Below are 49,664 nucleotides of genomic sequence, written 5' to 3'. Positions count from 1 at the left end.
AAGGCCTACATCAAATGGGAATGCCAGGATGCATGATCACCCCATCCGGGAATTTCCAGACAACAGGTTGCTCAATCAGGATATCGATTGGGCCTGTCTTGCTGCAGGTGTGGCTTCAAAACCCTTGTTGTCCCTGTCGCGTTCGCTGACAGGACACAGCCGGTGTTTGCATACCGCGCGCCGCCTTGGCCCATGAAAGTCTGGAAATCCGGATCTAGCCGGAACCTTCGAGCGGCTTCATGCCTTTGTGGGGGGGCGAACCGATCGCTCATATCCACAATCCGAAGACTAGATTGTTTTTTACGTATTAATCCTTGCCCGAAGGTTAACGCCGGTTACCAGTGTTAATCATATTCCGGGGTCAAGCCGGGGCCTGGCTGGCCAAGCTCCGTCCAGATTCAGGTCTTGTGCGTTGTTGCAGCACAAGCTTCGGACAAGTTGCTGCTTGTAGCTTCTACTCCGGAAATGACAATGATGTCATCTGGGGCTGAGCAATGATTGTTCTAGGAATAGGCGCGATCGCAATCGCAATTATCACTCTCGCAAGCTTTTCACTTCTTCTTCATTCCAGCGAGACAAGGCGACGCGGCAAGCGGGTTTTCTGAACAAGGAAAAGCCCTGCCGGGAATAGTTTTTACTGTTGCCGGCATGATTGCGTCCAACATGCTCAAAAGCTAACAATTTAACAGCTGACTGCAAGATCTTGCAGTTCGCCGGGGGCTCGGCATCGGATCCCGGGCCATGAGTCCGCTTGGCCGCGGCTGGCTTGCCGCCGTCCAAAGCGGCGTTCACGACACCCGAATCAGATGTTTGCGATGTGATTGTCCCACGCGAGACCATGGCTGGCAGCGCCAAAACGGCCGGTCTCGCTGGAGCTGACAAAGCCATCCCGCCGCGCTTGGACCCCGCATGTACCCGGTTTCATGTCGATTGCCAGCGCCTTGCCGGTCAGGGTATCGAGCGTGATCACAACGCCGCTCCTGGGCGATGCGACAGCGAGCGTTACGCCATCATTGCCGATTGCAACCGACCCCGCATACTTGCCGAGGACTGCAGCAACCCGATCTTCGAGTTCGACCGACATGAGCCCAGTATCTTCATGAAGTTTCGCCAGGACCGGCACGTCGTCGAAGGCATCTCCCTCGTACTGACCGCCGATCCAGACCTGACGGCTCGCATCCACCGCCATGTGGCGCAAGGACAGCCGGTGAAACCTGGCGGGCAATACATGGGAGGACAGGAGCGCTCCGGTCGCAGTGTCGATGAAGGCCATGGACGGCGCCATGGTGGGCAGGTTGAGCTTCTGCCGCCCCTGGTCGGGATGGGTGCGTATGCCGCCATTGGCAACGCACAATGTCTTGCCGTCCGGCATCAGGACGATTTCATGCGGGCCGACGCCGTGGGTGGCGAATTCCGAAATCCGGTTGAAGCCATCGGTGACATCATAGACGCCGATGATGCCATCGCCCGTTTCAAACGCGTTCTCCGCGGCGTAGAGCAGCCGGCCATCGGCGGAGAACACGCCATGGCCATAGAAGTGCCGGTCGGCGGGTGAATGAAAAAGCACCGGTTCAGCCACCATGCGGCGATGCAGCGCGACGGCGAAATTGCCGGGGCGCCGGGCAAAGGCGACAAGCCATTCAGCCTGGGGACCGGCGGCAAAGCCATGCCCGCGGCCAGGCAGCGGATGGGTTGAAACGATTGCTCCTGCTTCATCCAGGATGGCCACACCATAGGCGCCATTCGGATCCAGGTAAGCGGCGGCAAACAGGACTTCGGAGGCGAGGAGTTTTTCCGCACCGGCCGGCGTAAGACTTGTCAGCCAGGCGAGGCCCGCTGCCGCCAGAAACTTCCGTCTTTCAAGAACGACCGGTTTCAATCGCCATCTCCGAACGAAAACCCGACTGCAAGGCCGCCTGCCTGGGCGAACTCCTCATCCAGGCGGCCGATGATGATCTTGATGGCGTAATCGAGATAGAGCAGTTTTTCACGGGTTTCGGGATCGGCCAGCAGATCGCCGACCGGTTTGTCGAGGTCCCGCGCGGTGCGAATTGCCTGCCGGAACTCGAAGCGGATGGTATCTGCGAGCCGTGGGGCGCGGTCCTTCGACACGATCTCGATGCCGCTTTCATTGAACAGCGCCTCGAGGCCTTCCAGATTGGCGCGGATCGACGGCAATGTCATGCCGGAGCGCCAGAAGAGAGCCGACTTTGGCCGGTCATGAGCAGGGTTTTCCCTATCGAGAAAAGCATTCACACGTGTGTCCCGGATTGCTTCGAGTCCATGGATCATCTGCCCGAGCAACAGATTCAACGCCTCCTGATCGGTCCTGAACAGCGGATTGCCGGGCGCGGGCTTAAGAAACGCCCCGGCAAGACCGGTTTCATCCCGCCATCCGGCAATGATCTCGTCTGAAAGATCGACAAGATTGGTCGCCGCCGCCCGTGCAAAGGCACAGCGGTGAGATGTCTCCGGAGCAGCCAGCGCGTTACTGCCGCTGCCGAAGAGGATGAATTCGAGCGCACCCAGGCCCTGCATGGCGACACTCTGGCCGGCGAGCGTGGCAACCTCGGTGACATTTTCCTGCCGTGAGGCGATGGCGGCCTCGACCTGCTTCCTGCCGGTGCCCTTGCGGTCAGGGAAGAACAGGATGCGCTCAAGCCGGTTTTCGGACATCACCGGACCGAGCCGCAACCACTCGATGCGCGACCAGCTTTCCACCGCGGTGCGAAATGCGGATCGTGTTGCATCAAGGCTCTCATCGGACGGACTTTCGCACAGTGCCGCTACAGAGGTCTTGAGGTCCGTTGCGGCGGCATTGACTTCCGCGTAGCCGGGACGGACATACTCCGCGAGCATCCGTTGCAGCACCGGACCGATCGGCGGACGCGCCGCATCCTGATCCGCGCGTGCGACAGCCGCACTGACAAACAGCGCCACAAGACAGATCAGAAGACGGTTCATCACAGGCTTTCCAGAAATCTCAGGAGGTTGTCCCGGTCTGATTTGGCCAGGCCGGCGAAGCCGTCACGCGCATTTTCAGCCTCGCCGCCGTGCCAGAGAATGGCTTCGGTCAGATTGCGCGCGCGGCCGTCGTGCAGGAAAAACGTATGGCCGTTGACGATGCTGGTCAGGCCGATACCCCAGAGCGGCGGCGTGCGCCATTCCCTTCCATCGGCCGAACCGACCTGCTGGCCATCGGCGAGACCTTCGCCCATGTCGTGCAGCAGGAAATCGGAATAGGGCCAGATCAACTGGAACCGGTGTGCCTTGGTCGCCGCCTGGCGCGATGTTACATATTTCGGGACATGGCAGGCGGTGCATCCAAGATCGTAGAATATCTGTTTGCCGGCGAGGACATTGGCATCATCAACCAGGCGTCGCGCCGGAACCGCAAGATTCTCCGAATAGAACGTGACCAGATCCAGCACCGGATCGGGCGCCTCGGTGTCCCCGAGACTGGCCTGAACACCGGTGGGTAGCGCCAGGCATTCGGTCTGTTTGGCGGTGCAATCACCGTGGCTGTCCGGAACATCGGGCGTGGAAATGCCGATGTCGCCGGCAAAGGCGCCGGCAGCCTGCTGGCGCACGGTGGCGTTCTGGGCCTTCCAGCCGAAACGCCCGATGGCAAGCTTGCCGGTGGCGGGGTCGCGGGCCATGGCAACGCGACCGGAGACGCCATCGCCATCCCGATCTTCGGGGTCGGCATGGGCAAGGATATCGGCCGGGTGAATGGCCTCGATCAGGCCCATGCCGGTCATCGGCGGGGTCATTCGCGGCGAAAGGGTGGTCGAAGGATCAAGCGGGCCGAAGCCGAGATCGGCAACGCTGTAGCTCGGTTTGCGCAAGGAGACGACCGAACCGTCGCCCAGTTCGACCGGCTGTTCCCGGTACTCGATCACCATCCGGCCCTCGGCCTTCAGACCCGGGACCGCGAGATCCTGCAGCTGGCCGCCATAGACGGGATCGGGCAAGGACGCTACCAGGAATTTCTCCAGCGCATGACGCTCTTCATCGGTGCTGGCGGGCCGGGCAAGCCGCAGGAACATCGACGTTGCGTCCGCTGCTCCTTCTGGGGGGTGACCGCGGCCATCCTTGATGTGACAGCTCTGACAGGCACGGGCATTGAAAAGCGGGCCGAGCCCATCGGACGCCTGCGTGGATGAGGGCGAAGACACCCAGAGCTTGCGGAACAGGGCGTTTCCGAGCTTGAAGGTCTCTTCCTGTTCGAATGTCAGGTTGGCGCTGAACTGGGACAGCGCATCCCGATTGACCAGTTTGGTGGACGTGCCGGCGCCGCCCTGCATGCGCTCGAACTGTTCAGCCGCCGCAAACGAGGTCGCCGGCCGGACTGTCCGTTCGACACGTTGGCGATCCTTTCCGGTCAGGTCGTCGCGGGTGTGCGGCAACGCCGCAAGATCTCCCGCTTGGATCGGCATCGCCGATGCGAGTACCAGACCCGCCACCACGCATCCAAACAAGACACGATGCGGGATGCGCTTTCCATTTGCCATGCCGCTACGTAATGAAAAGTGTTCGGTCATACAGTGCCGCGCGAATTATGCATTTGCCGACACCTAAATTCTTGTTTCGCGATCATGTTCAAATCCCGCACTGGCCTGAAAACGACCACTGCATTCATGAAAAACTACGCGTCAGCAGAGGATGCGTTCAACTGACCATATTTCTGTTCGCCCAGCCGGGACAGGAGTTCGAGCTGGGTTTCAAGGAAATCAATGTGCCCCTCTTCATCGGCGATCAAGGCCTCGAACAGGTTCTTGGAGACGTAGTCGCCCTCCTTCTCGCAGATATCGCGCGACTTGGTGTAGGCTTTCCAGGCATCCTGTTCGCCAGCCAGATCGCATTCGAGCACTTCCTTGATATTCTGCCCGATCCTCAGCGGCGCCACGGTCTGAAGATTGGGAAATCCGCTGAGGAAAATGATGCGCTCGATGATCTTGTCGGCGTGCTGCATTTCCTCAATGCTCTCCGCCCGCTCCTTAGCAGCCAGCTTCGTGTAGCCCCAGTCCTCAAGCAGCCGGTAGTGCAACCAGTACTGGTTGACCGCTCCGAGCTCAAGAAACAGCGCCTCGTTCAGACATTCGACGACCTTCTTGCTTTTTTTCATGACCTGCCTAAATTTCCATCAACCTTGAGTTCCAGATACCGCTCCAATAGATCACCGTTAGCCTCATACTGCAACTTCCGGGCGGGCTTTCGCCCGGGCTCTCTTCTTGGCCATTTCGATGCGGATCCGTTGATCTGCAATGCGGTTCAGCAGATCCACCACCTTCGGCGCCGGGCTTTGCATCAACCCATGATAGTGTTCGGTTGTCTCCACGATAATATCGATCACACCGGGAAAGCAACCACAACACTTGCCGCGCGCGCTCATGGCCTGAAACACTTTTCCCGGCGTGATGAGTTGCCATTCGTCCTCGTTGAGGAACTCAACGACGACCTGCTCGATGTCTTTCCTGGAAACGATATTGCAACTGCAAACGATCATTATCTGCTGCTCTCACTGAAAGACGGCATCGGGGCTGTCGAGGCTGTCAGACCCTTCCAGTTCGATGGCGCCAAGCTCAAGCGCCGCTATGGCGCGTTCGATCGATCGGGTTTGCGTGATCAGGCCGTCGATCGCGGCCTGCACCGTGGCGTTGCCCTCGTCATTGCCGACGGCAATCATCTGGTCATAGGCTTCAACGGTTTCGGCACGCTCGACCATGGCTTCCATGGCCGCGATGGTGGCATCGAGATCGCCGGAAAGCTCTTGCGCAATCGCCGGGTCCTTCGCGGCCAGCAGATCAGCCAGGGACGGTCCGGTCATTTGCGATCCATCCGGCCTCGTGTAGACCCCGGTGTAGGCGGTGCGAATGCCGACGGCATCATAGCGGTGCGAATTGTGGGTGTTGTCGGAAAAGCAATCATGCTCTTCCTCCGGATCGCCGAGCAGCAGACCGAGCTTCATGCGCTCGCCGGCCAGCTCGCCATAGGAGAGCGAGCCCATGCCGGTGAGGATCGTCGACAAGCCGCCGGCAACGCCGCTTTTCTCGAGAGCCACACGCGCCGCACCGCCGGCTTTCCAGTTGGCGGACATCTCTTCCAGATCCGCCACCAACAGATCGCTTGCTGCGCCGAGATAGTCGCGGCGGCGGTCACAATTGCCATTGGTGCAGTTGTCGAGACTGTAATCGGTGGCGGGACGGTTGCCGGCGCCGGGGCCGTTGCCGTTCAGATCCTGCCCCCAGAGCAAGAACTCGATCGCGTGATAGCCGGAGGCGACATTGGCTTCGATGCCGCCCGCCTCCTGCAATGTTGCGGAAATCAGCTCCGGGGTGATCCTTGAAGCGTCGATGGTCTTGCCGTTGATCTCGATCGACGGATTGGCGATCACGTTCGCGGTGAAAAGCGAGTTCTCGTCGCTCTCAGATCCATAGCTCGGATCGACATAGTCGATCAGCCCCTCGTCGAGCGGCCAGGCATTGACCCGCCCTTCCCAGTCGTCAACGATCGCGTTGCCGAAGCGATAGACCTCGGACTGCTGGTACGGCACCCGGGCCGCAAGCCAGCTGGCTCTGGCGGCCTGCAACGTATCGTCCGTCGGATTTGCGAGAAGCGCTTCGATGGCAGCATCGAGCGCCCTGGCGGCCGCCAATGCATCGCCGTATTTTACTTCCGCAACATCGGCATAATGCGCGATCACAGCCTCGGGCGTGACATCGGCAACCGCAATGCCTGTCATGGCGGTGGAGGCGGCGAGGCCAAGTCCGAGTAGACGGATGAAGCTTTTCATGATCTCAGGTACTCCCGATCTGGCATGGTCATTCAGTGAACCGATCCGCTCGCTCCGGATCCGGCAGACACCGACCTCATTTCGATGTCGGCAATCGCGCTCAACGGGATGGACGCAAGCCTGTGGCTGTGGCCAAGCAGGATACCCGCGTAGGCACTTGCGCGCTCGATCACCTCGATACACGTGTCGGAACAGGTGAGCAGCTTGGCGGACTGGACCAGAAGATCCTCATCGCCATGCTGCGCCCCCGACACCATGCCCAGAACAAGACATTCGTCGCGGCACAAATGGCCGGCACCCGGCTTGTAGAACCGCAAGCGGCAGGTTGCGCAGGCCCCGAGCTGGCGGATCAGCGACGCCATGGCATCAAGCGCGATCTGCCCGTCGATCGCACCGAGCGCCCTGGCGTGGGCTGCCCAGGCGGCGTCCCAGTAGCGCTGATCCGCATGGGCCAGACCCGCAATCCAGTTGCGATAGCCATTGACCACCAGGTTTTCCGGCGGCTGGCGCAGATAGGCCGCCGCAGGGCAGTCACCGCAATCATCATGTTCCATTCGCGCCATTTCGCCGACCTGTCTTCTAAACATGAGGTTTTGGGTAATGTATTCTGAAAGTGGAGTCAAACTGTATAGTTTAGAATGAATCCAAACTGTTGGCAGCCGCTGCCCATGCTGCGGCTGAGCCGCCTGGTGGAAGCCGGTCAACGGGCACCAACCCGGCATCCCGAGAAGTTTCCACCGTGCATTGCCGATTGGCAATCCGCGCCTAGGTTCCGTCAAAGCCGCCGACGACTGCGACGCAGGGCGGGGTGTCGTGCTTCAAGCCCTTGCCGCTTGATATCGGTCAAGGCGCTTGCGCAGGACACTGTTAGTGTGAGCATGAGAGGAAGGTACAACCTCATGCGTAAGAACAGCCAAGTCAAACTGTCGACAAAGCCAGCCAGCCCTGCAGCCATGCCGGCATCATTCTCACCGCCGCTGCATGGCGCGGATGCACCGGTGGAGCATCCCTATGCGGTGGTTGATCAGGCCGCGCGTGGTGCTGTCGCGCGGATGACGGGTGGAGTATCTCCATTCGCTCTGGTCGAAACCTGGACGGATTGGGCGCTGCACCTTGCCCGCGCGCCCGGGCGGCAACTGGAACTGGCGGAACACGCCAGGGACAATGCACTGAAACTGGTGGAATTCGCCGCAAAGTCGGTTTCGGGCCGACCGCCAAGCCCCCCTTTTGCGGCCAAGGTCTACGATCACCGGTTCGCCGACCACAGCTGGCAGTCCCCGCCGTTCAGCCTCTGGCAACAGGGCTTCCTGGCAACGCAGGACTGGTGGGACCATGCGACCGAGAACATGCGCGGCTTGCGCAAGCAGGATTCCGACCGGACGCGGTTCCTGGTGCGCCAGATGCTCGACACCGTCTCGCCCTCGAACTTTCCCTGGCTGAATCCGGAAATCCTGGCCGAAACGGCACGGACCGGCGGGCGCAACCTGGCCGAAGGCGCGGTGCATGCCACCGACGACTGGCTGCACACGCTGAGCCAGGCGCACACGCCGCCGCCCGAGGGCTACCGGCTTGGCGAGGACCTCGCCTGCACGCCGGGCGAAGTGGTCTACCGCAACGACATTTTCGAACTGCTGCAGTACACGCCGCAGACCGGCAAGGTGCAGGCCGAACCAGTGCTGATCGTGCCGGCATGGATCATGAAATACTACATTCTCGATCTCTCGCCGCACAATTCGCTGATCAACTACCTGGTCGGCGAGGGCTTCACCGTCTTTGCCATTTCCTGGTGCAATCCGACCGCCGAGCAGCGCGACCTGTCGCTGGAGGACTACCGCAAGCGCGGAGTGATGGCGGCACTCGACGCGATCACGGCAATCGTGCCGGGCCGGAAGATCCACGCCAACGGCTATTGCCTGGGCGGCACGATGCTGGCGATCGCGGCGGCGACGATGGCGCGGGATGGCGACGAGCGGCTGGCCAGCGTCACCCTGATGGCGGCGCAGGTGGATTTTTCGGAAGCGGGCGAGTTGCTGCTGTTTCTGGATGAAAGCCAGGTGGCGTTCCTCGAAGACACGATGTGGGCCCAGGGCTATCTCGACCGGCCGCAGATGGCCCGTGCCTTTGCTTCGATCCGCGCCGAGGACCTGATCTATACCCGTGCCGTACATCGCTACTTCCTCGGCCGGGACGATCTGCCGACCGATATCGGGGTCTGGAATGCCGACACGACGCGGATGCCGGCGCGGATGCATTCGGAATATCTAAGGGGCCTGTTCCTGGAAAACCGGCTTTCGGCAGGCCGGTTTGCGGTCGAGGGCCGGGTGATCGCGCTCAAGGACATTTCGGCGCCGCTGTTCGTGGTCGGCACGGAAACTGACCACATCGCGCCATGGAAATCGGTCTACAAAACGCGGCTGTTCACCGATGGCGACCTCACCTTCGTGCTGACCAAGTCGGGACACAATGGCGGCATCCTGTCCGAACCGGGCCACCCGAACCGGCACTACCGGGTCGGCCACCGGGAAGAGGGCGCGCTTTACGTCGATCCGGACAGCTGGTTTGCGCAAACCGAGCCAACCGGCGGGTCCTGGTGGCCCGAATGGATCGGCTGGCTGAACATGAACAGCAGCGGTCCTGCGGCGCCGCCATCGATGGGCGCGGCCGAGAAGGGCTACCCGCCGCTGGAACCCGCGCCGGGACGCTACATTCACCAGAGGTGAGCGGCTTGCCACCGGCAACCTGCAAGTTCTCCCAAAGGCCACCTGACAATCAGACATTGAAATTTTTCTTGCGCATTATAAAAGAACATTATTGGGGGGCGACCGTGTTGCGACGCGACCTAAAACATGGTGGTCAGGGCCAGGATGGAACTCATAAAGAAGTGGCTTGTCGCAATTGGCAGCATAGTTGCATTTGCCGCATCTGTCGTGACCGTTGTTCAGTGGTGGACGCAGCCTGCGCCACCAAATCTTGAACCAATATTGATCAATCAGCCAGCCAATTCGGTTCCAGCACTGGAGATCCGTGAAGCTGTGTTGACCACACACGTCAGAGAAAACCCGTTCTTAATCTTCTTTTCCTGGGGAACCGATAATTTCTATGAAGTGAACATGGTGGTTGAGAACAGGGCAAATTTGCCTATGCAAGGCTGCCAGTTACAAACTGATTATTCCGGACCCAAAATAAAAGGAGAAGGAGGTTTGTTTGAGGGAAATTGGACAGACTGGTACGGGAAAGGTGCCAATCCCTTCTTCAATATTTCGGCAGACTCAAATTCTGCGATTGGTTCGTTTTCCTTCCCGAAGGCGGAATTATACGAACTGACAAACATGAGTGTTCGTATAGTTTGCGAAGAGCCTACGCGCCAAATCTCTCCTTGGAAATCGGTTGATTTGTCTGCGGCCGATTGGCCGAACTGACAAACGATCACCAAAACGGACAACCAAGAGCGATAAAACCCGGGACCATCGACCCTGTCGCTGAAGGATACGTGTGAGAAGCCGCAAATGATCCTGCGCGGGAGTTGCTCGGCAAAAGCGGCACTGACATTACCCGTTTGCGTCGATGCTATCGAACAAATGCGATTTGGCACCCTTTCAATCAAACCGTCCGTTGTTCGCCTCGACCACCATAGTGGACAAACAAAACCAATCTCCAGGACATGGTCATGAAATGCTCGCGCTGGAACATCCGCCTTGCTCATTATCGACAGCGCTCCGCACACTTCGCAACGCCTTCCTTTAGAGCAGCAACCCATTCCAACGTGCCAGACGTGGCTGTCGAACCGGATATGGCAGCCGATCAGTATGGCAGCGGGTGCATGGTCCCATCCGGCAGCATCACCGGCAGGCGCAGGTTCTTGACGCAGGAGGTGTCCAGTTCCGCTTCCGGGTCCTCTATGAAGGCCGCGGTGATGTCCTTGGCGCACTGGCTGTAGCGGATCGTGCCATGTCCGGATTCGGGCACCAGAACCACTTGAGCGTTGCTGTAGTTCTGAACCGCCAGCTCTCCCCAGACCCCGGCGGTCTGGGTATCGAGTTCGCCGTTCATCGACAGAACCGGCCGGTCGCTTGATCCGACGGTTGTCCAGTTTTCGCGCGGGTGCTTCTTGAACAGGGGACAGGTCGTGTCGAAGGGCGCGACCATTTCGACAAGACCCTCCTGCATCAATGGTCCCCAGGACCCCTCTTCTTTCATCAGTGCGGCAAACTTCTCGCTCGAGTTCCAGCCGTCCGCATAGTCCTCCTGGCAGGCGTAGAGATAAAGCTGGAGATCGCCTTCCACGTCCTTCACCGTGCCTTCGTTGTCCTCCCGGATCAATGCAAAGACGCGGGCGACCTCTGCCGGGGTGAGTTGCCGGACCAGACCCGACAGATCAGCGGCGGTGTCAGGGTCGATGTGGGTTTCGATCAGCTTTATCAGCAACTGTGCCGAGGGCTCCCTGAACCGCAGGTCGAGGTAGTCGCGACCGACCGCGAGCCGCGCGGAGGGATCGGGCATGGCGCGGATCGCGGCAGCCAGGCGGTCGTCGAATACCCGGGCCAGGTCGGCGCTGCGGGCATCGTCGTCGAGGTCGCCTTCCAGCAGCGCCGCCGCGCGGGCGACCGTCTCTTCGGAGATCTTCATGTGAGCGGCGGCGGAGAGCATTGCCTCCACTTGCGCCATCTCCGCCTCGCTCAGCTTCGCTGCCTGGGCTGCGGCGCGTGCGGCCTGGGCGCTCGAGGAGGCAGGCTTGGGCGGAAGCGCGCCCGACCGCAGCTGGTCCATCAGCGTGGTATCGCCCTTCTCCAGCTGGGTGACCATCAGAGGGATATACGGCGTCGTGGCGTTGTATTTGCCTGTGATATTGACGCGGTCGTCGATCACCTCAAGCAGGGCATCCACACCAACCTCTCCGTTCGGGCCCTGGATCGGGTTCGCTCCAAGCGTTTCGAACAATTTGAACGTGCGGGCGACGATGTCGGGATAGGCCGCAGCACAGACCGGGTCGCGTTCGCAGGGCGCGAGACTGAGCTGGATCGGCGCCGAATGCGACTGCCAGAACATCGAGTAGAGCGGCAGCCAGGGCGGCGCGTTGCCGTCGATCACCGCCGACCGGATGCCGGGCGGGTTCTGACGCAGAATCTCCATCGTCAGCTTAGTGCCATAGGAGACGCCGTAGATATTGTAGCTGTCATAGCCGAGCGCCGACATGACGGAGGGGACATCCATCGCGTTCTGCTCGGTGTTGATGAGCGAATAGTCAATCCCCTTCGCCTCAAGCTCGTCAAGGCAGCTCTTCACGAAGTTCTTCTCAAGGTTTGGAACGTCGAGCCCCTTGATGCGGGAGTCGATCACCGGCCCCAATTGTGCGCCCAGGGACGCATAGCAGTCCATCTCGGGAGCGCTTGAATCCACGCCGCGCTCGTCGATGGCGATGACGTCGCGCCGTCCGCGAAGGTGCTCGAAATAGCTGATCGTCTTGGCGACGTTGCGAACCGTGCCGCTGCCCGGGCCACCGTGCAGGTAGATCACCGGGTCCGGTGCGGGCGTCAGCGAATGCGCCTTATAAAGGTTGAAGGCGATGTTGATTTTCGGACCGTCCGGCGCGCGGTGATCGAACGGCACTTCGACGGTGCCGCAGATGACGGTCTTGCCGTCGATCTCGGTGGGCGCGACCGGGCGCGCGCAGGGGGCGACCGCGACCGGGTAGGCAGGGTCCGCGCCACCGGCTTTCAGTGTGGAGAAAGCCTCGGGGTCGGGTTCGGCGATCAAGGCGGCGATCAGGGTGAAGATTTGCTCAGGCGTCATGGTTGGCTCCTTGCGATCTGGTCACTGCGCCTTTGGCGGAATGTAGAATGCGGGTTTCAGGCCGGCGGTGCATGCCGCGTTCACGGGCGCGGTTGGATTTTCGATGAAGCCTTCGGCCACGTCCTTGGCGCATTGCGAGAACTGGATCACCGCGTGGCCTGCCTCGGGGAACAGGACCGCCTGTCCGTTCGACAGGGTGCGCACGACCTTCTCGGCGGCGTCGGGATCGGTTTGCGTGTCCTTGGTGCCCGACATCGCCAGCACCGGAATGTCGCTGACCACCGGATCGTGGAAGCCCGCGCGCGGGTGTTTGTCGAACAGCTCGCAGAAGCCATACAGAGGCAGGGTCGACTTGCTTACGCCCGCGTCGATGGCCGGGAAACGGTACTTGGCCGCCGTCGCGGCGTAGCCCTCGCGCGTGTTGAAGGGAAAGTCCTCCTGACATGCTATGATGCCAAGCGTGAACATCATCCGCGACCGGGCGGTCAGGTTGGCCGCATCGGTCCGCGCCCGCTGGTAGAAAGCCTCGACATCTTCGTCGGACATCGCGGCGACGAGGCCAAGGAGGCGGGGTTTCTCGATGTCGGGCAGATGGGCTTTGATCAATGTCTTGATGGCTGCGCGGTCTGGCGTCTGACCGATGAACATCGCGTAGTCCCGCAGCAAGGCCAGCAAGGTATTCGCGTCCATGGTCCTGGCGACCCCGGAAAGGGCATCGTCGAGAAGCGCCTCTGTATTCAGCGCGCCAGACGAGGCAAGGTCGTCCGAGAGCGTCGACAATAGCTTGGCGACTGCCGCTTCGGCGCTGCGCATCTGGTCGATCTCCATCAGGGCAATCTCGGCGATCGTCCTGTCGAGAGCGCCGAGGCCCGCACCGTATCGGGCGAGAACCGCGCCGGTGGTGGGAATGAAATTGAACCCGCCGGCCATCAGCTTTTCCAGCGTCGCCGTTTCCCCAGCAGCCATTTCCGTGAAGACCTGCGGCAGGTAAGCGGTAAAGGGCATGGCGCGGCCGTTGCTTGCGTCGAGGATTTGCATGAGCACTTCCTGGTCTATGGCTTCACCCGCGAGCGTCAGCTTTGGCTCCTCCGCCAACCGGCGACCGGCCGCATGCACCGTCTCTTCGAGATCCGGATAGGCCGCAGCGCAGGCCTGGTCTGCCATGCAGTAATCCACCACCCAGCCCAGCGCCTGATCCGGGGATACGCCGTTTGCGTCGTAGGCCGGGCTGTCGACACGGCTGATGCTGTCAATCACGAGGCTCCGCAGGCCTTCGGGCGCGGTGCGAAGCAGTTCCTGCCCCAACTTTGTGCCGTAGGAGATCCCGAAGGCGTTGTAGTCGGGATAGCCGAGCGCATCCATGATCGCGCGCACATCCCGGGCGCTCTGTGTCGTGTTGTAGAGAGACAGGTCGATACCGGAGGCAACCGTTTCCGACAGGCATTTGGCCAGCGGATCGTCCGGGCCAAACAGCTTTTCCTCGTCGGCCTCGGCGAATTGCGGGAAATCGGCCGCCACCTCATTGTAGCAGGCAATGGTGCGGTCCGAGATGCCTGCACCGCGCTGGTCGAACAAAACTACGTCCCGACGGTCACGCAGGAATTCAAAGAGGGTCGCATTCATCGGGATCGTCTGCACGGTAAATCCGCCGGGACCTCCGTGCAGATAGATGACCGGATCCGGCGCCGGGGCGGTCGAGTGTGACTTCAGCACAGCGAAAGCCAGAGGGATCGTCGGGCCGCCTGCCGCATCGTGATCCTCCGGCACCTCGACACGTCCGCAGATTACTGTCTTGCCCTCGACCTCCAGCGGGCCGAGCGGACGCGGGCAGGCCTCGACCGTGACCGGATAGCGATCATCGTGTCCACCCTCCTTCAGCTTGTCGAAAGACGGTTCCGTTGCCGCCGTGAGCAGAGCAATGAGAATTGGAAGGATCTGGTCTGGCGACATTGTTCGGCTCCATCAACACTGCGCTGTTCTTTTGGCCAGCTGACCGGTGCCGTCGCGAAGAGACGCCACCGGAGTTTGCGAGAATGAGGCCACCTGCGCCATCTCGGACGAGGCGGACCGATTTCGAAGCAGTCAGAAAATGACGTACCCGCCTGTTCCATTGGTCAGCATCATGGTCAGCGTACTGCCGTTTCCACTGCGGTTTCGGGCAAGCACCGCCGTGCCATGCGCGCCATCGACGCAATGGACCGTCGTGCTCTCGCTTCCAACCACACCCGGTGCATGGCGAAAGAGGCCCGTGCAGGTCAGTCCGCCGCCGTTGATTGTCAGGGCATAAGCCCCTTCCCTGTGACCGAAAATCTGGCCATTCAGCGAGCCACCTCCGTAAACCATTCCCGAACCCGAAACGCTGATGTTGTTGGCGGAGGTCGAACCACTGTGACTTGCACCGGGGCTGTTCTCACGCAGATAGCTTTCAACCGCATCGTGGGCCTTGGAACGTTGTGAGCGCGAGCAGGAACTGCCGGCGTTGATCGCCCGCCCGATCGGGTTGAACAGCACCGTGCAGCCACTCGCAAACCGGACTTCCATCTCCCCAGTGTTTCGGGCGTGCAATTCCGGGATGTCGGGCCGGCCTGCTATTGTGCCGTGGGTGGGCGCGCCGCTCTCGCGCAGGAACCGGCCCGCTGCCCATCCCGAAATCTGGCCGTTTGGCGTCTCGAGATGACACCACCGGGCTTTGCCGGTTCCACGGCACCCGAGATTGCGAAAGACGGCACCATTGGGTGCCCGCGCAACCACATGATTGGACGTACTCGGTCCTGAGCGGAGATTCAGCGTATCGTTCGAGGCCACGCCTGTGACCTGCCAGTAGTCGGGGCCCATCTGGGCGCTGGCGCTGCCTGGCATGAGTGCCAGCCCCGCAGTCAGCGCCAGGGCGACACCTGCGATTGCCGATCTAAGACGCGGCGTAACGGAATAGGTGCGAAACATCATTGTCTTCCCTCTACAAGATCTGGATTGGGCGACGAAACCGTCGCGGTGTCACCGGGCCTGGCATGCGTGTTCTTCACCATAGGCATCGCTGACGCTGATGGCGCCGTCCCCCATCACCAAACCGCCAGCGCTTCGCAGGTAGTAGGTTCCAGGAGCGTCGGGCGCGAGTTGTGCGCCGATGTAGACGCTGTCACCTTCCTCGACGCGAACCCCGGGCAGAGCAGTCGGAAAGGTCTCTACGGTGAGCGCCCGCGGGCCGCAGATCAGCTCAACTGTTTCCGATGGCGGCTCAAGCATGAACTCTGCAACCAGTTCCGCCTCGCGGCGCAGGTACTCGGTTTCGACGCAGGCTCTCAGGTCCGGCTCTTTCCAGCACTCGTCCCGGCCTGATATCCAACCGCGCTGCATGGCGCGAAGGGTCTTGGTGGTTGCCTCTGCATCGACATCCAGGCCCTCGGCCACGCTGACGGCAGCAGCGAACCGGTCGGCCAGCCGCCGGTCAAGTGTGGCCAGTTCAGGCTCGTCGCAGATCAGTTTTTCGGCGGAACTCTCGGCCTTGGCGCAGTCGAAGGTGGGGCCGTCCTGCGCCTGAACGGCGACGGGACACATGACCAGACAGGCAAGAATTGAAATGGCTCTCAGCGTCATGGAATTATCTCCTGAGTTTGGGGTCATGCCGCATCCATCCCGGCCGCGGCGGCCAGGGCAAAGATCGCCCAATCGTTGAGGATATGCGCACCAGTGGATGCCCAGATGTTGCGCGTGATGATGAATGGCATCAGCAGGATGATCCGGACAGGCACAAGTCCGATGAACGCCTGCGCCACGTTCCACTGGTAGGTCGGCAAATGAATAGCCGCAAAGGGAATGGCGGCAACCAGCGCGGCGAGGCAGACTGCCAGCTTGCGCGGCACGAAACGGTCCAGCAGCGTCAGAACGGCCAGAAACGGAAGGATGGTGAAGATCTCTTCACCGAGCAACTGCACGGCACTCCAGGCAAAGATCAGAACGGCTTCTGGCGCCGCTGCCGAGGCAACCATGTCGCCGATCGGGTTGCTCACAGTATGGAAATACTTGACCAACAGGTTGCCCACGGTGATCGTCACGACCGCGTTCAAGACAAAAAAGGCTATCATCAAGCCAAAGTCGCGCACCTTTGGTGTTCGGAAGAGAGCCAGCGGAGCCCTTGACCCCGCAACGATTGCCAGTGCGCCCAGCGGGATCAAGACCAACAGAAATGGCGGGATGAATCCGGCCATTCCGCTGTGAAACCGCAACTGTATCGAGCTGAAGACCAAGTAGGCAGCGGCGACAGCAACAAGGACGATTATCCAGCCGACCGGGCCGAGGCCGACCGGTACACCGCGGTAGTAGGGCAAATCGGTACTGGCCCGCTCGAAAAAGAAAAATTCGGCACTGCGGGCCTTGTTGTCATTTTGTTGCATGCCTGCGACCTCGATGGTTCTGGAAGCAACCGGAATGCTCCGGGCCCTTTTTGCACCGGGCATGACCGGCACGATCCGAGACTATCGAGCAACCTGGGTGCGGGCTATCCGTTCTGCGTTGGGGCTATCCGGATTGCGGACGAGGCCCCGCGTGCGCGGGCAAGCGTTGCCGATGGGGGCTCTCCGTAAGTTGACCGGTAAGTCGTTGCAAAACGACCCAGGTGCGAAAAGCCGCAGCCCAGCGCGACGCCGGTAACCGATGCGGTGCCACCCGACAGCAATTGCGCTCGCGCATTCTCCAGCCGATGCGCGGTGAGACGCTCCCACGGTGTCTGTCCCAAGGTCATACGGAACGCGTCCTGCAACTGGCGGACCGAGACACCAACGGCTCTGGCAATGATGGGTACAGTCAGCGGTTCGCTCGAATGCGCTACCATGTAATCGATCGCGCTTCCGACAAGCCCATGCTGTGGACTTCGCATCGGCAGGGTGTCGGTAGCCACCGCAAAAAGGCACCGGATATGTTCAAGCACCAGCGCCGCAAAAAGATCGGATGCCGGCCTATGGACCAGGGTCGGCGCCGAGGACTTGAGGTCAGCAAAGAGATAATCCATCAGCCCGCGAAGCCCTGCCAAGGCCGTCGAGGCGATGGGAACAACAGGATCTTCGCCAATTTTGGGAAGAATCCCCAACCTTTGTTGTTTCTTCAGAGAGATCTTGGCCAGATTGGCCCTGAAGTCGCGGTGTGCGAGCCTGTCCACCCGTGTCCATCTTTCAGAGGGGCCGAGTGCGAGAGCGGTTCCTTCACCGATAACCTGCTCCCGACGATCCATGCGTACCTTGGTTAAGCCCCTGGTCGGCAGCATGACGGTTAGAAAAGAGTCATCCGCCAGATCGATTTCATGGCCGGAGGAAACCACGCTCAAGAGACTGACGCCAATCACCGGAAACTGCGCGGATGATACCCGCAAGCAGCGGTTTCTGTCCCGTGTCATGTTGAACTGACCGGGTGCGCTGAACAGCAAGGATCTGTAATCGGAGCTGCGGCTCTCGTTTTCATCCCAGTGCTTTGAAGCGTAGTTCAGCATGGTCGAACCGCCAGAATTTGCCTTTTCTAAATTAACGATAACAGAGACAGCAGGTTTGTCAGCAGGTTTGTGGCACCCGCTCAGTCAACGGGGGTGAGGCTGATCGGTGGATGCTTCCAGTATTTGTCATTTCGTCAGACTGGAGCCGCCTTGACGCTGGGCAGATCAAAGAAGCCGCAATTTGTGCGTGCCCTCCCCTCGAAATGAAGTATCGTTTCATTGCGCCTATCAAGTGGACGCATTGGCGCTCCGCTTGCCATGAAATCTGTTGTGCGATCAAAAGGCGCTGTCGGAGGAGCATCGAGCATTCATGGGTGATGGCTTGAACATGGCAAGACTGCTGGGCGTGATCACAACCATCGCGGCGTGGACCAGCTTCGCCATAGCGCTGCTGATTTCCGGCAGCGGTGTCTGGACGATGAAGAGCCCGACCGTGATCGTCAGCTTCTTGGTCGGTGCTGTTTTTCTCCTTGTTGGCCTGGTTTTGCACAAGATAGGCCATGCCTATCGACCCGTTTTTCAGGAACTCAATGGCTCCTTTGAAGTAACGCGCCTTGGCCGATGGCTTTGCATTGGCTCCACCATCCTCCTCTTCACGCTCGTATTCATCCTTTTCGGCGTCTTGTCCCGCCTGTCGGAGGGGTACGCGGTTTTCGGATAGCACCGTTTCGAGTGACCGTTGCCACTTGCCTTCGAACTCCTTCGCAATCCGACAAACAGTAGCAATCGTCCTATGCGGCCTCTTATGAATTCCGCATGATCACGAAATCAGTTGCAGAGCGGGTTTCCGGGTGGGCGGGAAGATCGGTCAGCATCATGGTCGCACCCGGATGCAGGTTGCGGGAAATCTGGCCGTAGACATCCGGCGGGATCACCAGTCTTGCTGTCGCTGCTATTTCGCGCTGCACATCCACCGCCGCCTCGTCGCCAGTTCCAAGTCCGATCGCTATCCAGTCATAGACATGGGTTGCCGGATTGACTCCTTGAAGCAGATATACGTGCGTGCCAAGCGGCAGGCGCGGGTGCTCTATGCCGATATCGGCACTGATAAATTCCTTGCCGTTCTTGAGCGCGATCAACCGGCGGTCGGCGCTGCTGACTATTATGGCGAAGGCGTCGTCGCTTTCACCATCCTTGTCCCGAGGCAGGTTCTTGCCGGCGACGTTGCCCGTCATGGTTTCCACCGCCTGGAGGTCTGAGTTGGTCAGCACCAGCCCGGCATGACTGAGACTGCCGATTCCCGAGCGTGAATCAGTGACGATGACCGGGGTGCCGTTGTGGGTCACACCGAAAACCAGATCGGCAAAGGCTTTGGGAAGATGCACGCAGCCATGGGAACTGGGATAGCCCGGCAGCCCGCCGGCATGCAACGCGCAGCCGCCGAAGAAGAACTGACTATCGGGCATAGCTGCGTTATTGTAGGCCTTGGAATGGTGCAGTTTTTCCTTTCGAAGTACTGAAAACACGCCGGTCGGTGTCTTGTAACCCTTTCGCCCCGTCGACACCGTCGACACCCCGATGCGGATGCCGTTTCGGTAGACAAAGGCAAGTTGGTCAGCCAGCGACACAAGCACGGCCACCGGGCCGTTAAGTGCCCGCTCCGGATACCAGGACCATTCCCCCGGCTTGAGGTCTGTGACGGGCTTCTCGGTTTGCGCGAAGCTGCCGCCATTGGCTGCGATGAAGGCTGCCACACCGCCGGTGGCAAGAAAGCCTCTTCGGGTAATCTTTGCCTTTTTCATGCTCCTGCGCTCCTGTCTTCTAAAGTGACCGGCTCCCGCCCGGTCACTTCGAACGTTCTGGCCGCACACACAAAGTAAACCTCATTTCTGGCTCAAAGCGAGCCCTCGTTACTCAAAGATGTGATCGCCGCTGTACTTCCATTAGAATAGCAGATGCGACTCCATCGTGCACGCTGCGGCCCGTCGATGGGCAACCGGTGTGCCGTCCGGGCCCTGTTTGGCCAAGCTGTTATCGAGAACACGGTCAGGAATTTGAATTCGGCCTGTCTCTCATCCATACTCAGTTTCACAAAGGCCTCACGCAGAGGCTGCCAGGACGTGCATTGATCAATTTGGCGGTCTCCCGCAGGGCTTGGCCCGGAGTGGAGCGGGGAACAGGGCGCAATGGAAACTGCGACGGAAAACCGAACAAGATCATGGGTTTCAGCGGCACTCATGATCATGGCGTTGATGCTGCCTTTGCTCGCCGGTGCACCGGCCGAAAGCCTTGCGCAAGAGAGTCCGCAAGCCGACGGCAATTTGGAAGTCGCCGATCCTTCGGTTGAATGGAATGAGACTGCGGCCCGTGCGCTGGAGGCCCTGCGCAGCGGAAAAGCCTCCAGCTCCGCCTTCGAAGTCTTGCGGCAGAAACTGGCTGACGAGCGTGACCAGGCATTGGCCATTGCCGAAAGCGGCAGCATATTGTCCAAATCGATTCAGGCACAGATTGACGCGCTCGGTGCTGCACCGGACGGTGACAGCAGCGAACGCGCCGACATCGCTGCCCGCCGTGCCGAGCTCAACGAATCCCTTGCGGCTGCGGATGCACCCGTAATAGCGGCCCGGGAGGCCTTTAACCGCGCAAATGTTCTGATCAGCGAAATTGATCGCGTCATCAGGGCGCGTGAGAGCGTCAAGCTTACCACCTTGCTGCCCACGCCGCTCAACCCATTTAACTGGGCCGGCGCCTTTGCTGAGATGCAGGACTATCTAGGGCGTGTGCTGGTCGAGTTCGAAACAAGCATTGCCAACCCGTCGAAGGCGACACCCCTCAAGATTCGCCTGATTGCTTCCGGCCTCCTGCTGGTCCTTTCGCTCGCGGTAGTGTTCATTATCCTGCCCGTCACTCTCCGCTCGATGAATGCCAGGGCCAGGCGTGTCGACGTCAAAACAACCCACTCGGGTTGGGCATTGCTGGCGGTGCTTGCGCGGCTGGTGCTTGCTTCGCTGGCAGGCATTCTCGCCTATTCGGCCTTCAGCATGCTGGACATTTCCTCCACCGCCGCCCGCTCACTGATCCAGGTAATACCCGCCGTCGGGGCATTTCTGGTCATCAGCTACTGGCTTGGCTACGTCATCTTTGCTCCGGATGCGCCCGAGCGCCGGCTTATGAAGCTGCCGGATCATCAAGCCCGAACGGGCTTCTGGATCGTCATGGGCGTCGGCTTGGTTCTCGTCGTCGAACTCGCCATTGAAGCATCCGAAAAGGACATGACCTTTCTTCCGGGCACTCATGCCGTGGCGAGTGTGTTTGCGCTGCTGCCAGGTGCGTTCTTGCTGTGGGTATTCGGCTCGATGGCACAAAGTTCCACCAAGGCGCAGACTGAGAACGAAGGCCTCGAGCACCCAAGCTACACAGCAGCGCTGGTGCAGTTGCTGGCGCGGACACTGCAGGTGTTGGCCATAGCCATTGTGGTGCTGGCGCTCTCCGGCTTTACCGCGCTGGCGCGCTTCGTGCTCTCGGGCTGTGCGCTGTCGCTGGGCGTCATCGGCATTCTGCTGGCGACAGACAGACTGATTGTTTCCGCGCTGGGACTGGCCGCGGGGGTATCCGGGCGGCAGTATGGCGAAACGCGGCAGAGTTTCCTGTCCATTGCCATCGGACTGACGATGAGCATCGCAGCCCTGCCGGTGATCGCCCTCATCTGGGGTGCCCGTCCGGCCGATATCTCCGAGTTCTGGCGTTTGATGACCGAAGGGGTGGTTGTCGGCGGAACCCGATTGTCAGCCACCGTCGTGCTTGTCTTCGCCTTCACACTTCTTGTCGGACTGGTGGCGTCGCGCTGGCTGCAACGGTTCCTCGGATCCGCGGTTCTGCCGCACACCCATCTCGACAGCGGCGCACAATCGGCATTGCGGACAGGAATTGGCTATCTCGGAGCCACGGTGTCGTTCATGCTGGCCGTTGGCTTCGCTGGTATCGATCTGTCCAGCCTTGCCATCGTCTTCGGCGCGCTCTCCGTCGGGCTCGGTTTCGGTCTTCAGGCCGTCGTCTCGAACTTCATCTGCGGCATTATCCTGCTGATAGAGCGCCCTTTCAAGGAAGGCGACTGGATCGAGGTTTCAGGCTACAGCGGTATAGTCCGCAAGATCGCGGTACGCTTTACCCGACTGGAAACCTTCGATCGCGACGATGTCATCGTGCCCAATACGGATCTGATCACCGGAACGGTAAAGAACATGACGCTGAGCACGATCACCGGGCGCGTCATCGTCCCTGTCGGCATCGCCTACGGAAGCGACATAAAGAAGGCGAAAAGTATATTTGTCGACATCATGTCGGCACATCCGGATGTCTTGCGAGAACCGGCGCCTGCTGTCTTGTTCAGGGGTCTCGGCGACAGCGCTCTTGATTTCGAGCTTCGCTGTTTCATCTCCAATGTTGGGCTGGGGCTGACTGTCCGATCCGATCTGCTCGCTGGCGTTTACCGGGAACTGAGCAAGGCCGGCATCGAGATACCATTCCCGCAGCGCGACCTGCATATCAGGACATCCTCCGGTCTCACGGATTTGCCCGCCCAGGATCCCTCTGAGGCCGAACCAAAAGCCTCTCCGCAACCAGGGTGATTTCGTGCTCATGTTGTCGCTATCATGCCGGACCAACAGGCGTGCTCAGGTGGCGCGGTGACCTTTGATTGTTTCTGCCGATTGTCGGCCTCCTGGCGCTTCACTTGGCGATTGTCACGAACGCGAGCCTCTTGAGGCGGCGTACCGCAAGCGCAATTGCGTGTCTGGCGGCATAACCTCTCATATTCGGGCCACCCTTTCTGCAATCATACAAATTTTTAAGCTGACTGGAGCGGATCTGAATTGCTAACATTTGCACAGCTCCGGCGGTGCAGACGGGCAAAGGAAAAGACAACATCAATGAAGATCGTGATTGCCGAGGACGATGCAAGCACCCGTGACTACCTGCGCAAGGGGCTGGTTGAAAACGGCTATTCGGTGGAGTGTTTTGGCGACGGGCGCGATGTGCTGGCGCACAGCCTTTACAATGACTGCGATCTGATCGTTCTCGATCGGATGATGCCGGGCATGGATGGTCTTTCGGTGGTCAAGAGCCTGCGCGCTTCGGGCAAGGACACGCCGGTGATCTTCCTCACGGCCATGGCCGACATCGATCAGCGCGTCGACGGACTGACGGCCGGCGCGGACGACTATCTCGTCAAGCCGTTCCATTTCTCGGAGTTTCTGGCCAGGGTCAAGGCACTGACGCGGAGACCGTCCGGCGCCATCATGACAACTGTTCTTACCGTCGGGGATCTGGAACTGGACCTGCTGGCCCGCTCGGCAAAGCGCGATGGTCAAGTTATCGAGCTGCAGGCAAAGGAATTCGCCTTGCTGGAAGTGCTGATGCGCAATGCCGGGCGAGTGGTCACCAAGACCATGCTTCTCGAACAGGTCTGGGATTTCAACTTCGACCCGCGCACGACAGTCGTCGAAACCCATGTCAGCCGTCTGCGCGCCAAGGTGGACAAGCCATTCGAAAAACCGCTGATACACACGAGCAGAAACAGCGGATACGTAATGCATGTTTAGCGGCAACGTGACGTCGGGGATAACGTTTCGCTACAACTTCGTTTTCGCCGCGATTGCCTCCATCGTGATCGTGCTCCTGACGGCTTTCGTCTACCAGGTTGTCCAGCGTGCGATGATCGATGAACTGCAAGGCCAGATCGCCGAGGAAGTCACGCTGATGGAGCGTATCTACAACGACGAGGGTCTGGATGCTTTTGCGAAGATTGGTTTCCTCAGTGATCCGCGCAATATCGCATCGACAAATCTGTTCGGACTGTTTGATGACAATGGAAACAGGCTGGCAGGCAATCTGAAGCTTCCGCCGGAAGAGCCCGGATGGACCCGCAAGAGTTTCGAAGGCCTGTACCCGGAACCGAATGGAACTTACCTGATCAACAGCAAGATGATCAGCGATGGAAAGACAGTGGCCGTCGGCCGCAGTCTGAGGCCTGTTACAAATGTGCTCAGCGTTCTTCTCACCACCATTTTTGCAACGGCCGCCACCGCGACGATCATCCGGATGCTGATCAGCTACAGCATCAGCCGGCAAACGTTCTCAAAACTCGAAGCCATGACCGGCACGCTTGAAAGGGTTGCCGGCGGCGATCTTGACGCGCGCGTTGACGCGGGCAAGGGATCGGAACAACTCGACAAGGCTGGCCGGCTGATCAATCAGCACTTGAATCATCTCAAGCATGTCGTCGAAAGCAACACGAACACGATCAACGCGATTGCCCACGATCTTCGTTCGCCGCTCAACCGCGTGTCCATACTGCTTGATGACGCGCTGGCGGCAGATGAGGCTTCCGTGATCACCGCCAAACTCGGTGACGCCCAGGCCGAAATCGAAAACCTGACCGAAATTTTCGACACCACCTTGCGGATTTCCAGATTGAGGGCAAGCGCCGGACGGGAAGGATTTTCAGTGATTTCGCTCGGTGAGCTTGTCACCGAAATAGGCGAGATATTTGCCCCGGTCGCCGAAGACCACGGCGACACCCTGATTGTTGAACCGCCTCCCGGCGCGCCGCTGACAGTTCTTGCCGACACACGGATGATCCGGCAGATGCTGGTCAACCTGATCGAGAACGCCACCAATCATTGTCCCAGAGGGGTCACGATCACATTGCGGGCCAGGGCAACCCAGAGCGGCGGCGCCGTTCTTGAGGTCTGCGACACCGGCCCCGGGATTCCCGCTAACCAGCGCCTCGCGGTGCTGGAGCCCTTTGAGCGGCTTGACCGAAGCAGGTCAACGCCGGGCACGGGCCTCGGATTGGCGCTCGTCGCCGCCATCGCCGAACGGCATGGCGCCACCATCGAACTTGACGACAACAATCCCGGCCTTGTCGTCCGCGTCGCTTTCCCGCCTGCAGGCAAGGACGGCAAGCTGACAAATTTGTAAAGCTCGCGAAAAGCCGGCTCAAAATTCAGAGCCTACTGTCTCTTCAACAAGTCCATACCGGGCTTGCAAATGTGGAGAAAGATAATGAACACCCAATCCAGAATCCTCACCGCTGCAATGGCCGCTTTGCTGGCCACCACGCCGATTATCGGGGCAAGCTATGCCCACGCTGCAAGTGCTGCGAAAGCAACGGCGGAGCAGACCTCGGCGCAAGAGACCAAGGCTGTTGACGCGCAACTGAACACGGCCGAAGACAAGGCCATCATCAAGACGATGGATGAGGCATACAGCGCGTTGCGCGAAATCCACGCCGCACGCCTTGCCATCTTCAACGGCTCGCCTGATGCCGCGGCCAAGATGGTCAAGACGGCGCAAGCCGATCTGCAAACCGCCAATGACAAGATGAAGGACTTCCAGGTCGACAAGATCACGCCGTCGCTGAAAGACGACGCCTATGTGCCGTTTGACACCTCGCTGGCGTTGACCGAGGGCTTCAAGCCGACGCCCGAAAAGCAGGCGAGCCTGAAGACGGCCAATGAGCATCTTGCCAAGGGTGACTCGAAGAAGGCGGTCGATGAGCTGAAGCTGGCCAACATCGATGTGACCATCTCCGGCGCGTTCCTCCCGGCAAAGGCCAGCCTCTCGCATGTGAGCGACGCCGCCAGTCTGATCACCCAGAAGCAGTACTACGAGGCAAACCTCGCCTTGAAGGCGGTCGAAGACTCGATCGTGATGCAGTCCTTCAATATTGACGAGGTTCCGGTTCAGGGCGCCACCGGATAATGCCTGAAATTCCTGTTCTTAATAAACAGCGGAGCCTGGAAGCGGGCTCCGTTTTTCATTTCGTCAGGCGGCATGCAAATCAACGGGTTGTCCGCCCGGCATGCCCCGGATCGCCGCCTTACAAATAAGTAAATCTCGCGAAAATGTGGCGACAACGGAGCCTGTTATTCCTGTCCCCGGATCGTTGAAGCGATCCTGTCAAACACACCGGGGACCCGAACATGACCGTACAATATGGACTGATCGCCCAACCGCTCATCGCCCTGCTCGCAGGACTGCTGATTTTGCTGGTTCCAAGAACCCTCAATTACACCGTCGCGGGATTTCTGATCCTGAGCGGTTTGATCGGGCTGTTTCCGCATTTGTTTGCATAGCCAGAAACCACAGCCACCCCGGCCGGCAGCGCATCGCACCCCGCGGTGCTCTCGAACGGTCGGGGCAATCCGTAAAAAGCGTCCAGGCGACCTCCCGGTCCCGGCCGCCATCATCCAGGCCAACAGGAGAAAGAAAATGTCAGAACTCATCGTCGTCGGTTATGAAGACCAGGAATCAGCCGAAGCCGCCCGCACCGCGCTTTACGGCATGTCCAAAGAATACCTTGTCGAACTCTCGGATGCGGTGGTTGCCGTTGCCGACAAGGACGGCAAGGTCAGCCTCAATCAAATGGTCAACATGTGGACGCTTGGCGCAAGCGGCGGCGCGTTCTGGGGGCTGCTGGTGGGGCTCCTCTTCCTGCATCCGGTGCTTGGCGTTGCCGTCGGAGCCGCCGCTGGCGGATTTTCGGGCGGCCTGACCGACTACGGCATCAACGATGACTTCATGAAGGACGTGTCTTCGCTTCTCAAACCGGGCCAGGCCGCTCTGTTCATGATGTCGCGCAACACGGCAACCGACCGGGTTATCGCCAAGCTCGGCGAGTATGGCGGACACATATTGCGCACCAATCTGGACACGGTTGCCGAAAGTCACGCCCGCGCCGTCTTCGACAAGGTGCATGCCGATCTGACCGCCGGATCAAAGGGCAAAGAAGCCGCCTAAATCAAGGCTCGATCCGGCTCAACCGATAGCAGAGGTATCTGATAATGACTGACGTCCACACCATGTCGGCGCCGTATGAACCACGCCAGGTCATCGCACACTTCAGTGATGCCGAGATGTTCGAGAACGCGGTGGGAACACTGGAAAGCAACGGTTTCCATCGCGATTGCATTAACATGGTCGCATCACATGATGCGGTTATCGGAAGACCAGCTCAACGGTTTGAAGCCATGGCTTCGCAGGGCGATGCAGCTGTCTTTCCCCAGCCGATCTATCTGGATCGGCACGAAGTGGAAGGCGACGAGAAGCTGGCGCGCAGCCTCCCCGCCTGCCTAGGGGGCGCCGGGGCTTGCCTTGCGGTCGTCTCGACAGGCGGCACACTCGCTCTTGCAGTCGCGGTATCGGCCGCGGCTGCAGCAGCGGGCGCCGGACTAGGCACCCTCCTTGGCAGGGTCATCAGCAGGAACCGCACCGAATATCTGGCGAAGCAATTGGCCAAGGGCGACCTGCTGGTGGTGGTGCAAGTGGAGCAGGACCCGGACGAAACCAAGGCCCTGGATCTGCTAACCGGATCCGGCGGTCAAAAGATCCATGCTCAATCGATCAGCCGCGACCGCGATGATGACGATGCCGCATCGGGAAATTTCGATCTCGGCATGTACCGCGAGTGGGGTCAGTCATGTCACTGAAATTGCTGGCGAACGAGAAGGCAGTTCTGGTGCTGCAAGGGGGAGGCGCACTCGGAGCGTATCAGGCTGGCGCCTATGAAGCCCTGAGCGAGGCGGGCTATGAGCCTTCCTGGATTGCGGGAATTTCCATCGGTGCGATCAATGGCGCGATCATCGCCGGCAACCAGAAGCAAAACCGGGTTTCAAGATTGCGGGAATTCTGGGAGATGACGTCGTCGTCCTTGCTGGCGCGGACACCGTTTGGCGAGACCGGGATGCGCAGCCTGATGAACGAAGCGGCTGCCAACTGGGGCATGGCCTTCGGCATCGACGGCTTCTTCAAGCCCCGGCTTCCCTGCCTGCCCTTTGGCGGCCCCTCCCAGCCGGAGGAGGTCAGCTTCTACGACACATCCCCGCTGCGGGACACACTCAACAAGCTGGTCGATTTCACCTACCTGAACTCGGCCGACGCACCAAGATTGAGTGTCGGCGCGGTCGAACTCCAATCGGGCAATTTCGCCTATTTCGACGTCCGCAACGAAAAGCTCGCTGCCGACCACATCATGGCCTCCGGAGCGCTTCCACCGGGATTTCCGCCCGTTCTGATCAATGGCCAATACTACTGGGATGGTGGCCTGGTCTCGAACACGCCGCTCGACTACGTCATGGAATACTCGGATACGGAAGGCGATCTGTGCATTTTCCAGGTCGACGTTTTCAGTGCACGCGGTCAGCTGCCGAAGTCCATCATGGACATCAATGAGCGTGAGAAAGACATCCGCTTTTCGAGCCGGACCCGTTTCAACTCCGACCATGTTCGCGCGCTGCACGAGCTGAGATTTGAGGCACGAAAGCTGCTGGAGACCCTGCCGGAACAGCTTGCCGGCACGGAGCATGCGCGGCGGCTGGCCAGGATCAGCCGGGAAGCGGCCGTGACCATCGCTCATATCATTCGCAGGGACGCCCGTTACGAAACCGGCTCCAAGGACTACGAATTTTCCCGACAATCCGTTGAGGAGCACTGGGAACTCGGCCGCAAAAGCGTTCGGCAAGGGATCCGTTCGCAGAGCTGGTTAAACCGCAGCCGTCCGGAAGGCGGTTTTCAGGTCTTTGACCTTACCCAATAGGACATCAGAAAAATGAAAATTATCGAGGTTGAAAACACGGCATTCGCGATGCCGCTTACAAGTCCTTCCTATCCGAAGGGTCCGTACCGGTTCGTCAATCGTGAATACATGATCATCACGTACCGGACCAATCCTGATGCACTTCGCGCGGTCGTTCCCGAACCGTTGGAAATCGGCGAAGCTATCGTGAAATACGAGTTCATCCGCATGCCGGATTCAACCGGGTTCGGCGATTACACCGAGTCCGGGCAGGTCATCCCGGTCACGTTCAAAGGCAAGAAAGGCGGATATGTCCACTCGATGTATCTCAACGACGATGCGCCGATTGCCGGTGGACGCGAGATCTGGGGATTTCCGAAGAAGCTGGCGAATCCCAGCCTCCGGGTTGAGCAGGATACCCTGGTCGGCACGCTGGATTACGGTTCATTGCGCATCGCGAACGGCACCATGGGCTACAAGCACGGCGCGCTCGATCCCGAGAGCGTCAGGCGGGCAATGGAGGAGCCCAGCTACCTACTGAAGATCATTCCGCATGTCGATTGCACGCCGCGCATCTGCGAACTGGTCTCCTACTGTCTCGAAGATATCACCGTCAAAGGCGCATGGACCGGGCCGGCCGGACTTGAACTGTTCGACCACGCACTTGCGCCCGTTGCTGAACTTCCGGTTTTGGAAGTCGTATCCGCCACCCACATTCTTGCCGACCTGACCCTCGGGCTGGGTGAGGTCGTGCATGATTACCTGAGCGTGGAGCAGATGTGAGCCTGCACACACGCTCCACCCGGTTCGGCCATGCCGGATCGGCGCACAATCATCACCACTCACAAGACCTGAGCCTGACCGGGATGTGGTCCATGGCTCTCAACCAAACCATAGAAAGCAAATGAAATGAACCTCAACAAGAAAGTCTGCATCATCACCGGTTCGGCACGCGGCATCGGCCGTGCCATCGCCGAACGTTACATTGCCGATGGCGCTTGGGTCGTCATCGCAGACCTGGCGTTTGAAGACGCCCAGGCCACGGCGGATGAATTGACCGCCATGGGCCCCGGCAAGGCCATGGGGCTGGCAATGGACGTCACCGACGAAGCGGCCGTCAATTCAGGCGTTCAGAAGGTCATCGACAGCTGGGGCAGGATTGATGTCCTGGTTTCAAATGCCGGCATCCAGATCGTTCACAAGCTGCAGGACTTTCCCTTCGCGGAGTGGAAGAAACTGCTTTCGATCCATCTCGACGGCGCATTCCTGACCACCAAGGCCTGCTTGCCGCACATGTACAAGGCCGGCAGCGGCTCGGTGATTTTCATGGGGTCGGTCCACTCCAAGGAAGCCTCGCCCCTGAAATCAGCCTATGTCACCGCCAAGCACGGTCTTCTCGGCCTGGCGCGGGTGATTTCCAAGGAAGGCGCGGCCCATGGCGTTCGCGCCAACGTCATCTGCCCCGGATTTGTGAAGACGCCTCTTGTCGAAAAGCAGATCCCCGAACAGGCGAAGGAACTCGACATCTCCGAAGAAGACGTCGTCAACAAGATCATGCTGGGTCAGACCGTGGACCAGGAGTTTACCACGGTTGAGGACGTCGCCGAAGTGGCATGGATGTTCGCCGCCTTTCCGACAAACGCCCTGACCGGCCAGTCGCTGCTGGTCAGTCACGGCTGGTTCATGGAATGACGGCTGCAGAAGGAGGGGACCTCCCGGACTTTGGCCCTGTGACGGGCAGCCGCCCGGGTGCCCCAACCTGAACACGGCAACAAGCCACCGTCCGGTCTCGGGCGGTGGCTTTGTGCTTGAACCACAGCTCAGTTGACCAATAGCAACCGGTGGCCGTCTGCATCGTTCACCAGGGTTACCGAACCGCCAAGTGAGTTGGCGATCACCGATCCCAGCGCATCATTTTCGGAAGCTGTCATCTGCAGCGCCTCTGCGAGGGCAAAGCCAAACCCGATCGGTTCGGCAATTTCGGTTGTCACGGAGATAAGCAGCAGTGGCGTGTGCCGGCCTCCCTCCGAGATCGATGTGCCCGATGTCCAGACGCGCAACACTTGTCGCGCCCCTGCCGGTTGGGGAGCAGGCCGGGTGAAGACGGCAATCGGCGCATGTCCGTGGTTGGTCAGCGGCAGGACCGACATTTCATCAAGCGACCGGCGTGATGGCAGGATCGAATCGACCAGCCGTGCCAGTTGACCGGCCGCTCTCGGACTCCAGCCGGCTTTGGTCAGGGTGTCAGCTATCTTCGACATGTCGAGATTGGTCTGAACAAGGACCGGTTCACCGTAATCGCCATCAAGCAGGACGCGTCGGAGCGGAACATCAGCCCAGCTATCGGCGAGCCACCGCTCTTGGGTGACCAGCGTCTGATCAATCCGCATGACATAGTTGGATGCGGTCGCAGTATAGTTCAGGTAGAGATGCACAGGATAGACCAGCATCAGGCAAACGAGTGCGGCGATGCCGGAACGGCTGGACGCGGGAACGTAGGAGCGTCCGTGCAGAAGCCAGGCCAGGCCGAATACCAGTGCACCGCCGAACAGGAGGCCTGCGCCGACGTCACTCGGCCAATGGGCCGCGAGGTAAAGACGGGAAAACGCGATCAGCCCGATGGTGATCGCCGCCAGCACATACACAGCCCTTTGTACGCGCGATGGGAGGTCACGGGCCGCGACAAGGACGCACATCCCGATGATGGTTGCCGCAAGGGTCGCATGGCCGCTGGGGAAACTGTAGCTGTCCGCGCCATTGTAGAGTGCGATTGGTCGCGCGCGGTGGATGAACGCCTTGATCAGCGGCACGAACAGCGCGGCGCTGACAAAAGCGGTCGCAAGCGCGCCGGCCATGCGCCACCTCCTGTGCCACAGGAACACTGCCAGCACAGCTGCCGCCACCGGGCCCAGCACCATGCCGTCACCCAGCATTGTGACGCCGACCATGAGCCGATCAAAAGGCTCCGTGCGCAAGGATTGAAGATAGGCGCTGATGGATTCGTCCGCCCGGACGAAAGCGGGGTCGGCAAAATACGCCACCGAAATCAAGGTGAAACCCGAAAGGCCGAGCAGCGCCAGGGCAAAGAAGGCAAAGGGAACGAGGATGTTTTCTTCGTTGAGGAGCAGTCGCCGCAAGAACCGCGCACCCGGCACCGGCAGTCCTAACAATGCCTCTCCAAGCCTGGTGCGCCAGAGCTCCGCGTGGGGCAGCAGCCAGCCAAAGGCGAACCTGGCTGCGTAAGTTGCGACGAAGGCGACAACAAGCACAAGAACGAAGAGCTCGAGCAGTCTCGGATTGCCCGAACTGGCGACATCGATACCCCTGCCGATCCCGACTCCCGGCAGAAGGTGGCTGGCTGTCCAGGCAATGGCGGATACCACATTGATAATGGTGAAGCGCACCGGACTCATGCCGACGATGCCGGCAATGCCAGGGACAACGGACTTGATGCCCGGGATGAACCGGCCGATGAACACGCTCTTTCCGCCGTGCCTGGCGAAATAGGCTTCGCCGCGATCAAGCATCCCGGTGTAGCGGCTGAAAGGCCAGATCCGCCTGATCTTCTCCTTGTAGGTGTGACCGAACCAGTAGGAGATGGCGTCGCCGGCGGTTGCGCCCAGTGCCGTGGCGGTGAAGATCGGCACGAACTCGAGCTTGCCCATGCCGACCAATGTACCAGCACCGACAAGGACGACGGTTGAGGGCACGAACAGCCCAATGACAAAGAGTGCCTCGCCCATTGCCATCATGAAAACGATCGCAAGCGCGCCGTTGGGATGGTTGCCGATGTAATCGACAATCGGCTGCAGATAGTGACCCAATTTCAGACTCCGAATGACCGCGCGGGTCGGATAGCAAAGCGCTGGTCCAGCCAGCGAAACAGAATCGCGGCGCCAATCATCCAGACCGCGCCGATGAAAATAAGACCTGCGAGTGACTTGGGTCGCGGCGCCATCTCAATTGCTGCGCAGCGAAACTCCGACATCAGGTGCTCCGGCATCATCCTGATCGCCAGCCACAGGCCGAGCGGGAGGATGATAAGGTCGTCGAGATAGCCAACCAGCGGTATAAAGTCCGGGATCAGATCGACGGGACTCGGGGCATAGGCCACCACGAAACCCGCAACCAGCTTCACCGGCCATGGCGTGCGCTTGTCCCGCGCAGCGATCCAAAGCGTAGCAACATCACGTTTGATATCCCGCGCCCAGTCGGTGAGTTTGCTTGCCGCGTGACGGATGAATTCGGGCAATCCTCTCACTTGGTTACCCCAATTCCGCAGCAGTGTTGCCATCCGCTGCCACAGGAAACCGGACGGCGATCCGAAGTCCTGGCTCATTGTCTTCAAGCGACAGTCTTGCACCATGCAGGTCCGCGATTGCCTTCACCAGGCTGAGGCCCAATCCCGATCCGGGTGTGGTGCGGCTTTTCTCCAAACGGTAGAGACGACGCAGCACGTTTTCCCTTTCGTTCGCGGGAATGCCGGATCCATTGTCTGAAACGCTGAGAATGACAGCTTCGGCTTGCAGCGCGATTGCGTAAGTCACGCGCGCACCCGGCGCACAGTGGCGCAGGGCATTTTCGAGCAAGTTTGCAATCAGCTGAAACAGCAACTCCTTGTCACCTGAGATCGGCGGAACCCCGGCTGGCAGATCCGTGTTCAACTCCATGCCGGCGTCTTCGAATGAGCTCTGATAGAAATCAGTGATCGATGTCGCCACCTCGACAAGATCCGTGGGGGCAAAACGGGCCTTGCGCGCGCCGGTCTCAAGCTGCGCGATCCGCAGCAGGGCATCAAACGTGGCGATGATACGATCGGTTTCCGCAGATGCCTCTTCGAGTTCATGAGCGACAGGGATTCCTCGCGCCTGGTTTTCCGCTGCCTGCTCGATGGTGATGCGAAGCCGCGCCAGCGGGGATTTCAGGTCATGTGAGATATCATTGCCGATCTGCCGAATGCCCTCCACGGATGCTCCAAGGCGTTCAATTGCCGTGTTCATCATGCCGGTCAGGGTGTCGATGTCGTCTCCGCGCGCGCTGATGGGAATTCGCGCTGAAAAATCTCCTTCCGAGACACGCTCGAGACCATCCTGAATGCGCGCAATGCGCCGTTCCATGCTTCGGGCGAGAAGCATCCCGCCGGCCAGGGAGACAGCCAGAAGCACGGCAGCTGCCCATGCTGCGCCCAGCAGCATGATCTCCTCGAGCTCGCTGATGTCCTCGGCGCTGGTAGCGGTGGTCAGGTGATAATTGCCGATTTTCCCCTGTTTGACGAAGTAGGTATAGTCGGCCTCCATGCCCAATACGGTTGCCGCTTCCTGGCGTTTGAGGGGCCGGTCGGGAACCCTTTCTATATTGCCCGCAAGCTTGTTGCCTGAGGCATCCTGCAACAAGAAGACGCTGTCCCTGTTGCTTGAAACGCGTGCATGGCCCTCGATTGTGAGCCTCAGGTTCTCGATGTTGCCGCCGCCATAAGTGGAGACAAGATAATCGAATTCCTCGCCGAGAACGCGTTCATGGCGTTTGACCAGTTCCTCGCGTATCACAGAATATGCGGTGGCGCCGGCAATCACACTGGCAACCAGGAACAGGGCGCAAAACGTCATTGCAACGCGAAATCCGCTGGAGCGGAAAAGACTAACGTGGCGCATCGAGGGTGTATCCGGTATTGCGCACGGTTTGCAGCAGGGGGACGTCAAAAGGCTTGTCGATCTTGCTCCTCAAGCGGCTGATATGGGTCTCGACGACGCTGGTCTGCGGATCAAAATGGTAGTTCCAGACGCGCTCGAGCAGCATCGTCCTGGTCAGCACACGGCCTTCGGCCCGCATGAGCACCTCAAGCAAGGCGAACTCCTTGGGCTGCAGCTCGATCTGCTGGCCAGCGCGCGTGACCCGGTGGCGAATGAGATCGAGCTCCAGATCGTGCACCCTGAGAACCGTCTGCTCCGTTTGAACGGCCGGCCTCCGGGCCAAGGCAGCAACCCTAGCCGCCAGTTCGGAAAAGGCAAACGGCTTGACGAGATAGTCATCGCCGCCAGCCTCAAGGCCTTCCACGCGGTCATCCACGCCGCCGATTGAGGTGAGAAATATCAGCGGCGTCCTGTTGCCTGCGGCGCGGATAGCCTTGACCATCGACAGCCCGTCAAGACCTGGCAGCATTCGATCGACGATGAGCACATCATAGGTTTCGCGCGTCGCCTGAAAAAGACCATCGTGGCCATTGTCGAGCACATCGCACAGATGGCCTGCTTCACTAAATCCGCGAGAGACATAGTCGGACAGTTTTATGTCGTCTTCGATCAGCAAAAGTCGCACTTCGGACTCCGGAGGCTGGATAGTTACACGTGTTCGGTTCCGGACCGCGAATACCAATGCGGTCCCGATCCTTTCAGCTTGCATTCGTTATATGAGCATTGTGGAGATTTGTCCGGCAAAGCGCCCGATCTTTCCCCGACAGAACCTCTTGAGCCCTGTCAGGGGATGCGGGGATTGCGGCAACACGATGCTGCCTGGCGTCTATTCGGTTTCTGTGGCGATTGTAACCCGTTCGTCTCCATCGCGGCTAAAATGCATATAGACCACCACCGCGGCGATGCCGGCGAGGAACAGCAGGCTTGTGGCGATCGTACCGAACCCCAGACCGCCGTCCGCAACAGGTTGCGAGAACAGGTCACCAAAGGACGCGCCCATCGGACGGGTAAGGATGTAGGCGAGCCAGAAGCACAGAATGCCGTTGAGCTTGAAGACATAATAGCTCAGCGCGATGGCTCCGATGAGAGCGCAATAGGCGAGCCCTGCCTGCAGGTAACCCAAGCCGAGGCCTTCAGCCAGCAGATCGCCCGCGGCCGTGCCGAGCGCGAAGGTGAAAAGGATGGCGAGCCAGTAGAAGCTCTCGCGCCGCACCGTGTAGATCGAGTGGATCGAAAGCGTCCGCTCGACCGCATACCAGACCGCGAATGTCGCAGCCAATGCGAGGCTGAAGCCGATCGTGCAGGCTTCCAGGCTGTATCCGAGATTATCGACGAGATTGTCGGTGATGAGGGTTCCGACAACGCTGATCAACACGACAGCCAGCCAGTAGACCCAGGGCACATACTTGCGCTGGGAGAACTGCAGGAACAGTGCGGCGATCAAAAAACCTGACATGATGACCGAGGTCGCCGACAGGCCAAGGCCCAGATTCATGTTGAGAAAGTCGGCGGCGGTCTCGCCGACCGTGACGGCGAGCAATTTGACCAGCCAGAAATCGACTGTGACTTGCGGTACACGATTGAACGCGGATGTTTCGGCGGCGAGCGGGAGGCCCGACTCCATCTGTGTATGTGACATTTCAATTCTCCTGGCAGCCGCCGATCCACAAGAAGGACCGCGGATTTGTCTATGAACGACCCGCAACAAGGTCAGCAAAACGCTGATGCACCCGCCGGGCGGCCGGATCGGAGGCAGCGGCCCCGTTTCCGTGACGAGACCGTTTCTAGGGAAGGTTTATTGGGGGATGCTGTCTGTCAGCTTACGGATTTGTAAGGTTGCACAGGGGCTTGCGCTCACCAAGCTGACAACTGACGGCAATAGGCCCAAGAGGGGGTCGACAGAATGTCGAGTTGACGGAACCCGCGTGCCGCCAACTCCATTGAGCGTCACCGAAGGTGGCCAACAATCAACTTGGAATGTCAATCCCGCGGTAATAATTGCTGTTCGCGTCGGACGTCAGGCATGGCATTTTTCGTTGGCAAATTGTTGCCTGTCCCGGAGTTGTTTCAAAGCCCAGGTCGGGCATTTATGGACTTGTCCAGCCTTTGCAGCGTGCTTCCGCAATCACTAGTCTGAGCCTAGCAGTCGGCCCCATATAGGACATCACGCATTTTCGTTCAGGATCCAATAAACCTGCATCCACGAACAACCCAAGAACCAAGCAATCGTGGATGAATTTTAGCCAGCGCATGCCAACCGCAGCACTTCAGCCCGATCAACTCGCTGCTTGCCGCCCTTGTACCGGCCAAATGACTTGGCGCGACTGATCCCTTCACGCTGGCGCTCCTTGATGAAGCACCACTGCATCTGCGCCACCATGCCAAGCACGGTCATGACGATCTGTCTCAAATCATTCGCTGACGGACACTCTGCTCTCCTTCTCATCGAAGATCAGCAGACTGCAAATCGTAGCTTATGCCAGTGTCCAAATTTCGGGGGGTAACTCACAAAGAACATACTCAATCTGTTCCAGTGATCCATGCGGATCACTCAGTCGCCCCGACGCTCGCAACCGTCGCAGAAGAATAGCACGGTTCAGATTTCAATCGAATTTGTCTGCCCTCCCGCCGTTCGTTGGTAGAATCACCAAAGTCGGCTTCGGGCCGAAAAGGACGCCGCGCCTAGCGACACTGAATTTTTGCTTTCCCGAGTTCGTTCCAACAAGCTGCCTGACAGGTTACGGCCCCATTTCAGTCATTTGTTCCCGACGCAAGCAACGGGATAAGCCTTGCCGGGCTCGAGATTGCCTGCATGTTTCGTTGCCTAGTTGGTGAACTCGACGATCGCTTGCGGGCCAATGGTAACGTTGTAGAGGTTACACACAAACGGATCTCCTTTGCGACCAGCGAAGCTAAAATCCGAAAAATGCGCAGGCAATGACCGCGATCGCCCCCAACTGCGCCGCAGAGACCTTCATCTGACGAACAATCCGATTGCTACTTGAACGAAAATGAAGCGTCAGAATTCCGTCGCCGTCAACCACACCAACATATTGAACTTATCGAGGAAAAAGTGGTGCCCGGAGGCGGATTTGAACCACCGACACGCGGATTTTCAATCCGCTGCTCTACCAACTGAGCTATCCGGGCATCCGGTCCGGGAGCCCGGAAGGGCAGGACCTGAGGCTTGCCGGCAAAGGAGTTTTCCAACGCCGAAAGCGAGCGCGTTATACCATCTTGAAAGGCACTGTCCAGCACCCTTTTTGCGGTTTTTTCTCATCTGGGAAAAAACCGCTGCCAGCCCTAGCCGCGGTCGTCGAAATCGTCGTCCTGATTGTCCTCGACTTCGGTGACCGGAATGGCATAGCCGCCGGTCAGCCAGCGATTGAGATCGACACCACGGCAGCGCTCGGAGCAGAAGGGATAGCTGTCGCGCGTCGACGGGCGGCCGCATTCCGGACACGGCTGCGCCTTGCGCAACGGGGTTACCTTGCCGTCATTCATTGCCTCAGCCCTCGAGCCACTTGTAGTGAACATCGTAGCCTTCGCCGGTCAGCAGGCCAACGGTCTCGTAGAGCGGCAGTCCGACGACATTGGTGTAGGAGCCGACGAGCTTGACCACGAAGCTCCCGGCGAGGCCCTGAATGGCGTAACCGCCGGCCTTGCCGCGCCACTGGCCCGACGCCAGGTAGCTTTCGATCTCGACGCTGGAAAGCCGCTTGAAGCGGACCCTTGTCTCGACGATCTTCTGGCGGATGGTGTGGCCGGGGGTGACCAGGCAGATGCCGGTGAAGACACGATGGTTGCGGCCCGACAGGAGATAGAGCGCATTCGACGCCTCGTCGATCTGCTCGGCCTTGGGCAGGATGCGGCGGCCGACGGCAACCACCGTATCGGCGGCCAGGATATGGGCGTCCGTCCAAGCCGGGTCGATCCGGGTCTGGGCAAGGGCAGCCTCCGCCTTCTCGCGCGACAGCCGCCGGGCGAGCGAGCGGGGATGTTCGGAACGCTGCGGGGTCTCGTCGAGATCCATTGGCATCAGCCGGTCGGGGGCGATGCCTGCCTGGTCGAGCAACTCAAGCCTGCGCGGGGAGCCGGAAGCGAGGATCAGTTTTTGCGATCGTGCCATGGGGAGGCGTCACAGCTAGCGCTTACTTGAAGCGGTAGGTGATGCGGCCTTTCGTCAGATCGTAAGGGGTCATCTCGACCAGCACCTTGTCGCCGGCAAGCACGCGGATACGGTTCTTGCGCATGCGGCCTGCCGTGTGAGCGATGATTTCATGCTCGTTTTCGAGCTTCACCCGGAAGGTTGCATTCGGCAGCAGTTCGGTGACCACGCCCGGAAATTCGAGGACTTCTTCTTTCGCCATTCAGTGTCTGTCTTTCTGTTTAAAAAGGCGGCGCAAAACGCGCAGGCCTGAAATTTGGCCGGAACCTACACAAAGACGAGCGCTTTGTGAACCAAATTGATTCACATGCCCGCAGGCCCCCGGGACCAGCCCTTGCCGGAAGCGATGCGCTGCCTGAGCATGTCGCGTACCTCGCGGTAGGCATCAAGGATGCGCTCGCGCGTCCCTGTCGCCACAGTCGGGTCCGGGGTTGGCCAGTAGATCACCTCAACGGCGTTGCCGCGGGTAAGTTCCAACGCGCGGTGATGGCCTTCGGGGGCCAGGGTGACGATGACATCGAAATAATCGTCTTCGAGCTCGTCGAGCGTCTGCGGCTGGCGGCTGCCCAGATCGAGCCCGATCTCGGCCAGAACCACATCGACAAAGGGATCGCGTTCGCCCGGGCGCACGCCGGCGGAAGCGATATAGGTGCCCGCGGGCAGGATCGACCGGGCGATGACCTCGGCCATCGGCGAGCGGATGGCGTTCATGCCGCAGACGAACAGCACCGCGCCGGGCGTGGCGTTTGCGGATACCGGGGCCATGTCGTCCGCCACGGCGGTCCCTATCCGCGCCAGTGCAGCACGCAGACCAGCGTAAACAGCCGCCTGGCGGTGTCGAAATCCATGCGGATCTTGCCATCCAGCCGGTCCATCAGGGTTTGCGAGCCTTCGTTGTGGATGCCGCGGCGGCCCATGTCGATCGCCTCGATCTGGCTCGGCGTCGACGAGCGGATGGCCTCGTAATAGCTTTCGCAGATCATAAAATAGTCTTTGACGATGCGCCGGAACGGCGTCAGCGACAGGATATGGGTGGCGACGGGTTCGTCGGCCTGCGTGGTGATCGAAAACACCAGCTTGGAATCAATCAGCGAGAGCTTGAGCTTGTAAGGTCCCTTGTCATGGCCGACAGGCTCGAAGCTGTTTTCCTCGATCAGGTCGAAGATGGCGACGGCGCGCTCATGCTCCACGTCAGGGGTTGCGCGGCCGATGGTTTCATCGAGCACAACATCTGCGAGCCGTTGAGTGTCCGCCGCTGCCATTGCTGTTACAGGCCCCCATCCAGCCCTTCGTCACGCCGGTTCATCCTGATCGAGACCGAGCGCGCATGGGCATCAAGCCCCTCGGCTTCAGCCAATGTTATGGCAGCAGGGCCGAGCGACTGCAACTGCTCCGGCCCCAGCTTGAGGATAGAGGTGCGCTTGACGTAGTCGAGCACCGAAAGGCCGGAGGAAAACCGCGCCGAACGGGCCGTCGGAAGCACGTGGTTGGAGCCGCCGACATAGTCGCCGATCACTTCCGGCGTGTGGCGGCCGATGAAGATCGCACCGGCATTGCGCACCCGGGCGGCCAGCGCCTCGGCATCATCGGTGGCAATCTCCAGATGCTCTGCGGCAATGCGGTTGGCGAGCGGCAGCGCCGTTTCCCAGTCCGGCACGACGATGACCGCGCCGAAATCGGCCCAGCTCTTACGCGCGGTCTCCGCGCGGCCCAGGGTCGACAGCTGCCGTTCGACGGCTTCGATCACCGCCTCGCCGAAGCCTTCGTCGCGTGTCATCAGGATAGACTGGGCGCCGGCGTCATGTTCGGCCTGGGCCAGCAGGTCGGCGGCGATCCAGTCGGGATTGTTGTCGGGGTCGGCCATCACCAGCACCTCGGACGGCCCGGCGATCATGTCGATGCCGACGGTGCCGAAGACCTGGCGCTTGGCGGCCGCCACCCAGGCATTGCCGGGGCCGACGATCTTGGCGACGGGACGGATGGTCTCGGTGCCATAGGCCAGCGCCGCGATCGCCTGGCCGCCGCCGATCCGGTAGATCTCGGTCACACCGGCGATGCGGGCGGCGGCCAGCACCACCGGATTGAGTTCGCCGTCGCGCGCCGGCACCACCATGACGATGCGCTCGACACCGGCGACCTTGGCGGGAACCGCGTTCATCAGCACCGAGCTCGGGTAGCTCGCCGTACCACCCGGCACATAAAGTCCGACGGCCTCGATCGCCGTCCAGCGCGAGCCGAGCTCGACGCCGAGCGCGTCGATGTAGTGATCGTCCTTCGGCATCTGCCGCTTGTGGTGGCCTTCGATGCGGTCATGGGCGAGTTGAAGGGCGGCGATGATCTTCGGGTCGGTCGCCCGGAACGCAGCCTCGATCTCTTCAGCGGTCACGGCAAGGCCGAGCGCGCGGGTGTCGATCCGGTCGAAACGCTGGCTGAAATCGTGCAGAGCGGCATCGCCGCGCTCGCGGATTTCGGCGATGATCGCGCGGACATCGGTCTCGACATCCACCGACACTTCACGCTTCGTGGTCAGGAACGCGGCAAAGCGGGTTTCGAAATCCGGCTGCCGGGTGTTGAGCCTCAGTACCAATGTGCTGCCCCTACGCTGTCTTCATCAATGTGCGGCACGCCTGAAAGCGGGCCGTCCTAACCGGCCAGCGGATGGCGCGGCTTGAACTTTGTTTCCCAGCCGCCACCGACATCGGCAAGCTGTGCTTCGATGCAGGCGACTTCCAGATGGATCACCGCACCGCCCGACAGGACCAGTTCGACCACCCCGGCAGGCGCTTCCTCGCCGTGCAGGAACCGCAATGCCAGCAGCGAATGCACCGTGTCCTTGTCTTTCGGCTTGACGCCGAGCGACTTGACCGAGCGGACCTGCTTTAGCACCAGCAGCGCCCGGCGGCGCTCGAAGGTCTTGCTGTCCCTGCCCTCTTCCCAGACAAACCGGTTGGCCTCAAGCGTGAAAACGCCGTCCTTGCCGAGAAACTGCGTGTCGCCGGTCTTGAACACGGCGTCCTGCAGACAAGCGGAAATCACGGCCAGGTCTGCTTCATCAAGGGCGATCAGTTTCAGACTGTCCATAAAATCCTCGGATCATCTTCATTCAGGGCTTGCCCACAGCATGCGGGTGCTGCAGTGCAAGGTAGGTGCGCGGGGGGCAAAGCGCAATGCGCAGAAGGTTGCGGTTTGCCCGGAGCGCTTTCCAGCGACCTGCCGGTTCAGCCGCTGATGCGTTCGACCACCGCGCCGCAATTGGTCAGCTTCTCCTCGAGCCGCTCGAAACCGCGATCGAGATGGTAGACCCGGTTGACCACGGTCTCGCCTTCGGCGGCGAGGCCGGCGATGACCAGCGACACGGAAGCGCGCAGGTCGGTCGCCATCACCGGAGCGCCGCGCAGCACCGGCACGCCGGTGACGGTTGCGGTCTGGCCCGAAAGCGAGATCTTGGCGCCCAGGCGCGCCAGCTCCTGGACATGCATGAAGCGGTTCTCGAAGATCGTCTCGGTGATGTGCGAGATGCCGTTGGCGCGGGTCATCAGGCCCATGAACTGCGCCTGCAGGTCGGTGGGGAAGCCGGGGAACGGATCGGTGGTGATGTCGACGGGCAGAATGTCGCCGCCGTTGCGGCGGACGCGGATGCCGCCTTCCTCCGACGTGATTTCGGCGCCGGCGCGGCGGAGCGCCAGCAGCGCGCTTTCGAGCAGGGCTTCGGAGGTGTTTTCAAGCAGTACGTCGCCGCCGGTCATGGCCACAGCCATGGCATAGGTGCCGGTCTCGATCCGGTCCGGCAGAACCCGGTGGCGCGCGCCCGACAGCGAGGCGACGCCGTCAATGGTGATGGTCGAGGTGCCGGCGCCGGAGATCTTCGCGCCCATGGCGATCAGGCAGTTGGCGAGGTCGACGACTTCGGGCTCGCGCGCGGCGTTCTCGATCACCGTCTGGCCCTTGGCCAGCGTCGCGGCCATCAGCATCACGTGGGTGGCGCCGACGGAGACCTTGGGGAACACGTAACGACCGCCGATCAGGCCCCTGGGCGCGCGGGCGTTGACATAGCCGTTCTCGATGTCGATCTCGACGCCGAGATGCTGAAGCCCGTCGATGAACAGATCGACCGGCCTGGTGCCGATGGCGCAGCCGCCGGGCAGCGATACCTTGGCCTCGCCCATGCGGGCCAGAAGCGGGCCGATGACCCAGAAGCTGGCGCGCATCTTGGAGACCAGCTCGTAGGGCGCCGTGGTGTCGACAATGGTGCGGGCGGTGAAATGCACGGTGCGGGCATAGGCGGTGTCCTGGCGCTCGCGGCGGCCGACCACGGCGATATCGACGCCGTGATTGCCCAGGATGCGCTGCAACTGCTCGACATCGGCGAGATGCGGAAGATTTTCCAGCGTCAGCGTATCGTCGGTCAGAAGCGAGGCGATCATCAGCGGCAGAGCCGCATTCTTCGCGCCGGAAATCGGAATGACGCCATTGAGCGGATTTCCGCCAACGATCCTGATGCGATCCATGCTGTCCTCTTGGGGTATCGGGCTGCGCCGGTCCCCCCGGCGGCAAGCCCTGAAAAATATCTGGTGGGCTGTTTAGACCATCAGCGGGAATGCGGCAACACGAGGACGGCGTCGCGGTTAATCCGCGTCCCTTGCGTCGCCGGCAGCGCCGTGAAGGCCGGACGCCGGCAGTCCGTCGGTCTCGTCGGCGCGGCCCTCGCGGCGGGCGCGCACCTGCGCCTTGCGGCGCTGCAAATTGGCGCGCAGCTGTTCGGCGCTGCGCCGGGCCCGCTCCGCCGCCTGGCGCTCGACTTCCGCCTTGCGCTGACTTGCTTCCGTGTCTGGTGGTGTCTTCTCGCTCATGACAGGGGAGCGATAGCGCAAATCCGCGCCAAGGTGAAGAGACCGGCGCAGCCGATGGGGGCGCCTGAGACCCACACGCAGGATTCGGGCGGGACGGGGCTGGCCGGGGATCAGTTTCCCACAGCCGGTGGCAGACTTCGCGGCTGTTTCGAGCGGCCGGACTGGCCATTTCCGGGGTTTTTAAAACTTGTCGCGCCAATCGCCCGTTTGCGCTTGCACTCCTGTCCAAGCTGTGGCAATAGCGGGCCGCTTCAGTCGTTTACAGCCTTTCGATCCGAACGGAACGGCGACATGCACAGCGGCTGACCGAGACATTCTCCCGTCCGGCCGCTGATCAGGACCGAAGCAAAGGGCTGCCGTAGCTCAGGGGTAGAGCACTCCCTTGGTAAGGGAGAGGTCGAGAGTTCAAATCTCTCCGGCAGCACCATTTTAAACTCCCCAAAACGCATCAAGCCTCCCGCGCGCATTCGCGCGGGTGCATATTGATTCGATGGTCAGTAAGGCGGTGGGGCTCTCAGTTCCGCAGAGCCGGCAATCCCACGCCGGTGCTTTCGAAGCCGCCGTCCGATGCTATCACCTGGCCGGTGACGTAGCTGGCCTTTTCGGAGCACAGGAAGGTGATCACCTCGGCGATCTCGCGCTCGGATCCGTAGCGGTTCAAGGGAATCGCATCGTGGTAGGCGGCGATGATCTCGGGGGTGTGGACGGCCATGGCGAGCTTGGTGCGGACCGGGCCGGGGCAGACGCAATTGGCGCGGATGCCGTATTCGCCGAGTTCGGCGGCCTGCTGCTTGGTCAGGTGAATGACCGCGGCCTTCGAGGTGCCGTAGGCGACGCGCAGGGTCGAGGCGCGCAAGCCCGAGATCGAGGCGATGTTGACGATTGCTCCGCGGGTTTGCCGCAGTGCCGGGATGGTTGCCTGCGAGACGAGGAAGACGCCGTCCAGATTGGTGGCCATCACCGTGCGCCAGCGGTCGAAACCGGTTTCCTCGATCGGACCGAAATCGGCAACACCGGCATTGTTGACGACGGCATCGATGCGCCCGAAGCTCGAATGGACCGATTGTACCATGTCGTCGACCTGTTCGGGAATCGAGACATCGTGGAGGAAGGCGCTGGCCTCATTGAGACCGGCGGCAGCCTTGTGCAACTCGTCACCATCGCGGTCGACCATCGCCACGCGCCAGCCCTGCTCGATGAAAAGCTGCGTCGTCGCAAGACCGATGCCACGCGCCGCACCCGTTACCAGAGCCACTTTCTCAGACATTCCGCCCCCCGTCCCGGATTGGTTTTCAGTGTGCAAGACTGACCCCGTCTGGCCTCAGCCTTCGGCAAGCTTGTCGAGCACCGTTTCAAGCTTGGCCACGGTGCCGTCGACGTCGCCGAGCTTGTCGAGACCGAAGAGGCCGATGCGGAAGGTGCGGAAATCGGCGGGCTCGTCGCACATCAGCGGCACGCCGGCCGCAATCTGCATGCCTTCGGCCATGAACTTCCTGCCGTTCTGGAACTCGGGGTCCCTGGTGTAGCTGACGACAACGCCCGGCGCCTCGAAGCCCGGGGCGGCGACGGACCTGTAGCCGTTTGCGGCAAGCAGCGTACGAACCTTGCGGCCAAGCTCCCACTGCCGCTCGCGGGCGAGATCAAAGCCGAAGTCGCGGGTCTCGATCATCCGGTCGCGCAGAACGGTGAGCGCGTCGGTCGGCATGGTCGAATGATAGGCATGGCCGCCATTGACATAAGCCTGCATGATGTCGTGCCATTTGCGCAGATCGACGGCGAAGCTCGTGCTTTTGGTTTGCTCCAGCCGCTCGAGCGCGCGCTCGCCGAGCATGACAAGCCCGGCCGAGGGCGAGGCGCTCCAGCCCTTTTGCGGCGCCGAGATCAGGACATCGACGCCGGTTGCCTTCATGTCGACCCAGATGCTGCCCGAGGCGATGCAATCGAGCACGAACAGGGCGCCGACATCGTGGGCGGCTTCGACGATCGCCTTGAGATAGTCATCGGGCAGGATGACGCCGGAGGAGGTTTCGACGTGAGGCGCGAAGACCACCGACGGGCGCTCCTCTCGGATCTTCGCGGCAACCGTTTCCGCCGGTTGCGGCGCAAAGGCCGAGGTGCTTTCATTGCCGACCTGCGAGGCCTTGATCACGGTTGTTTCGGCGGGAATGTCGCCCATCTCGAAGATCTGGGTCCAGCGGTAGGAGAACCAGCCGTTGCGGATGACCATCGCCTTCTGCCCGGTGGCAAACTGGCGGGCGACCGCCTCCATGCCGAAGGTCCCGCCACCGGGCACGATGACGGCCGCGTCGGCCCGGTAGACTTCCCGCAACATGGCGTAGAGATCGTTCATGACGCCCTGGAACGTCCTGGACATGTGATTGAGCGAGCGATCGGTAAAAACCACCGAAAATTCCATCAGACCATCGGGATCCACCGGTGACGCCGTCTTGTTCATGCTCTCACTCCTCTTTCGCTTCGCCCGTCCATGGACGGGCCTCGAAACCGCTATAGGCCGGTTTCCGGAAACAATGAAGGCTTCGGGGGGCAATAAGTCCGCCGGAGCCAAATTGACGCAAGAGCCGGGACCGGCATGTCAGCGCCGCAAAATCACGCAACCTGCCGGTTTCTCAATTCGCAATCGAAAGCTACAAGGGAGTGAAGGGAGACCGCCATGACATACGCCTGCTTCACGGTCGAGATTGCCGACCATATCGCCCATATCCGGTTCAACCGTCCGGACAAGGCCAACTCGATGACGATGGAGTTCTGGAAGGAACTGCCCGAGGCGGTCGACAGGATCTCCAACGATGCCCAGGCGCGGGTGATCGTGATCTCGTCGGAAGGCAAGCACTTTACCGCGGGCATGGACATCTCGGTGTTCATGAGCGGCAGCCTCGACGGCGACCGCGCCAATGCGCATGTCTCGGCGGAAGCGTTCCGCTACAAGATCAAGGCGCTACAGGAAACGTTCAACGCGCTCGAGCGGGCGCGCCAGCCGGTGCTTGCGGCAATCCAGGGCGGGGCAATCGGCGCCGGCGTCGACCTCGCCACCGCCTGCGACTGCCGCTACGCATCGGCGGATGCGTTCTTTGCCGTGCAGGAAACCGCGATCGGCATGACCGCCGATGTCGGCACATTCCCGCGGCTGGTCAAGCTCATCCCGGAAGGCTGGGCGCGTCAGATGGCCTACACTGCGGAGCGGCTGCCGGCCGCCAAAGCGCTGCAGATCGGACTGGTCAACGAGGTGTTCGACAGCCACGAGGAGCTGCTCGACGGCGTCATGGCGATCGCCCGCAAGATCGCCGAGCATTCACCGCTGGCGGTTGCCGGCTGCAAGGCGATGGCCAACTATTCCCGCGATCATTCGACCGCCGACGCGCTCGACTACATCTCGGTGTGGAACGCGGCGATGCTGCGCCCCGATGACATCCGGGAAGCTTACATCGCCAAGGGTGAGAAGCGGCCGCCCGTTTTTGACGATCTCAAGCCGGTCGAGACGTAGACGAAGCCCCGTTTGGCGTCCCGGGCCGGACGTTAGGGCCGGTGCTTGCGTTGGGCCAGGATGGGCGCGAAGGCCAGCGCGTTGCCAACCACTTCCTCCATGTCGTCATGCGGCGGGGTCCAGTCGAGCACGATGCGGCTGGCGGGTTGGATGGCCGGGTCGGCGGTGCTGTGGTTGCTGCGCGCAAGGGCCGCTTCCCAGGCCAACGCGCTGCCGACGATCTCGTCGAGACTGTCGTGGCGCGGCTGCCAGCCCAGCACCGTGCGGGCCAGGGTCGAATCGGCCACCGAGGTGATGATGTCGCCGTCGCGCCGAGGACCCAGGCGGATCTCGAAATCGCGGCCGCTCAGGCGCCTGACCGAATCGAGCACTTCGCGAACCGTGTAGCCCTGGCCGTAGCCGCAATTGGCAACCAGGCTGCCGCCGCCGGCGCCGAGATAGGTGAGCGCATCGAGATGGGCCGCGACCAGATCTGTCACATGAATGAAATCGCGGACGCAGGTGCCGTCGCGGGTCGGATAGTCGGTGCCGAAGACCTCGATGCCGTCGCGCTTGCCCATGGCGGCTTCGGTGGCGACCTTGATCAGGTTGGCAGCACCACGGGTGGATTGGCCGGTGCGACCTTTGGGATCGGCGCCGGAGACATTGAAATAGCGCAGCGCCGCATAGCGGAAATCATGCGCGGCCGAAGCATCGGCCAGCATCGCTTCGGTCATCAGCTTGGATGCGCCATAGGGCGACTGCGGCACCGTCGGCGTGGTCTCGGCGATCGGACGGTCGCCCTCCGGACTGCCATAGACCGCCGCCGTCGACGAGAACACGAACTTTTTCACCCCGGTGGCAATCGCGGTGCGGATCAGGGCCAGCGAATTGGCCGTGTTGTTCTGGTAGTAGCCGAGCGGGTCGGCCATCGATTCAGGCACCGAGATCGAGCCCGCGAAATGGACGATCGCCTCAATGGCGTGCGAGCGGATGACGTCGGCGATGGCGGCGGTGTCGGCAATGTCGGCGCGGATGAGCTTCGCCTCGGGCGCCACGGCCCAATCGAAGCCGGTCGACAGCCGGTCGACCACCACGACCCGCTCGCCCGCATCGAGCAGCGCCCAGACCATGTGGCTTCCGATATAGCCCGCTCCGCCGGTCACCAGAACCGTCATGCCAATCCCTCGATGGTGCTTCCACCACCGCAGGATGAACCCCAAGTTTCAAGAAACCGTGAATCGCGAATGTGCCACAAGGGCAGCGCGATCACCGGTTAGAGAGAGGAAATGTAATCCGCCAGCCTGCCTGCCGCTTCCTCGACATGGTCGAGGCGGCGCAGGAAGCAGGCGCGCAGGAACGTGGCGCCGCCCTCCGCGAAGGCTGTCCCCGGCGCCAGGCCGACGCCGGCGCGGTCGACGATGTCGATTGCGACGGCCTTCGTGTCTGTAACGCCGTCGATCCGGAAAAACGCGTAAAACGCGCCATCGGGCTTCTGGGTAACGACGCGGTTGGTGCTGGTCAGCGCATCGCAGAACAGATCCCGCGCGGTCGCAGCCTTGGCAATCTGCGCCTCGACATAGGCCTCCCCATGCTCAAGTGCTGCAAGCGCGCCTTTCTGCATGAACTGGGCGACGCCCGAGGTCTGATACTGGACGCTGTTTTCGAGCACCTGGATGATTGAGGGCGGAGCCACGATCCAGCCGACCCGCCAGCCGGTCATCGACCAGTTCTTAGAGAACGTGTTGACGAAGATGATCCGGTCATCATCGTCCATGATGTCCATGAACGAGGGCGCACGGCCGCCGGCATAGAAGAAGCGGGTGTAGATCTCGTCGGCGATGATCCAGAGCCCCTGCTTGCGGGCCAGATCGAGGATAGCCACCAGGTCCTCGCGCGTCGCGGTCCATCCGGTCGGGTTCGACGGTGTGTTGATGAACAGCGCGCGGGTCCTGGGCGTGATCACACCCGCGATCCGGTCGGGATCGATGCTCCAGCGCCCGTTTGCATAATCAAGCGGTGCGGCCACCGAGACGCCGCCCGACATGCCGAGCGCTGCGGCGAAATTGGGCCAGGCCGGGGTGATCTGGATGACTTCGTCTCCGGGATTGGTGACCGCCTCGATGGCGATCTTGATCGCCTGCATGCCGGAACCGGTGACGCAGAAAGCATCAAGCGGCAGCTGTTTGCCGAACAGACGGGCATGGTAATCGGCCAGCGCCTGCCTCAACTGCGGGATGCCGCGTTGCCAGGTGTAGAAGGTCTCGCCAGCAAGAAGCGCCTCTGCCGCCGGCCGGGCGATGAAATCCGGGGTCTTTTCGTCACCCTCGCCGGCCCACAACGGGATCAGGCCGGGTTTGAGGCGACCGTGGTTGACGACGGCGACAATGCCGCTCTCGGGGGCCTCGATGGCGCGGCGGCTGAGACTTTCGAACTGGTTCATGGCAAACTCCGTTTGCCTCTCTTAGCCGGTCCCGGGATTGATCGCATCCATCAAGGCATGATCGATCCATCGATTTTTCTGATGCAAGCCGGTGCCCGAAACGAAAGACCCCGGTGTGAGGCCGGGGTCCGGGTTCAGCCTTCGCCTCCGGTCGCATGCACCTGCGGCAGGCGGCGCGGCGCTGGATGCTACTTTTTCAGAAGATCGCGGATCTCGGAAAGCAGAGCGATATCGGCAGGCGGCGCGGCGGGTTCGGCCGGAGCGACTTCCTCTTCCTTGCGCATCGAATTGACCGCCTTGACCATCAGGAAAATGATCCACGCGAGGATCAGGAAATTGATCACCACCGTGAGGAAATTGCCGTAGGCGAGGACGGCGCCCTGCTCCTTGGCCGCATCCAGCGTGGTCGCGGTGACGCCGCTGGCGAGCGGGATGAAGAAATTGGAAAAAT

Annotated in this window: 49 protein-coding genes and 2 tRNA genes (1 of these 51 cut by a window edge); 16 read left to right on the top strand and 35 right to left on the bottom strand. The window is 60.8% G+C overall.

Annotated elements, in window-relative coordinates; translation table 11 throughout:
• Positions 1-196, top strand: a 196-nt coding sequence (locus tag O4H62_RS21550; RefSeq protein WP_269390897.1) for a hypothetical protein, incomplete at its 5' end; no start/stop codon positions are given.
• Between the two features lie 606 nt (positions 197-802).
• Here the strand turns inward: O4H62_RS21550 and O4H62_RS21545 are convergent.
• The 7 genes from O4H62_RS21545 to O4H62_RS21515 all read right to left on the bottom strand — a co-directional run bounded on the left by O4H62_RS21545 (position 803) and on the right by O4H62_RS21515 (position 7,350).
• On the bottom strand, positions 803-1,879 hold the full coding sequence (locus O4H62_RS21545; RefSeq protein WP_269390896.1) for a DUF1513 domain-containing protein: 1,077 nt from the start codon (positions 1,877-1,879) through the stop codon (positions 803-805).
• Positions 1,876-2,964, bottom strand: coding sequence for an imelysin family protein (locus O4H62_RS21540; protein WP_269390895.1), 1,089 nt, complete (start codon positions 2,962-2,964; stop codon positions 1,876-1,878). The genes O4H62_RS21545 and O4H62_RS21540 overlap by 4 nt, the downstream gene beginning before the upstream one ends.
• Positions 2,964-4,439 carry a di-heme oxidoredictase family protein gene (locus O4H62_RS21535; protein WP_269390929.1) on the bottom strand — a complete coding sequence of 492 codons (1,476 nt, stop codon included), beginning with the start codon at positions 4,437-4,439 and terminating at the stop codon, positions 2,964-2,966. Before O4H62_RS21535 ends, O4H62_RS21540 begins: the two co-directional genes overlap by 1 nt.
• A gap of 209 nt (positions 4,440-4,648) precedes the next feature.
• Positions 4,649-5,128: a bacterioferritin gene (gene bfr, locus O4H62_RS21530; protein WP_269390894.1), complete on the bottom strand. Its 480-nt coding sequence runs from the start codon at positions 5,126-5,128 to the stop codon at positions 4,649-4,651.
• 63 nt (positions 5,129-5,191) lie between these two features.
• Positions 5,192-5,509 (bottom strand): (2Fe-2S)-binding protein, encoded by a 318-nt coding sequence (locus tag O4H62_RS21525; RefSeq protein ID WP_269390893.1) that lies wholly within the window; start codon positions 5,507-5,509, stop codon positions 5,192-5,194.
• A gap of 12 nt (positions 5,510-5,521) precedes the next feature.
• A complete protein-coding gene (locus O4H62_RS21520) occupies positions 5,522-6,799 on the bottom strand; it encodes an imelysin family protein (protein WP_430538498.1) in 1,278 nt (425 codons plus the stop codon).
• 29 nt (positions 6,800-6,828) lie between these two features.
• On the bottom strand, positions 6,829-7,350 hold the full coding sequence (locus tag O4H62_RS21515) for a hypothetical protein (protein WP_269390892.1): 522 nt from the start codon (positions 7,348-7,350) through the stop codon (positions 6,829-6,831).
• A gap of 345 nt (positions 7,351-7,695) precedes the next feature.
• On the opposite strand from O4H62_RS21515, the gene O4H62_RS21510 reads away from it, so the two are divergent.
• Positions 7,696-9,516, top strand: a complete 1,821-nt coding sequence (locus O4H62_RS21510; protein WP_269390891.1) for a PHA/PHB synthase family protein — start codon at positions 7,696-7,698, stop codon at positions 9,514-9,516.
• 144 nt (positions 9,517-9,660) lie between these two features.
• Complete coding sequence (locus O4H62_RS21505; RefSeq protein ID WP_269390890.1) at positions 9,661-10,215, top strand: hypothetical protein; 555 nt, start codon at positions 9,661-9,663, stop codon at positions 10,213-10,215.
• Positions 10,216-10,597: 382 nt separating this feature from the next.
• Here the strand turns inward: O4H62_RS21505 and O4H62_RS21500 are convergent, their stop codons facing one another.
• The 6 genes from O4H62_RS21500 to O4H62_RS21475 all read right to left on the bottom strand — a co-directional run bounded on the left by O4H62_RS21500 (position 10,598) and on the right by O4H62_RS21475 (position 18,065).
• Entirely contained in the window at positions 10,598-12,586 is a 1,989-nt protein-coding gene (locus O4H62_RS21500) for an alpha/beta hydrolase (protein WP_269390889.1), read from the bottom strand.
• 21 nt (positions 12,587-12,607) lie between these two features.
• The gene (locus O4H62_RS21495; protein ID WP_269390888.1) at positions 12,608-14,536 is read right to left on the bottom strand and encodes an alpha/beta fold hydrolase; all 1,929 of its coding nucleotides are present in this window, start codon (positions 14,534-14,536) and stop codon (positions 12,608-12,610) included.
• 132 nt (positions 14,537-14,668) lie between these two features.
• Entirely contained in the window at positions 14,669-15,532 is an 864-nt protein-coding gene (locus O4H62_RS21490) for an SH3 domain-containing protein (protein ID WP_269390887.1), read from the bottom strand.
• Positions 15,533-15,580: 48 nt separating this feature from the next.
• The gene (locus tag O4H62_RS21485; protein WP_269390886.1) at positions 15,581-16,180 is read right to left on the bottom strand and encodes a lysozyme inhibitor LprI family protein; all 600 of its coding nucleotides are present in this window, start codon (positions 16,178-16,180) and stop codon (positions 15,581-15,583) included.
• A 23-nt stretch (positions 16,181-16,203) separates the two neighbouring features.
• Entirely contained in the window at positions 16,204-17,040 is an 837-nt protein-coding gene (locus O4H62_RS21480; RefSeq protein WP_269390885.1) for a CPBP family glutamic-type intramembrane protease, read from the bottom strand.
• Positions 17,041-17,081: 41 nt separating this feature from the next.
• Positions 17,082-18,065 (bottom strand): AraC family transcriptional regulator, encoded by a 984-nt coding sequence (locus O4H62_RS21475; RefSeq protein WP_269390884.1) that lies wholly within the window; start codon positions 18,063-18,065, stop codon positions 17,082-17,084.
• A 310-nt stretch (positions 18,066-18,375) separates the two neighbouring features.
• Between O4H62_RS21475 and O4H62_RS21470 the strand changes: the two genes are divergently transcribed.
• Positions 18,376-18,726, top strand: coding sequence for a hypothetical protein (locus O4H62_RS21470; RefSeq protein WP_269390883.1), 351 nt, complete (start codon positions 18,376-18,378; stop codon positions 18,724-18,726).
• 82 nt (positions 18,727-18,808) lie between these two features.
• On the opposite strand, the gene O4H62_RS21465 is transcribed toward O4H62_RS21470, so the two are convergent.
• Positions 18,809-19,807 (bottom strand): L,D-transpeptidase family protein, encoded by a 999-nt coding sequence (locus tag O4H62_RS21465; RefSeq protein WP_269390882.1) that lies wholly within the window; start codon positions 19,805-19,807, stop codon positions 18,809-18,811.
• 384 nt (positions 19,808-20,191) lie between these two features.
• Between O4H62_RS21465 and O4H62_RS21460 the strand changes: the two genes are divergently transcribed.
• The 10 genes from O4H62_RS21460 to O4H62_RS21415 all read left to right on the top strand — a co-directional run bounded on the left by O4H62_RS21460 (position 20,192) and on the right by O4H62_RS21415 (position 30,273).
• Positions 20,192-22,633, top strand: coding sequence for a DUF3772 domain-containing protein (locus O4H62_RS21460; protein WP_269390881.1), 2,442 nt, complete (start codon positions 20,192-20,194; stop codon positions 22,631-22,633).
• A 300-nt stretch (positions 22,634-22,933) separates the two neighbouring features.
• Entirely contained in the window at positions 22,934-23,605 is a 672-nt protein-coding gene (locus O4H62_RS21455) for a response regulator transcription factor (RefSeq protein ID WP_269390880.1), read from the top strand.
• Entirely contained in the window at positions 23,598-24,986 is a 1,389-nt protein-coding gene (locus tag O4H62_RS21450; protein WP_269390879.1) for a sensor histidine kinase, read from the top strand. The genes O4H62_RS21455 and O4H62_RS21450 overlap by 8 nt, the downstream gene beginning before the upstream one ends.
• A gap of 84 nt (positions 24,987-25,070) precedes the next feature.
• A complete protein-coding gene (locus O4H62_RS21445; RefSeq protein WP_269390878.1) occupies positions 25,071-25,769 on the top strand; it encodes a YfdX family protein in 699 nt (232 codons plus the stop codon).
• A 221-nt stretch (positions 25,770-25,990) separates the two neighbouring features.
• Positions 25,991-26,143, top strand: a complete 153-nt coding sequence (locus tag O4H62_RS21440) for a DUF3096 domain-containing protein (RefSeq protein ID WP_269390877.1) — start codon at positions 25,991-25,993, stop codon at positions 26,141-26,143.
• Between the two features lie 136 nt (positions 26,144-26,279).
• Positions 26,280-26,807, top strand: a complete 528-nt coding sequence (locus O4H62_RS21435) for a DUF1269 domain-containing protein (RefSeq protein WP_269390876.1) — start codon at positions 26,280-26,282, stop codon at positions 26,805-26,807.
• A gap of 44 nt (positions 26,808-26,851) precedes the next feature.
• Positions 26,852-27,496, top strand: coding sequence for a hypothetical protein (locus tag O4H62_RS21430; RefSeq protein WP_269390875.1), 645 nt, complete (start codon positions 26,852-26,854; stop codon positions 27,494-27,496).
• Positions 27,487-28,602 carry a patatin-like phospholipase family protein gene (locus tag O4H62_RS21425; RefSeq protein WP_269390874.1) on the top strand — a complete coding sequence of 372 codons (1,116 nt, stop codon included), beginning with the start codon at positions 27,487-27,489 and terminating at the stop codon, positions 28,600-28,602. The genes O4H62_RS21430 and O4H62_RS21425 overlap by 10 nt, the downstream gene beginning before the upstream one ends.
• A 12-nt stretch (positions 28,603-28,614) precedes the next feature.
• On the top strand, positions 28,615-29,364 hold the full coding sequence (locus O4H62_RS21420) for an acetoacetate decarboxylase (RefSeq protein ID WP_269390873.1): 750 nt from the start codon (positions 28,615-28,617) through the stop codon (positions 29,362-29,364).
• A gap of 126 nt (positions 29,365-29,490) precedes the next feature.
• On the top strand, positions 29,491-30,273 hold the full coding sequence (locus tag O4H62_RS21415; RefSeq protein ID WP_269390872.1) for a 3-hydroxybutyrate dehydrogenase: 783 nt from the start codon (positions 29,491-29,493) through the stop codon (positions 30,271-30,273).
• Positions 30,274-30,401: 128 nt separating this feature from the next.
• On the opposite strand, the gene O4H62_RS21410 is transcribed toward O4H62_RS21415, so the two are convergent.
• From O4H62_RS21410 to O4H62_RS21335, 16 genes are all read right to left on the bottom strand, one after another.
• Complete coding sequence (locus O4H62_RS21410) at positions 30,402-32,405, bottom strand: bifunctional DedA family/phosphatase PAP2 family protein (RefSeq protein ID WP_269390871.1); 2,004 nt, start codon at positions 32,403-32,405, stop codon at positions 30,402-30,404.
• Between the two features lie 2 nt (positions 32,406-32,407).
• Positions 32,408-32,833 carry a YkvA family protein gene (locus O4H62_RS21405; RefSeq protein ID WP_269390870.1) on the bottom strand — a complete coding sequence of 142 codons (426 nt, stop codon included), beginning with the start codon at positions 32,831-32,833 and terminating at the stop codon, positions 32,408-32,410.
• Positions 32,834-32,846: 13 nt separating this feature from the next.
• Positions 32,847-34,154: a HAMP domain-containing sensor histidine kinase gene (locus O4H62_RS21400; RefSeq protein ID WP_269390869.1), complete on the bottom strand. Its 1,308-nt coding sequence runs from the start codon at positions 34,152-34,154 to the stop codon at positions 32,847-32,849.
• 64 nt (positions 34,155-34,218) lie between these two features.
• Positions 34,219-34,896 (bottom strand): winged helix-turn-helix domain-containing protein, encoded by a 678-nt coding sequence (locus tag O4H62_RS21395; RefSeq protein WP_269390868.1) that lies wholly within the window; start codon positions 34,894-34,896, stop codon positions 34,219-34,221.
• A gap of 201 nt (positions 34,897-35,097) precedes the next feature.
• Positions 35,098-35,910, bottom strand: a complete 813-nt coding sequence (locus tag O4H62_RS21390) for a COG4705 family protein (protein ID WP_269390867.1) — start codon at positions 35,908-35,910, stop codon at positions 35,098-35,100.
• A gap of 600 nt (positions 35,911-36,510) precedes the next feature.
• Positions 36,511-36,666: a hypothetical protein gene (locus tag O4H62_RS21385; RefSeq protein ID WP_269390866.1), complete on the bottom strand. Its 156-nt coding sequence runs from the start codon at positions 36,664-36,666 to the stop codon at positions 36,511-36,513.
• Positions 36,667-37,345: 679 nt separating this feature from the next.
• Positions 37,346-37,421, bottom strand: a tRNA-Phe gene (locus tag O4H62_RS21380).
• Between the two features lie 153 nt (positions 37,422-37,574).
• Positions 37,575-37,775, bottom strand: coding sequence for a DNA gyrase inhibitor YacG (yacG, locus tag O4H62_RS21375; protein ID WP_269390865.1), 201 nt, complete (start codon positions 37,773-37,775; stop codon positions 37,575-37,577).
• A gap of 4 nt (positions 37,776-37,779) precedes the next feature.
• Complete coding sequence (locus O4H62_RS21370; RefSeq protein ID WP_269390864.1) at positions 37,780-38,400, bottom strand: Maf-like protein; 621 nt, start codon at positions 38,398-38,400, stop codon at positions 37,780-37,782.
• 22 nt (positions 38,401-38,422) lie between these two features.
• On the bottom strand, positions 38,423-38,641 hold the full coding sequence (gene infA / locus O4H62_RS21365) for a translation initiation factor IF-1 (RefSeq protein WP_004435948.1): 219 nt from the start codon (positions 38,639-38,641) through the stop codon (positions 38,423-38,425).
• Positions 38,642-38,742: 101 nt separating this feature from the next.
• Positions 38,743-39,204, bottom strand: coding sequence for a low molecular weight phosphatase family protein (locus O4H62_RS21360; RefSeq protein ID WP_269390863.1), 462 nt, complete (start codon positions 39,202-39,204; stop codon positions 38,743-38,745).
• Between the two features lie 20 nt (positions 39,205-39,224).
• A complete protein-coding gene (locus O4H62_RS21355) occupies positions 39,225-39,701 on the bottom strand; it encodes a UPF0262 family protein (protein ID WP_269390862.1) in 477 nt (158 codons plus the stop codon).
• Between the two features lie 5 nt (positions 39,702-39,706).
• Complete coding sequence (gene hisD, locus O4H62_RS21350; RefSeq protein ID WP_269390861.1) at positions 39,707-41,026, bottom strand: histidinol dehydrogenase; 1,320 nt, start codon at positions 41,024-41,026, stop codon at positions 39,707-39,709.
• Positions 41,027-41,082: 56 nt separating this feature from the next.
• Positions 41,083-41,520, bottom strand: a complete 438-nt coding sequence (locus tag O4H62_RS21345) for a DUF2948 family protein (RefSeq protein ID WP_269390860.1) — start codon at positions 41,518-41,520, stop codon at positions 41,083-41,085.
• A 137-nt stretch (positions 41,521-41,657) separates the two neighbouring features.
• The gene (murA, locus tag O4H62_RS21340; RefSeq protein WP_269390859.1) at positions 41,658-42,947 is read right to left on the bottom strand and encodes a UDP-N-acetylglucosamine 1-carboxyvinyltransferase; all 1,290 of its coding nucleotides are present in this window, start codon (positions 42,945-42,947) and stop codon (positions 41,658-41,660) included.
• A gap of 117 nt (positions 42,948-43,064) precedes the next feature.
• Positions 43,065-43,289 carry a hypothetical protein gene (locus tag O4H62_RS21335; RefSeq protein ID WP_269390858.1) on the bottom strand — a complete coding sequence of 75 codons (225 nt, stop codon included), beginning with the start codon at positions 43,287-43,289 and terminating at the stop codon, positions 43,065-43,067.
• 352 nt (positions 43,290-43,641) lie between these two features.
• Here O4H62_RS21335 and O4H62_RS21330 point away from each other — a divergent pair.
• Positions 43,642-43,716 (top strand) — tRNA-Thr (locus O4H62_RS21330).
• A gap of 87 nt (positions 43,717-43,803) precedes the next feature.
• Here the strand turns inward: O4H62_RS21330 and O4H62_RS21325 are convergent.
• Both O4H62_RS21325 and O4H62_RS21320 read right to left on the bottom strand, forming a co-directional pair.
• Positions 43,804-44,556: an SDR family NAD(P)-dependent oxidoreductase gene (locus O4H62_RS21325; RefSeq protein ID WP_269390857.1), complete on the bottom strand. Its 753-nt coding sequence runs from the start codon at positions 44,554-44,556 to the stop codon at positions 43,804-43,806.
• A 54-nt stretch (positions 44,557-44,610) separates the two neighbouring features.
• Entirely contained in the window at positions 44,611-45,744 is a 1,134-nt protein-coding gene (locus O4H62_RS21320) for an aminotransferase class V-fold PLP-dependent enzyme (RefSeq protein WP_269390856.1), read from the bottom strand.
• Positions 45,745-45,960: 216 nt separating this feature from the next.
• Here O4H62_RS21320 and O4H62_RS21315 point away from each other — a divergent pair, with 216 nt between their 5' ends.
• A complete protein-coding gene (locus tag O4H62_RS21315; protein WP_269390855.1) occupies positions 45,961-46,791 on the top strand; it encodes a crotonase/enoyl-CoA hydratase family protein in 831 nt (276 codons plus the stop codon).
• 32 nt (positions 46,792-46,823) lie between these two features.
• Here O4H62_RS21315 and galE read toward each other — a convergent pair whose 3' ends face one another.
• The 3 genes from galE to mscL all read right to left on the bottom strand — a co-directional run.
• Positions 46,824-47,948, bottom strand: a complete 1,125-nt coding sequence (gene galE, locus O4H62_RS21310) for a UDP-glucose 4-epimerase GalE (protein WP_269390854.1) — start codon at positions 47,946-47,948, stop codon at positions 46,824-46,826.
• A 98-nt stretch (positions 47,949-48,046) separates the two neighbouring features.
• The gene (locus tag O4H62_RS21305; RefSeq protein ID WP_269390853.1) at positions 48,047-49,213 is read right to left on the bottom strand and encodes a pyridoxal phosphate-dependent aminotransferase; all 1,167 of its coding nucleotides are present in this window, start codon (positions 49,211-49,213) and stop codon (positions 48,047-48,049) included.
• Positions 49,214-49,401: 188 nt separating this feature from the next.
• Positions 49,402-49,664, bottom strand: the 3' portion of a protein-coding gene (gene mscL, locus O4H62_RS21300) for a large conductance mechanosensitive channel protein MscL (RefSeq protein WP_269390852.1). Its footprint extends 151 nt past the window's final position; 263 of the gene's 414 nt are visible here — the last part of the coding sequence; its start codon lies off the right edge, out of view; its stop codon occupies positions 49,402-49,404.

The sequence above is a fragment of the Parahoeflea alexandrii genome (assembly GCF_027214025.1).
GTDB classification, from domain to species: Bacteria; Pseudomonadota; Alphaproteobacteria; order Rhizobiales; family Rhizobiaceae; genus Hoeflea; species Hoeflea alexandrii_A.
The sequence above is the reverse complement of the archived record's forward strand: the minus strand, read 5'-3'. Positions and strand labels throughout refer to the sequence as shown.

Coding starts and splice junctions, on each gene's coding strand:
- O4H62_RS21370 (WP_269390864.1), bottom strand. CDS start 38,400: ATGGCACGATCGCAAAAACTGATCCTCGCTTCCGGCTCCCCGCGCAGG.
- O4H62_RS21315 (WP_269390855.1), top strand. CDS start 45,961: ATGACATACGCCTGCTTCACGGTCGAGATTGCCGACCATATCGCCCAT.
- O4H62_RS21385 (WP_269390866.1), bottom strand. CDS start 36,666: ATGACCGTGCTTGGCATGGTGGCGCAGATGCAGTGGTGCTTCATCAAG.
- murA (WP_269390859.1), bottom strand. CDS start 42,947: ATGGATCGCATCAGGATCGTTGGCGGAAATCCGCTCAATGGCGTCATT.
- O4H62_RS21470 (WP_269390883.1), top strand. CDS start 18,376: ATGGGTGATGGCTTGAACATGGCAAGACTGCTGGGCGTGATCACAACC.
- O4H62_RS21510 (WP_269390891.1), top strand. CDS start 7,696: ATGCGTAAGAACAGCCAAGTCAAACTGTCGACAAAGCCAGCCAGCCCT.
- O4H62_RS21430 (WP_269390875.1), top strand. CDS start 26,852: ATGACTGACGTCCACACCATGTCGGCGCCGTATGAACCACGCCAGGTC.
- O4H62_RS21355 (WP_269390862.1), bottom strand. CDS start 39,701: ATGGCAGCGGCGGACACTCAACGGCTCGCAGATGTTGTGCTCGATGAA.
- O4H62_RS21525 (WP_269390893.1), bottom strand. CDS start 5,509: ATGATCGTTTGCAGTTGCAATATCGTTTCCAGGAAAGACATCGAGCAG.
- O4H62_RS21415 (WP_269390872.1), top strand. CDS start 29,491: ATGAACCTCAACAAGAAAGTCTGCATCATCACCGGTTCGGCACGCGGC.
- O4H62_RS21475 (WP_269390884.1), bottom strand. CDS start 18,065: ATGCTGAACTACGCTTCAAAGCACTGGGATGAAAACGAGAGCCGCAGC.
- galE (WP_269390854.1), bottom strand. CDS start 47,948: ATGACGGTTCTGGTGACCGGCGGAGCGGGCTATATCGGAAGCCACATG.
- O4H62_RS21540 (WP_269390895.1), bottom strand. CDS start 2,964: ATGAACCGTCTTCTGATCTGTCTTGTGGCGCTGTTTGTCAGTGCGGCT.
- O4H62_RS21320 (WP_269390856.1), bottom strand. CDS start 45,744: ATGAACAAGACGGCGTCACCGGTGGATCCCGATGGTCTGATGGAATTT.
- infA (WP_004435948.1), bottom strand. CDS start 38,641: ATGGCGAAAGAAGAAGTCCTCGAATTTCCGGGCGTGGTCACCGAACTG.
- O4H62_RS21485 (WP_269390886.1), bottom strand. CDS start 16,180: ATGACGCTGAGAGCCATTTCAATTCTTGCCTGTCTGGTCATGTGTCCC.
- O4H62_RS21360 (WP_269390863.1), bottom strand. CDS start 39,204: ATGGCCCCGGTATCCGCAAACGCCACGCCCGGCGCGGTGCTGTTCGTC.
- O4H62_RS21515 (WP_269390892.1), bottom strand. CDS start 7,350: ATGGAACATGATGATTGCGGTGACTGCCCTGCGGCGGCCTATCTGCGC.
- O4H62_RS21465 (WP_269390882.1), bottom strand. CDS start 19,807: ATGAAAAAGGCAAAGATTACCCGAAGAGGCTTTCTTGCCACCGGCGGT.
- O4H62_RS21535 (WP_269390929.1), bottom strand. CDS start 4,439: ATGCCGATCCAAGCGGGAGATCTTGCGGCGTTGCCGCACACCCGCGAC.
- O4H62_RS21460 (WP_269390881.1), top strand. CDS start 20,192: ATGGAAACTGCGACGGAAAACCGAACAAGATCATGGGTTTCAGCGGCA.
- O4H62_RS21500 (WP_269390889.1), bottom strand. CDS start 12,586: ATGACGCCTGAGCAAATCTTCACCCTGATCGCCGCCTTGATCGCCGAA.
- O4H62_RS21480 (WP_269390885.1), bottom strand. CDS start 17,040: ATGCCCGGTGCAAAAAGGGCCCGGAGCATTCCGGTTGCTTCCAGAACC.
- bfr (WP_269390894.1), bottom strand. CDS start 5,128: ATGAAAAAAAGCAAGAAGGTCGTCGAATGTCTGAACGAGGCGCTGTTT.
- O4H62_RS21325 (WP_269390857.1), bottom strand. CDS start 44,556: ATGTCTGAGAAAGTGGCTCTGGTAACGGGTGCGGCGCGTGGCATCGGT.
- O4H62_RS21440 (WP_269390877.1), top strand. CDS start 25,991: ATGACCGTACAATATGGACTGATCGCCCAACCGCTCATCGCCCTGCTC.
- O4H62_RS21445 (WP_269390878.1), top strand. CDS start 25,071: ATGAACACCCAATCCAGAATCCTCACCGCTGCAATGGCCGCTTTGCTG.
- O4H62_RS21495 (WP_269390888.1), bottom strand. CDS start 14,536: ATGTCGCCAGACCAGATCCTTCCAATTCTCATTGCTCTGCTCACGGCG.
- O4H62_RS21455 (WP_269390880.1), top strand. CDS start 22,934: ATGAAGATCGTGATTGCCGAGGACGATGCAAGCACCCGTGACTACCTG.
- O4H62_RS21450 (WP_269390879.1), top strand. CDS start 23,598: ATGTTTAGCGGCAACGTGACGTCGGGGATAACGTTTCGCTACAACTTC.
- yacG (WP_269390865.1), bottom strand. CDS start 37,775: ATGAATGACGGCAAGGTAACCCCGTTGCGCAAGGCGCAGCCGTGTCCG.
- O4H62_RS21435 (WP_269390876.1), top strand. CDS start 26,280: ATGTCAGAACTCATCGTCGTCGGTTATGAAGACCAGGAATCAGCCGAA.
- O4H62_RS21425 (WP_269390874.1), top strand. CDS start 27,487: ATGTCACTGAAATTGCTGGCGAACGAGAAGGCAGTTCTGGTGCTGCAA.
- O4H62_RS21505 (WP_269390890.1), top strand. CDS start 9,661: ATGGAACTCATAAAGAAGTGGCTTGTCGCAATTGGCAGCATAGTTGCA.
- O4H62_RS21335 (WP_269390858.1), bottom strand. CDS start 43,289: ATGAGCGAGAAGACACCACCAGACACGGAAGCAAGTCAGCGCAAGGCG.
- O4H62_RS21420 (WP_269390873.1), top strand. CDS start 28,615: ATGAAAATTATCGAGGTTGAAAACACGGCATTCGCGATGCCGCTTACA.
- O4H62_RS21345 (WP_269390860.1), bottom strand. CDS start 41,520: ATGGACAGTCTGAAACTGATCGCCCTTGATGAAGCAGACCTGGCCGTG.
- O4H62_RS21490 (WP_269390887.1), bottom strand. CDS start 15,532: ATGATGTTTCGCACCTATTCCGTTACGCCGCGTCTTAGATCGGCAATC.
- O4H62_RS21390 (WP_269390867.1), bottom strand. CDS start 35,910: ATGTCACATACACAGATGGAGTCGGGCCTCCCGCTCGCCGCCGAAACA.
- O4H62_RS21305 (WP_269390853.1), bottom strand. CDS start 49,213: ATGAACCAGTTCGAAAGTCTCAGCCGCCGCGCCATCGAGGCCCCCGAG.